Source organism: Pseudomonas sp. Ors-4-3C, from assembly GCF_055755035.1.
The window spans coordinates 235,687-291,947 of the sequence record NZ_CM146900.1 but is presented as its reverse complement, the minus strand read 5'-3'; the positions used below and the strand labels follow the sequence as shown (position 1 = coordinate 291,947).

Sequence of the window (56,261 nt, the reverse complement as noted above, 5' to 3'; positions counted from 1 at the left end):
CCTCGGTACATTCGCCGCTAATTGCAAATCGGTTGAACAGTACGCTGCCGGCCGGGTGATCATGACGGATCAGTTGACCGTAATGATTTTGCGCCAGATCGCCGCTGCCGGGATGACCGTAGGTCAATCGCTCGCCGCAACGCCGCGCCTCGCTTGCCCCTTGTTCGAATATCGCAACGGGTCGAAGCAAGGCATCGTACTCAATGTCGCGTCGCGTCTGACGGCTGTCCCAACTGAATACCGTTTGCGTGGCGAGCCCCTTCAACTCGATTTGCGTGCCGGTATCGACACTGTCCGAACGAATCACCGAGGCGCCCAAGGTAAACACTCGTGTCAGATTGGCCGGCGTCAGCGGGTCGCCGACCTGCGACAGCCAAAGCCGCGGATCCCACTGTTTAACCGCATGCCCCGCCGGGTCATGAAGGATGCGGTTGATCCGGGGGTCGACAGGGCCGTCCTCGATAGCCCGACAATAGTCGACCGTGCGAACCAACAAACCGCGCGGGTCGAACACAGACACCCTCGGCGTATTGATGTGCATGCTCATGAAAAGTCCCTCCCCGTGCGAGCGGCGTTGTTCGAACCTCCGGAATTTGAGCAGGCACAACGCATTTTCAACAACTGTCAGAAATTACAGTCCCGACCGATGGCGTCACGCTTTGCTCGGCGAATATCCATTCCCGCGCCCCTTCGGTAGGATGGTGCTCACGAGTTCAAGGAGCGTTCAAACATGTTCATCGGCGTTTTGCTGGTCATCACCTGGCTGATCCTGTTGTTGCGCTATCCGGCCAAGGCCGTGCCGGTGTCCGTCGCGGCTGCCGTTGGTCTGGGTTTGGTCGCGGTCTGGGTGGTGTGGCTGGACAACCGCGAACTCAAGCAACTGGCGCGTCTGGAGATGCGCATTGTCTATGCGCCTGAACAGTGCCCGGCGGATCGACCGCTGCAACTGAAAATGAAAAACGGCAACGACGTGCCGCTGACCGAACTGCGCTGGCGCATTGCAGCCTACGCGCCCGGTGACACGGTCAATCTGGCCGACAACCAATACACCGCCCCGCGCTATCGCGGTCCCGGCGAACTGCAGGCCGGCGGCGACTGGGAAGACTGCCTGCCGATGCCACCGCTGCGTCCCGGTTATCGCCCGCAAACCCTGGAGTTTCGCGCCGAGCGCTTGCAAGGCAGTTTCTCCGACTGATCCCCTCCCCCACTTTTTGCACAAGGAATGCGCCATGCCCGTTGCGTTGATTACCGGTTGCTCCAGCGGCATTGGCCGCGCCCTCGCCGACGCCTTCAAAGGCGCCGGTTACGAAGTCTGGGCCACTGCGCGCAAGAGTGACGACGTCGCGGCGCTGACCACCGCCGGGTTCACCGCGATCCCGCTGGACGTCAATGACAGCGTGGCGCTGGCACAACTCGCGGAACGTATCAACCAGCAACACGGTGGCCTCGACGTGCTGATCAACAACGCCGGTTATGGCGCCATGGGGCCGCTGCTCGATGGCGGCGTGCCGGCCATGCAGCGCCAGTTCGAGACCAACGTGTTCTCGATTGTCGGCGTCACTCGCGCACTGTTCCCGGTGCTGCGCCGGGCCAAGGGGCTGGTAGTGAACATCGGCAGTGTTTCGGGCGTTCTGGTCACGCCATTCGCCGGCGCCTACTGTGCGTCGAAAGCGGCGGTGCATGCGCTGAGCGATGCCTTGCGCATGGAACTGGCGCCGTTCGGCATTCGCGTGATGGAGGTCCAGCCGGGGGCGATTCAGTCGAGCTTCGCCAAGAATGCCGGGCACGAAGCCGAGCAGTTGATCAACGAGCAGTCGCCGTGGTTTCCGCTGCGCGAGGGGATTCGCGCGCGGGCCAAGGCCTCGCAGGACAAGCCGACCCCGGCTACCGAGTTTGCGGCTGAACTGCTCAAGGCTGTGCAGCGGGACACACCGCCACGCTTGATCCGCATTGGTAACGGCAGTCGGGCGTTGCCGTTGCTGGCGACGTTGTTGCCGAAGGGGTTGCTGGAGTCGACGTTGAAGAAGCGGTTCGGGTTGCGCGGGAAGCTTTGATACCGAGCTGGCGGGTGCTCGAACAAATTGACGCATATTTTTTTCGATACCGCACCTGTCAACATTGACAGTGTACAGCTCTCACCCAAAGTCACAGTATTCAGACCAGAAGGAGAATGGTTGTCCGAGCACAATGGCGTCGCTGATCGACCGTGGTCGCTAGAGATCGAGAACTCTTTCAATTGTTCAACGCCATTACAGGGTTGAATCCATGAACGTTTATCGATGGGTGACCTATGAACACTTCGCACAAACAAAAAACTCGGCGGCCCGGTGAAGCAGATCCGGATTTCGGAAAGCATGGCTCCGTATCAATGTACGAGCTCGACTTTCCCGAAAAACTTCAGGGAACACGTCTGATCCATGGACTGGCTCATTCAGATGGCAAAGTAATTATTGGTGCCGACCTTTATGACGCCAAAATCCAGCTTAACGTCTATGCCTTGATACGTTTGAACGACGATGGCCGCCTCGACAAAAAATTTGCCGAACTGGGTTTTCACGTTGGCAGTTTCCTCGATGGCCACTCTTGTGGCGCTGGAAAAGTGACCGTACTAGACGATGGGAAAATACTCTTACTGGGATGGACTCTCTCACCAGACAATGGCTGGGGGGAGTTGGTCGTTGCGCGTTTTCATGAAAATGGCGGTATCGATGAAAGCTTTGGCGAAAAGGGTCGTCGGATCATACCAAACGCTGAGAACAGCAAGTTCGTAGTTACATCGGAGAGCATTCAAGTCAACTCCCAAGGCACCTTGTTCATTACAGCGAACTACGCCAACCCGGATGCTTCGGATCATTACAGCGCAAGTATTTACAGCATCAAAGCCGATGGCTCATGGAACAACGAGTTCAATGGCACGGGTCACCTCAAGTTCACAGTCGATGCTGCGAGCCCGTTTACGGCGGTAAATAGCTGCCTGCTGCAAGGTGACAAACTGCTGATCGCCGGTAACGCGTTGTTGCAAGGGCTGGAAACTGCGTACGTCGCGCGGCTGAATCCGGACGGCAGCCCCGATCGCGGGTTCGGCGACATTCGAACCCCGGGCCTGTTTACCCTACGCGTCAATAATCTGAGCAACCGTTTCAACGACCTGAGTCAAGGACCTGATGGCAGCCTGGCCTGTTTCGGACAGAGTGGCGCCGATTGGGAAACATCGGCCGAGGGACTGTTAAGCATGTTGACGCCCAATGGCACACCGCATCGACTTTTCAATAACGGTGAGCCACTGCTCACACAACTCGATAGCTCGCCCACTGGCATTCGCTGGCGTTGTGGCTACACCCAAGAGGACGGCAAATTAGTAGCGTTGTCAGGTGATCAGAACCCGTACCTGGCCCGTCTCCTGCCTGATGGGAAACCGGATGAGGGCTTCGGAGAGTCTGGTTATGTAGAACTGAAAGATTCAGATGTGGATAAGAAACCTCTCTTCCAGTTAATCAAGGGCTCTGACAATCGCATCCTTCTGTCATTAAACTATGCGCATCTGGGTGGTTTTGGTCGTATCGATGCCTACTTAGGCTGATATTCGGCAGGCAGACAGCGCTATTCAACGCGCTGTCTGCACCAAAGCCCTTACCCCCAACCTTTCATGAAATCAATAAACGCCCGCACCTTCAGCGGCAAATGCCGGGTATCCGGATACAGCGCGTAAACACCCTGCTGAGCAAAACGGTAATCGGCCAGCAACCGTACCAGTCGCCCGGCTGCCAGATCCTCCTGAATCAGCCATTGCGGCAAAATCGCCACGCCTTGCCCGGTCAGCGCAAACGCCCTGAGCGTCGCCGAATTGTCGGCGACGATGGCGGTGGTACCCGGTTTTGGCTGGTAGAAATGCTCGGTCCCGGTCGGGTCGGTCACAGTCATCTCAGGGACTCGGCCGTGGCCCAGCGTCGGCATCGACTCCAGCGTCGCCAGTGTGGCAACCGGCGCGAAGCGCTCGACCAGCTGCGGCGCCGCCACCGCAAACACCTCGAACGTCGACAACTGCACCGCGCGCAGATTGGAGTCGTGCATGCGCCCCAGACGAATCGCCATGTCAAAGCGTTCAGAGATCAGATCGGCATGGGTCGAGGACGTCGACAGATGAATGTTCAGTTGCGGCTGTTGCTGACGGAACACCTCCAGCGCCGGCACCACTTGGGCCAGGGCGAATTCCACGGTGGTGGTGATGCGCAACGTGCCCTTGAGTTGCGAATGCTCGGAGCGCGCTTCCTCGATCGCCAGTCGCGCTTCGTCAAGGGTGCGCAGACAGCGTCGATAAAAACGCTCGCCGGCATCGGTCAGGGCCAGTTGCCGCGTGTTGCGCGTGAGCAAGGTAACGCCCAGTTCTTCTTCCAGACGCTTGAGATTGAAGCTCACCACCGCCCGGGTCTGGCCCAGAGTATCGGCGGCCGCGGTCAACGAGCCGGCCTCGACCACGGCTTTGAAAGTGTCAAAACGGTCCAGGCTGACCATGTCCCACGCACTCCTTGTTAAAAATATTTTGACAAACTAGCAGGCAAACCAGCGTTTTCCTAACGCCTGAAGCCCCCTAACCTGCACGTCTCATCACAGGGAAGCTGCCATGGCCTATCGCTCGAAAGTTGCGCTGGTGTATCTGTTCGGGTTTGCCCTCGACCTGCTGAACATGTTCGCCGCGAGCATCGCCTACCCGGACATCGCCCGGGAATTACAGGCATCCGTGACGCAACTGGCGTGGATCACCAACGCCTACATGCTCGGGCTGACACTGATCATTCCGCTGAGCGTGTGGCTGGCGGCGCGGCTGGGCGAGCGGCGGCTGATCCTTGGCTCGTTGCTGGTGTTCGGCATCGCCTCCGGTCTGGTGGCCCAGGCCGGGTCGATTGAAAGCCTGATCGGCTGGCGCCTGCTGCAAGGACTCGGTGGCGGCTTGCTGTTGCCAATCGGTCAGGCCTTGGCGTATCGGCAGTATCCAGCGACACAACGCGCACACCTCACCGGCGCGGTGCTGATGGTCGCGTTGCTGGTGCCGGCCCTGTCGCCGGCGGCGGGCGGCCTGATCGTCGAGGCGTTGTCATGGCGCTGGATTTTCTACCTGAACATGCCCATGGCGCTGCTGGCTTTCGGATTGGGTCTGCTCTGGTTGAAAGCGGATCAGGCCACCCTTGAACGCCCGACGCTGGATCTACTCGGTCTGCTGCTGGCCGTATCAGCCCTGAGTCTGTTGTTGATTGCCGTGAGCCTGGCGAGCGCCGCCGCTACCCGTCACCTCGCCGCCGGGGTTCTGCTGCTCGGCGTCCTGACCTTATGGCTGTACCTGCGTGATGGCTGGCACAAACCCGACGCGGTGCTCGACCTGCAACTGATCAACAGTCCGTCGCTGCGCCTGGCGATGCTGATCTACCTGTTCGTGCCCGGGGTGTTTACCGGTACCAACATGATTGCCGTGTTGTACCTGCACGAGCTCGGTTTCGGCGCGGCGCAAACCGGTGCGCTGATGCTGTCCTGGGCGGCCGCCTCGGGTGTGGCGATCATGCTCGGCAAACGCAGTTTCAACCGTATCGGCCCCAAGCCGTTGCTGATCGCCGGGATGCTTTTGCAGTGCCTGGGGATTGTCCTGCTGATGCGCATCGAACAACCCGCCGCCGCGCCGCTGATCATTGCCTATGCCTTGATGGGTCTGGGCGGCAGCCTGTGCAGCGTGACCGCGCAGAGCCTGGCGTTTGTCGGCATCGCGCCGGAAAAAATGGGCCACTCCAGTGCGCTGTGGAACATCAATCGCCAGCTCGGTTTCTGCCTCGGCGCGGCGCTGCTCAGTTCGTTGTTGGGCGCTTTGGGCGGCAACGGTTTCCGCTACTGCTTTCTCGCCGCCGCGCTGCTCACGCTGTTGCCGATGGTCGCGGTGCTGCGTTTCGATGCCTCCAAAGTGCTCGCCCTTTTGAGCTCACCTCCCCTTCAGGAAAAATCCACATGATTGACTACAACGAATATTTTGATGAAGTGATCCAGGCCCACCTGGTCATCGAACGCTGGTTTGCCGTGGAGCAGGATTCGGCGGAACTTGCGCGTTTGCTGAGCCGGTTCTCGGCGGATTTTTCCATGGTCACGCCGCTGGGCCGGGCGCTGGATGTCGAGGCCTTGCGCGCATTGTTTCAGTCGGCGGGCGGGAAGAAGCCCGGCTTCAGAATCGAGCTCAGTGAGCTGCGCGGGATTGCACTGCATGCGCATGGCGCGACGCTGACTTATCGCGAGCAGCAGAGCGATGCGAGCGGGTTGCGCACCGATCGCCGATCGACGGTGGTGTTTGAAAAGACCGAGGCCGGGCGGGTGCTGTGGCGGCATTTGCAGGAGACGTTTTGCCAAGGCTGATGCGATCCTTTTGTGGCGAGGGAGCTCGCTCCCGCTGGGCTGCGCAGCAGCCCCGATACCTGCCCCCAGCCCTGTCAGGCACACCGCGCAGTCAGCTTTTACGACTGCTGCGCAGCCGAGCGGGAGCAAGCTCCCTCGCCACAGGTTTACTCTCCTGTGTCCTGCTTCACCACCACCGTGCAGGTAATCCCCGCCGCCAACAACACACCCTCCGGCACTTCATCGATGTGAATGCGCACCGGCACCCGCTGCGCCAGTCGTACCCAGTTGAACGTCGGGTTCACGTCGGCGATCAGCTCGCGGCTTTCCGGGTTGTCGCGGTCGTAGATGCCGCGGGAAATACTCTCCACATGCCCCTTCAAGACTTCGCCGCTCATCAGTTGCATGTCGGCTTTGTCGCCTACGCGCACGTGCGGCAATTTGGTCTCTTCGAAGAAGCCGTAGACCCAGAAAGAGTTCATGTCGACCACGGCCATTTTCGCTTCGCCGATGCGCGCGTAGTCACCGCGATGCACGTTGAGGTTGGTCACGTAGCCGTCCACCGCCGCGCGCACTTCGGTGCGTTTCAGGTTGAGTTCGGCGGCTTCCAGTTGGGCTTGCGCGTGTTGATAGTCGGCCTGCGCGGCGTCGGCGATGTTGCTGGCGTCGTCGCGGTTTTCCTTGGAGATCACCAGATTGTCGAGGTCGGCGCGGCGGTGCGCGTTGACCTTGCGCATCTCCCACGTCGCCTTGCGCGAAGCCACCAGCGACTGCGCCTGCTTCACCGCGAGACGGTAATGCTCGGGGTCGATCTGCATCAGCAGGTCACCCTTCTTCACCAACTGGTTGTCGCGCACCGGTACGTCGACCACTTCCCCGGTGACGTCGGCGGCGACGTTGATGATGTCCGCCCGCACCCGGCCGTCACGGGTCCACGGGGTATTCATGTAGTGCTCCCACAGGGTCCGGCCGATCCACAGTGCCATGGCCAGCACCAGCAGGGTCGCGAGCAGGCTGAAAAACTTTTTCATCAGAACGTTCTCAACGGTAGACAGTCAGCGCCATGGCGCCGAACAGACAGGTAAACAGGCTCAGACGCAGCAGCGCCGGGTGCCAGAAAAAACGGTACAGGTCGAACCCCGAGAGGAACCGGTCCAGCGCCCAGGCCAGCGCCGCAGCGACAAAAAACATCAGGGTCATGGTCGGCATGTACACGCCGTGGAAGGCGATTTCACGAGGCATGGGCAAGTCCTTCGGGCTTGGCGACGGCATAGGCAGCGAGTGGTGATTGCGGGTCGAGCAACGAGGTGCGGATGAAGTGCAGATAGCTCTTCACCCGACGCAACGCGGACGTGTCGAAGTGCGGCGCGAACGGCTCGTCGGTCGCGGCGACCCGACTGATTGCGTGATCGACCGCCACCAGTGCGCGTTCCAGATTGCTCGGGTTCGGTTGTAGAAACAGTCGCACCAGCGCCCGACCCATCACGCGAATTGCCTGACGCCACGGCTGCGATTCGGCATAGGCCGGATGCACCGGGAGGATCGCCTGTTCCTTGCGCAACTCGATGATCGCGTGGCCGACTTCGAGCACCACGAACATCCAGCGCAGCAGGTTCTTCTGCACGGTCGGCTGCCCGGCAGCGAGACCATAAGCCTGATGCAGCAAATCGCGGGTACGACTCTCGAAACTCGACGCCAGGCCCTTGAGTTTGCCGCTGATCGCGTAGACAACCTGGCCGCGCAGATCCTGCTCCAGGCGCTTCCACAACCAGCGGCTGTTGGGCGGCAGAATGATTGCGCCGGCAGCGGCGCAGACCAGCATGCCCATGACCATGGCGATGTAGTCGTTGATGAAGGTGTAGGGGTTGTAAATGGTCAGGTTGTCCGGCACCGAACCGGTGCTGAAGAAGATCAACAAACCGAGACCGACACCTGCGTATTGCGGTCGCGAAGCGAGGAACGAGCCGAGCACGATCACTGGCGCGAGCATCACGCACAGCAGCGGAAAACCGTCGATCCACGGAAAGATGAAAAACATCTCGACGAAGCCGATCAGCGCCCCGAGAAACGTACCGCAGGCCATTTGAAAAGCCATGCGTTTCGGGTTCGGCGTGGCGGCGGACAGGCCCACGGTCGCGGCAGCAATCAGGGTCATGGTCGCACCGCTCGGCCACGCGGTGGCGACCCAATAGCTGCCCAGCACCATCAGGATGAACGAGGCGCGAATCCCCGAGGCCGCCGCGGCCCACCAGTTGGTTTGCGGGGTGAACGGCTCGTCCCAGCGCTCACGCTCGTGGCGGTGATCGGCCAGCGAGGCGTGGGTCTGTGTATAACTGTGCAAGTCATCGACGAAGCGATAGAGCAGTTCGTACGCGGTGTGAAAATCCAGTTGCTCGGCGTCGCTAGGATCAGTCTCCTGAAAGGTTGCACGCAGGCTGCGCACCCGCGCCGGCAGGCCATCCTTGTACGTCGCAAGTGCCGTCGCCAGGCGTGCGGCGTCCGGGCTGGTGAGGGCGCGGCCACTGAAGCCGTCGAGCACTTCGGCCAGATCCTGCAGGCCCGGCCTGATCGCCGCCACCACGTGTTCTTCGTCGTTCACGCGCAAGCGCTCGAGCAACTGATGCAGGGCGTTGAAGCGGGTGGTGATGCCCATGAACTCGCTGTTCAAACGACTGAGGCGACCGTTGCGCCGACGCATGTGCGGGTCTTCGAAAACGGTCACGCTGCGCAGCCCTTCGAGGCCCACGGCTTCGGCAATGAAACGCACATTGCTCGCTTCGAACGACTCGGCTTTGCTGCGCCCGCGCAGGCCATCGGTGACGAACAACGCGAACACGCCGAAGCGCTGATACAGGGCGTTGCGCATCGCCGCGCTGGCGGTTTGCGGCAGGATCGCGGCGCTGACTACCGTCGAGCAGAGAATCCCCAGCGAGATCTCCAGCACCCGCCAGACGGCGGCCATGAACGCACCGTCCGGATGCGCCAGCGCGGGCAATCCGACCATCGCCGCGGTGTAGCCGGCGAGGACAAAACCGTAGGCGCGAAAGTTACGGCAACGCGCCGCACCCGCCGAGCAGATGCCGACCCAGATCGCCAGCGAACCGAGGAACAGTTCGGTGTTCTGCGCGAACAGCGAGATCAGCGTAACCATCATCGCCGACCCGGCCAGGGTGCCGAGGAAACGATAGAAACTCTTGGCGAACACATGGCCGCTCTGCGGCTGCATGACGATGAACACGGTGATCATCGCCGTACGCGGCTGCGGCAACTCCAGGCGCATCGCCAGCCACAGTGTGAGGAACGCGGCGAGCAATACCTTGAAGATGTAGACCCAGGTCACGCCATCGCTGCGCGCCCAGTCAAACAAACCCCGACGCCATTCCAGGGAGTAGAGCCAGCGTAGAGGTGCGGGCAAGGGAGTCATTTGGTCTTGCTCAATGAATGAAGAAAAAGTCTGTGGATCACGCAATTCCTGTGGCGAGGGAGCTTGCTCCCGCTTGAGTGCGCAGCGCTCACAAGATCTTTGGGGCTGCTGCGCAGCCCAGCGGGAGCAAGCTCCCTCGCCACAGGTTTGCGCATGCCGTCGGGATTGTGTTCACCGCAGGAGGGCCGGGGTTTTCGGGGCTGCTGTTTGCTCGGCAGTGGGCACGTCATTGCCGGCCCCGAGGCCGCCACCCAACGCCGTCACCAACTCCGCATGCGCACTCAACCGCGCCGCCTGCACCTGCTGCTGCACTTGCTGTTGCTTGAACAGCAAGGTCTGCGCATTGAGCACGTTGAGGTAGTCGGTAAGGCCACGCTGATAAGCAATCATCGCGATGTCGTAAGTCTTCTGCGCAGTGGCCACCGACTCGGCGGCGAAGGCTTGCTGCTTGTCCATCGACTCGCGGCGGATCAACTGATCGGAGATGTTCTTCAGCGCATTAACCAGCGTCTGGTTGTAATGCGCCACGGCGATGTCATAACCGGCGGACGCTTCGCCCAACTCGCTGCGCAAACGCCCACCGTCGAAGATCGGCAGCGAGATCGCCGGGCCGACGTTGTAGTTGAGCTTCTTGCCAGTCAAAAACTCCAGCGCCCCGCCACCGGTCGCCATGTAGCCGAGGCTGCCGACCAGATCGACGTTGGGATAGAAACCGGCGTGCGCCACATCGATCCCGCGTGCCTGCGCCGCCACTTGCCAGCGACTGGCAACCACGTCCGGGCGCTGACCGAGCAACTCGGCGGGCAATGCCGACGGCAGTTTCAATGCTGCCCCCAGCGCCAGCGTCGGCCGCTGCAACTGCGCACCCGCGCCTGGGCCTTTGCCCGCCAGTGCGGCGATCTGGTTGCGGCTGAGGGCGATTGCTTCGTCCAGCGCATCGAGTTGCCGATGGGTTTCCGGCAGCGGCGTTTCGGCCTGACTGACTTCGAAGTGCGTGCCGATTCCGCCGTTCAGGCGCTTCTGCGCCAGATCGAGAATCTGCTGTTGCTGCTTCAGCGTCGCGGCGACGATGTCGCGCTGGGCGTAATGCAGCGACAGTTCGATGTAGGCGCGCACGAGGTTGTTCTGCAATTCCAACTGCGCCAGCCGCGCTTCGGCGGCGCTCATGTGCGCCAGATCCACCGCGCGTTCGCTGGCATTGCTTTCGCGGCCCCAGAGGTCGAGGGCATAGCTGAAACCGAGCGCGGCGTTGTTGTCCCAGGTGGTGGTATTGGACAGCTCGCCCGGGCCGTAGAACGGGTCAGTCGGCCAGTTGTGGCGTTTGAGTGTCGACTCGCCATTGATCTGCAACGACTCGGCCGCTTCGGCGACACCGGCCATGGCCTTGGCCTGCCGCACCCGAGCAGCGGCCATGGCCATGCTCGGACTGCCCTGCACGGCGAGGTCGATCCAGTGATTGAGTTGCGGGTCACCGTAGGCTTGCCACCATTGTGCGGTGGGCCAGTTGGCGTCTTTGGCGGCGTGGGCGATGGCGTCGTCAGTGGCCAGTGCGTCGGCTTCCAATGCCTTGCTATGCGGGGCAATTCCTTGCGTTGAGATGCAGCCGCTGAGACCCAGGGTAAAAGCCAGAACACTGAGCGGCAAAAGCGCTCTGTTGATGCGACGCGGCACAGCTGCGAATTCCTGAAAAAGGGGAAGAACCGAGGCCCTGTGGGAGCGGGCTTGCTCGCGAAAGCGCTCTGTCAGAAGACGCCGCGTTGAAGATGAAATCGCTTTCGCGAGCAAGCCCGCTCCCACAACGGCGCAATTCTAGGTGGGCACCTTGGTGGCGATAAGCTGGGATTCCTGTGAATCTTTGTTACCGTTAACGAGATAATCCCTTGGTCGGGGGTCTCAGCCCCTGAAACTTCGTGTCACAATTTGCCATCTCCCTTGAGAGCACCCCATGGACACATTGCAAAACATGCGCGCCTTCAGTTGTGTGGCCGAAGCCGGCAGCTTCACCGCCGCCGCCGTGCAACTCGACACCACCACGGCCAACGTCTCGCGCGCGGTCTCCAACCTGGAAGCCCACCTGCAAACCCGCCTGCTCAATCGCACGACCCGGCGCATCGCCCTGACCGAGGCCGGCAAGCGCTACCTGCTGCGCTGCGAGCAGATCCTGGCCTATGTCGAAGAAGCCGAAGCCGAGGCCAGCGAAGCCCACGCCCGCCCCGCCGGCCAGTTGAAAGTGCACACCATGACCGGCATCGGCCAGCACTTCGTGATCGACGCCATCGCCCGCTACCGCAAGACCCACCCCGACGTGACCTTCGACCTGACCATGGCCAACCGTGTGCCGGATCTGCTCGACGAAGGCTACGACGTGTCCATCGTGCTGGCCCGCGAACTTCCGGATTCGGGCTTCGTCTCGCAACGCCTGGGCATCACCTACAGCATCGTCTGCGCCTCCCCGGCCTACGTGAAAGCCAACGGCTGCGCGCAAAAACCCAGCGACCTGCTGAACCACGCCTGCCTGCGTCTGGTGAGCCCGGTGATCCCCCTGGAAAAATGGGCCTTCGACGGCCCCGAAGGCCAGGAAATGGTCACCATCAACAGCTCGCCATTCCTGGTGAACTCCGCCGACGCGATGAAAACCGCAATCATCAGCGGCATGGGCGTCGGCGTCCTGCCGGTCTACGCCGCCATCGAAGGCCTGCGCAACGGCACGCTGGTGCGCGTCATGCCCAACTACCGCTCGCAGGAACTCAACCTGTATGCGATCTACCCTTCGCGGCAATACCTGGATGCGAAGATCAAGACGTGGGTCGAGTATTTGCGCGGGTCGCTGCCGGAGATATTGGCGGCGCATCAGGCGGAACTGGCGGCTTATGAATTGAGTGGGAGCCTGGCGGGTGCTCGGGTGGCGACCTGAAATTGGCGCGAGTGCCTCTGTCCAGAACGGAACTTCCACGTCTATTGATCAACGTGGAAGTCCCTCTGGACAATGGCAGTCAGCAAAGCCTGTACTGGGTAAAAACAAATCTGTTACATCTTGACATGCTTAAGACCTGAGACTTTTTTGAATGAACCATTCGCATTCAACCGTGGTTCTGTTGGATTGTTTTGAACGTCCAGTTTAAATCCAAGCGCTAACGTACCTTTAACAAGGTCGAAATTCACATCTACAGTTCCACTGTTATAAACAGCCGGATACAGTCTAGATCTTATCCCCCCCCCTGGGAGCTTCTCGCTCAGTATGTAAATAATGCTCATCTCCGAACTCTCATCGTACGGATGCTCCCCATTACGGATATCAGCCTTAAACCGGCACTGCAGGGCCGCGGATCGCTCTCCAGGAAAATCCTGCCTTGCAATAACAACCACGACCTCATCATTCGTGATGAAGGTGTCAACCTTTCCATTGAATGGATAAAGATCATCAATGAGTACGTCTGCTGTACCTTTCACGGCCTTTTGTTTTTCTGAAAATAGAAAAAATTCATTTATCATAAAAAGTTCCTTTATCGATAACTGACCATCGCAAGATTACGAAACAGAAGACTGCCGTAATCAGTCCTCCTTTACACCTGTCAGAATTAACAGGTTTGTATATCTATTAGAAATAAACCGCGATATTGAAAAGTCTTATTGTTATAAGAACATCACTCAAGAACTCTGCGCCCGCATCTGGTGGAACTGGCGGCTTATGAATGAGTTGGAGTCTGGTTGGAGTGCGAGTCGCCAGCTGACCTCAGCGCCAGACGATACTGGCGATTCAGCAGATCATCATGCTGGCTGAACTGGCAGTGAGTCGGGTGCTGGAAAATGTGGAAATCACCCAATCTGCAGCACACAGCTGAGCCATAGTGGGAGCGGGCTTGCTCGCGAAAGCGTCAGCACATCCAACACTTGCGGCGACTGACACACCGCTTTCGCGAGCAAGCCCGCTCCCACCAGTTGGAATGGGTGTGGTCAGTTGGAGAGTGGTCAGCTGTCAGGCCGTCATCGCGAGCAGGCTCACTCCTACAGTTGGAATGGGTGTGGTCAGGTGGAGAGTGGTCGGCTGTCAGGCCGTCATCGCGAGCAGGCTCACTCCTACAGTTGGAATGGGTGTGGTCAGGTGGAGAGTGATCGGATGACAGGCCAGTTCCCACAGTTGGATTGGGTGTGGTCAGTTGGGGATTGGTCGGCTCGTAGGCCGCCATCGCTAGCAAGCCAGCTCCCACAGAAAAGCAAAGCAGTCCAGACAGACCGCATGCTTTTCACCACTCAACAGGATGAGCGCAAGCTCGGCTGCGGCTCTTGATCTTGCCGTGCCGGCCCCATCGGCAGGCTGAGTGGAGGGGTTTATCCGGGGGTGGGAGCGCAGCGACCGTTTGGCGAAGCCAAATGCATCGAGAGGAGGTGCAGCGAAGCAAACCGGAGGCGATGCCCCCGAATGAATCCCGCAACGAAGGAACCCGAGCCTAAGCGAGGGCCGAACGCCGGGGCCAAGCCTTTTGGTTACTTTGGGGCGTTTGCCAAAGTGACTCGCCGTAAGGGCGAAACCGCCAGCCGCAACCCCCAAAGCAACGGATAAACACCCAAAACCCCAAGAGCATGGTCGGCCCAAAGGCCGCCAAGACAACCCAAAACAGAAATGTTAGCGTGCTTGGCAATCAAGACAGCCGAGCCCAAGCCCGATGAAAAAAACAGTCCTGGCCTTCAGCCGCATCACCCCACCCATGATCGAACGGCTCCAGCAAGAGTTCGACGTCATCGTCCCCAACCCCAAGAACGGCGACATCAACGCCCAATTCAACGAAGCCCTCCCCCACGCCCACGGCCTGATCGGCGTCGGCCGCAAACTCGGGAAGGCCCAACTCGAAACTGCGACAAAACTGGAAGTGGTCTCAAGCGTGTCGGTCGGCTACGACAACTACGACCTCGCCTACTTCAATGAACGCGGAATCATGCTCACCAACACCCCGGACGTGCTCACCGAAAGCACCGCCGACCTCGCCTTCGCCCTGATCATGAGCAGCGCCCGCCGCGTCGCCGAACTCGACGCCTGGACCAAGGCCGGCCAGTGGCAGGCCAGTGTCGGCGCCCCACTGTTCGGTTGCGACGTGCACGGCAAGACCCTGGGCATCGTCGGCATGGGCAACATCGGCGCCGCCGTCGCCCGCCGCGGACGCCTGGGCTTCAACATGCCGATCCTCTACAGCGGCAACAGTCGCAAGACTGAGTTGGAACAGCAACTCGGCGCACAGTTTCGCAGCCTCGACCAACTGCTGGCCGAAGCCGACTTCGTCTGCCTGGTAGTACCGCTCAGCGACAAGACCCGCCACCTGATCAGCCACCGCGAACTGGCGCTGATGAAACCGGGTGCGATTCTGGTCAACATCTCCCGTGGCCCGGTGGTCGACGAGCCGGCATTGATCGAAGCCCTGCAAAACAACCGCATCCGCGGCGCCGGTCTGGACGTCTACGAGAAAGAACCGCTGGCCGAATCGCCGCTGTTTCAGCTGAAAAACGCAGTGACATTGCCGCACATCGGCTCCGCTACGAATGAAACCCGCGAAGCCATGGCCAATCGCGCAATGGCCAACTTGCGCAGCGCTTTGCTCGGCGAACGTCCACAGGATCTGGTGAACCCACAGGTCTGGCGCGGTTAAAAAACATCGGGCAAGTATCAAAAGATACTTGCCCGACAAGTTTCTCCCCGCACATGTTTTGAAATCCAACCCTGCACCGAAATAAAAACACCCGCTATAAACTCTCCTGACTTGTCGACTTCTCGATAAATATCATGGAGAACACTCACTTGAACACTCTGACCACGGATAAAATCATCCGCTTCAGCAAAGTCATACTGATGGGCTATATCAGTTTTTTTGGCTTGCTGGTGATGTACAGCAACTTCACTGACTATGCTTCAAACTATGAGTATGTCGGGCATGTTCTGAGCATGGACACTACCCAACACAACCTCAGCATCCGCTATCGCGCGATCACTTCCCCCATGCTTCACCACCGGATCTACTGGCTCATTATCACGCTGGAAGTGACCTACACCGCGTTTTGCCTGTTAGGCACTTATCATCTGTTGAAAAACATAAATGCTTCGAAAGAAAAATTTCACGAAGCAAAGCGGTTTTCAATCATCGGTTTATTGATCGCGCTGTTTATCTACTACTTGTGCCTGCAAGTAATCGGCGTTGAATGGTTTGACATGGATACTTCACAAACCTGGAACGCCAAGGACTGGGCCCGACACATTGTCGACGTCATATTTCCGCTGCTGATTTATATCGTCATAAGAGTCGAGCGCTGAAACAGCGCCCGACTCAATTCACCATCAGGCCAACTTTCCCTGAGCCGGCACCTGTATTGCACGAGGTCTGCGGAACACCAGAATGTTCCCGAGCATGACCAACACCAGTCCGACCAGCGCCGGCGCAGTCCATTGATACCCTTCGGCAAACGCCGAGACGTTCAACGCCACCACCGGGAACAGTACCGTGCAATAGGCTGCGCGCTCCGGGCCCATGCGCCCGACCAGCGTCAGGTAGGCGGTGAAGCCAATCACCGAACCCGGGATCACCAGATACAGTAACGCCCCGACGTAACGCGGCGACCAGTCCATGTCGAACGGAATCCCTTTGACCAGGCACCACACCGACAACATCGCCGCGCCGTAGGCCATGCCCCAGGCATTGGTGGTCAACGGTTTCAGACCGGCCTTCTGCTGCAGGCTCGAGAGCATGTTGCCCGCCGAAAAACACAGGGTGCCGCACAGCGCCAGACCAAGACCGAGCAACGTTTCAGGGCTGGCGTGATGGCCGGCCAGTTCCGGCCAGAACAGCATCCCCAGACCGAACAGGCCGAGCGCGCCGCCCATCAGCACGTTACGGGCGATGCGCTGACCGAAGAATACCCGTGCATTGAGTGCGTTCCACAAAGTGGCCGTGGAAAACACCACCGCGACCAGTCCGCTGGGAATCCACTGGCTGGCCGTCAGGAAGCACATGAAGTTGACGCAAAACAGGCACAAACCCTGCGCCACGCAAATCAGATGCCCGCGCCGATTCATCGGTTGCAGTCGCCGACTGAGCAGCAGCAATACGAACAGCACCAACGCAGCGAGGCCAAAGCGATAGACGATCGACACCGGAATCGCCACCACACCGAGTTGCCATTTCAGGGCAATCCAGGTGGTGCCCCAGATCAGCACGGTCAGCAGATACAGCGAAAGGTTCATGACGAGACTCCTGAGGACACGGGACACTCTGTGGCGAGCGAGCTTGCTCGCGCTGGGCTGCGAAGCGGCCCCGTTCATGAGTGCTGCGCACTCGGCGGGAGCAAGCTCCCTCGCCACAGGGTTGTGTTGAATGGAGATTTCAGGGTGCGGCAGCAAGGGTCGGGGCGCTTGCAGATTCTTGCGCTTTTGTCGCCCGACAGGCTGGCAGCGCGACGTCTACGGAGTAGGATGCAAGGCGTTGGAGAGAACCGAACATGGCCGCTATCGATACCCTGCAAGTCTTTCAAGCCCTCAACCGCTCGCCGAACGCGCGCCTTGTGCACAGCGCCGAGCTCGGTGACGGCTTGTCTGCGGCCCTGTGGACCAACCACCACGACGCCCAGGAATACGAAGCGCCGAGCCATCACACCCTGTCCTGCTACATCGCCGGCGGCACCGGCACTTTTCGTCGCGGGCAACCGGGGCACAAGGGTGGGCCGGACAAGCTGTGCATCCTGCCGGCGGATCACGAATCCGGCTGGGTGATCAACGGTGATATCCGCCTCGCTCACCTGTATTTCAGCGCCGAGCAATTTGCCCTCGGTTGCGTGACGCTGCTTGATCGCGAGCCGCGGGAGATGCAACTGCGCGAGCAGACCTTTCTGGAAGATCCGCAGCAGGCGCGACGTTTTCGCCAGTTACTGACGCTGAATTGGGAAGAGCCTGCCGAGCGCGTGCTGACCAGCAGCATTGCCCATGAATTGATCAGCCATACCTTGCTCAGCCAGGTCGGCGCCCGTCAGGGGTTGCGCCTCAAGGGTGGACTGGCGCCGCATCAGCGTCGGCAGTTGGTCGAGTTCATCGACAATCAGTTGGCCGAGCCGATCAGCCTCGGACAACTGGCCGGATTGTGTGCGCTGTCGGAATACCACTTTGCCAGAATGTTTCGCGTGAGCTTTGGCTTGCCGCCGCATCAATACGTGCTGGCGCGACGCTTGAGCCGGGCGCGGGAGTTGTTGCGCGGCACGGCGTTGCCGTTGGGGGAGATTGCGCTGGCGTGCGGGTTTGCCAGTGCCAGTCATTTCACCAACCGATTTCGGCAGGTATTGGGTGGGACGCCGGGGGAATATCGACAGGCGTTTTTGCGTTAGAGGCGGGATTTTTATTGCCTGTTCGGGCCTCTTCGCGAGCAAGCCCGCTCCCACAAGGTCTGCGGCCGTTCAAGACGTTTGTGTCTCAACCGAGAACCTGTGGGAGCGGGCTTGCTCGCGAAGAACGATGACGCGGTTGCGGATCAGAATTCCAACGTGCTCGACAACGAAATCTGCCGCGAATCGCCCATCGACACAAAGAACCGGCTCGCCGCCGAGGTGTAGTAGGTGCGGTCAAACAGGTTCTTCACGTTGAGCTGAAACTTGACCTTCTGTCCTTCAAGCTTGGTGTCATAAGTGGCGAATGCATCGGCCACGGTATAGCTCGGCAGGTCGAAATCATTCACCGCGTTGCCCGCGCGTTCGCCGACATACCGCGCCCCGGCGCCGACCCGCAGTTGATCGCCACCGATCACGCTGCCGAAGTCATACACCGCCGACAACGAGCCGCTGTTCTTCGCCACGTTTTGCAGACGATTGCCTTTGTAGTCCGGGTCTTCGGTGACCTCGGCATCGGTGTAGGCATAGGCGCCGATCACGCTCCAACGGTCGGTCAGCTGGCCGGTCAGGTCCAGTTCCAGACCACGGGAACGCACCTCGCCCGCCGCGCTGTAAATAGTGGTCGGGCCTTCAGAATTGGAGACCAGCACGTTGCGCTTCTTGATGTCGAACAGTGCGATATTGCCGGTGATGCGCCCCGGCATATCCAGACGCGCACCCAGCTCCCACGACTTGGCTTGTTCCGGCGCGATGCTGCCGTCGAGCACGGTGCTGCTGCCGCTGAGCGGGGCAATGGTCGAGTTGGGTTTGAACGATTCGGTGTAGCTGCCGTAGAACGACAACTCGTCGGTGTAGCGATACACCAGACCGGCGCGCGGTACGAATTTCTGCCCATTGCTGTCGGTGTTGGCCTTAAACGGCACGCCTTTGCCGGCGTACTGGTCGTATTCCTGGAAGCGCCCGCCGGCGACCAGAATCCACTGGTCATTGAGGTGGATCGAGTCCTGCAGGAACACCGAATCGCTGCGCAGCAGATCGGTCTGCGCACTGTCGGCCGGGCTGACGGTGGTGCCTTCGACTTCGCGACCGTAAACCGGGTTGACGTAGCTGAAGGTGCTCAGACTTTTCTGGCGGATCAGGTCGGCGCGGTAGATCTTGCGGTACTCATCGTCGACGCCGAACACCAGGTCATGTTGCATGCCCAGCACGTTGACCTTGCCTTCGAGGCTGGCGGTGGCGAAGCGGTCAGTGCTGATCGCGCCTTGCGTGCCGTCCATGCTGCGGGTCAGCGTGCCTTTTTTGGTGTCGATGGCGGTCACGCGCACCTGGCTGGCGTCGTAGGTTTCGCGGTTCCAGCTGTAGCCGAAGTGGGCTTTCCAGTCGTCGTTGAGTTCGTGGTCGGCCTCGAAGTGGTACAGGTCGGAACGACCTTCCATGTCGTTGAACGGCTCGTCCAGCCGCTCGTTGCGCGAGATGTCCAGCGGATGGTTGGTGCGCGGATCGATCAGCGTGCCACGGTCGAACGGCGTGAGAAACTCGCGGTGCTCGTAGGAGAACAGCAGCTTGGTACGCTCGCCATACCAGGCCAGCGATGGCGCGATCAGCGTCTCGCGGTGAGTGCCGAAATTGCGCCAGTAATCTTCGTCTTCGTGATCCAGCACCATGCGATACGCCAGGCCGGAATCGCCCAGCGCGCCGGTGCTGTCGAAGCTGCCGCCGCTGCCGTTCTTGCCGTCGCCGTAGGTCGAACCGCGCAGGGTCAGGGCGTTGTATTGGGTCAGTTCGGGTTTCTTGCTGACCAGGTTGACCACACCGCCCGGGTCCTGAATCCCGTACAGCAGTGAGGCCGGGCCCTTGAGCACTTCGACACGATCAACGGTCTCGTTCATCCCGCGACCCTGCACGATCGGCATGCCGTCGCGCATGATCGAGCCGTTGCGGTTGTCGCCAAAGCCGCGAATCATCACCGAATCCTGAGTGCTGCCCAAGGTATTGGCCTGGGTAATGCCGCTGATATTGGCCAGCGCATCGTCGAGATTGCGCGGGGTCTGATCGCGAATGACCTGAGCCGGGATCACGTTGACGGTCTGCGGGATTTCCTGCAGCGAAGCCGAGGAGCGCATCACCGAACTGGTTTGCGGCGGCTGGTAGCTCATCGAGTCGTCGCGCATCGAGGTGATGGTGGTGGCGCCGAGATTGAGGGCGCCCGCGGTGGGTTGCGGCTCAAGCGCGAAGGTGTGGCTGTCGGTGCGGCGGAAGGTCATGCCGGAGCCACTGAGCAAGCGTTGCAGCGCCTGTTCGGCACTCATCTGGCCGCTGACCGCCGGGGCGTTGAGGCCGTACGGCGCTTCATCGGTGTAGACCACGCTTTGCCCGGTGATACGGCTGAAGTCGCTCAGGGCCTGGGGCAGCGGTTTGGCGCTCAGGGAAAAACTGAACTGCTTTTGCGCCGGGCTGCTGACGGTTTCAGCGGCGAGCGCCACACTCATCGGCAGCAGCGCCAATGCGCAAAAACTCAATGCCGAAACACCCAACCACTGTTTGACCGAACCCGATTTTGCCCTGGACTTCATTGCTCAATGACCTGTGTAGAACCGCAACGGATGCGAATGACTCGCAGTTTCAGTCACTACACGGATGGGCCTGTGGTTTACCTCACCACAATTTTGAAAATATTTTTTGGTGCCTGAAAGAACGCTATCGCGAGCAGGCTCACTCCTACAGGGGGAACGCATTCCAAATGTAGGAGTGAGCCTGCTCGCGATGGCGCCGGCAGCCTCAGCGCAAAATAATCAGATGCCCCAACACCTGATGCTGCTCAAACCCAATCACCCCTTGCAGCGAACTCAACACAGCCTGCGGGTCCTTGCTCGGAAAACTGCCGCTGACCTTGCGCGCCGCCAGTTCATCGTTGAGTACAACGATCCGCCCCGGGTAATAGCGCCGCAAATCCTGCACCACATCGGCCAGTGACGCCTTGTAGTAATTCAGCCAGCCCTGACGCCAGGCCAGTTGCGCTTCGCTGTCCACCGCGTGCAGTTTTTCCGCAGTGCCCTGCCCGTAGGCCACTTGCTGGCCGGCCGTCAGAATCTGCTGCGGCGCGTCGCGATCCGCCGTCACGCCGACGCGCCCGGACAGCACCGTGACCTGTGCACCGCGAGATTGCAGACGCACTTCGAATTGCGTGCCGAGTACCCGCGCCTGGCCTTTTTCGGCCTCGACCACGAACGGCTCGCCGGTATGCGTGACACTGAAAAAACCGGCACCGCGACGCAGCTGCACATGCCGCTCACCCTGACTGAAATCCACGGCGATGGCGCTGTCGGCATCCAGTGTCACTTGTGACTGATCGGCCAGCGTCACGGTGCGGATCTCGCCCGGCGCCGAAACGTAATCGGCGCCCAGATCATCGACCCAGCGCTGCGGTTGCCAGCCCGTGCCGAGACTGATCATCAGCATCAGACACGCGGCCAGCGCCAGCGCGCCCGACCAGCGCACAAGCGCTGAACGACGCGGGCGATCCATCGCATTGAGGTACCCCTGCAACGCAAACGCATCTTCATCGGCCAGAGTGCGCGCCGGACTTTCGCTTAGCTCCCACAGCACTTGCGCCTGCGCGTAAGCCTCGGCGTGGGCCGGGTCGGCGCGCAGCCACTGGCTGAAGGTCAGTTGATCGCCGCTGCTCGGGCGGTCATGCAGAAGACTCAGCCAGGCGAGTGCGGCCTGTTCCTGAGCCGGCGTCGGGACGATGCGGTCGGTGTGATTCACGGTGCTTTCCCTGGCAGACGTGGCGCGGGTTCGCGCAGGCTGGCCTTGCAGGCCTCGAGGGCGCGCATCATATGTTTTTCCACGGCGCTTTGGGACAAGCCCATGGCCTTGGCGATGTCCGCGTACTTGCGACCGTGGATGCGATTGAGCAAAAAGATCTGCCGAGTGCGTTCGGGCAAAGCGCGCAACGCCGCTTCGACATGGCGCAGATCATTGCCTGCTTCGAGCGCAGCTTGCGGTTCGCTACCGTGGCTGTCCGGCGCGTCCGGTTGCCAACCCTCATTGACCCGCACCCGCGTACCTTCGCTGCGCAAATGATCGATGGCGATGTTGCCGGCGCAACGCAAAAGATAGGTACTGAGCTCTTCGACCTGCACCAGTGGCCGACGCCAGAAACGCAGGAACAGATCCTGCACCAGATCTGCCGCCGTGGCCCGGCAGCCGACGCGCCGGTTCACCAGCGCTTCCATCTGCGAGCGCTGCGACAGGAACACCTGGAGAAAATGCGCACGCGCGCCGTGTGGCTCGTCGTCGCGGGATTCCGGAGGATGACCGATCAGCATGTCAGCACTGCGCCCAGGCAGCGACCGGGCTTGCCAGCAGACTCAAAGCGGCCAGGACCAAGGCCAGTTTCGGCCGATACGGCATCAGCAGTACCAACGCCAGCGCACTGCACATCAGCACCGCGAACCAGTCGACCAGACCCAAGCCCCAACCGTTGGCAGCCACGGTGACCCAGAGTGACAGGCCCAGCATGAGCCAACCGAAGAGTTTCAGACCCTGACCACGCCGGGCTGAAGGTTTGCGCCCCAGCAGTTCGTCGTGATGCCGTGGCATCGACAGGCACAACGCGGTGAATCCGGCATAGCACAGCAGCAACGCCAACAGCATCAGTTCGTCCCCTGCTCGAGCGTGATTGGCCGAGCCCTTTCGCGGGGCGTTTTTTTCACTCGCACACTATGCCCGGCGCGCTGCATCTTCCAGGCGGCCCACGTCAGAAACAGACCGGCGCCGAGACAGGTCAGGTCGAAACCGGCCAGCGCCCAGTCACCTTGTGCCAGCGTGACGCCGAGGTGATGCGAAGTGGTCAACGCATTGAGCAACGGCACCGCGCCGAACAGCAGCGCTGCCAGTGCCAGTTGTTCGACCCAAGCCTTGCGCCCAGGCCTGAGCAGTGCGTGCATCACGCTCAAGCCCCAGGCGATGAAGAAGGCGTTCACCTCCCAATCGGCCCGCTCGCCGAGACTCGGCGGCAACAGACGATTGCTCCAGAAGAACACCGCCACCGCGTTGACCAATCCCGCCATGCTGGCAATGTTCAGCACTTCGACCAGCCGTAACTCGAACGGCATCACGCCACTTTTTGCGTGCTTGAGCTGACGCTTGCCGAGCCAGATCACCAGCCCAGTGCCGATCATCGCCGTACCGGCCAGGCCGCAGAGGAAGTACAGCCAGCGCAGTACCGGGCCGGCGAAACGGCCGATGTGCAAACCGTAAAAACTCCCGGCAATCGCCATTGGCAGCGGCTTGTCCGCTGTGGCGCCGAGCAATTGCCCGGTCACGCCATTGAAGGTCACATCGCTACCGTACTCGTAGGTGATCTTGTCGGAACTGGCACGGGAAAACTGCACAGAGGCACTGGCATCGCCGGGGTTAGTGACCGTCACCCGTGTCGCGTGGCCGCCGTCCCAGTGCTCACTGGCGCGCGTCATTAGCGCAGCCAGCGGCGGCAAAGTCGCTGGCTGGCCGGCGCGCTCCGGCAGCGGCGTTTCGGGAAATACTTCATCGTAGAACGCACCGAGGTTGTTGCCGTAAGTCGCCAGAATGCTCGCCGGCATAACCATCGCCATGAAAATCACCAGGCTGCTGTAGGTGATCATCAGGTGGAACGGCAAAACCAGCACACCCACGGCGTTGTGGCCGTCGAGCCAGGTGCGCTGGCCCTTGCGCGGGCGGAAGGTGAAGAAATCCTTGAAGATTTTCTTGTGGGTGATGATGCCGGTGATCAACGCGATGAACATCACCATCGCCGCGCTGGTCGCCAGCCAGCGGCCCCACGGATAGGGCATTTGCAGCTGGAAATGGAACCGGTAGAAGAATTCGCCACCCATGCTTTCGCGGGGTTCTACTTCGGCTCCGGTTTGCGCGTCGAGCGTCTTTTCAGTGAACTTGCCGCGCTTGCCAGGGCTGGCCGGAGTGTCTTGCCAACTGACGGAAAGGCCGGGCTCGCGGGCGCTGGGCAGGCCGATCCGCCAGCGTGAAGCATTCGGCGCCCGTTGTTGCAGATAGTTTTGCGCCAGCGTCAGGCTCGCTTCGGCATTGAGCGGGCGCAAAGGGATTTCCGGCTGCATCCAGTGCGTGGTTTCGTCCTTGAAATAGGCCAGTGTCCCGGTCAGGAAAATCGCGAACAGCAGCCAGCCGAACACCAGTCCGGCCCAGGTGTGCAGCCAGGCCATCGACTGGCGAAAGCCCTCTTTCATGCGTAGCCCAAACCACGTGCGGCCCCGGATACCGTCGCCAGAATCACGCTCGGCACCAGCAAACCGACCCACGCCGACCACGCCGTGCGGCAAGCGAAACACCACAGTACCGCGACCAGATAGACCAGAAAGGAAATGGTCATGCCCGTCACTACAGCTTCGGCGCGGCTCAACGGTAACCACATCGTCAGGGCCACGCTGGCCAGCGCCGCGACCAGATAGCCGCCGAACACCGCCGCCAGCACCCGCGAGGTGACGGCCAGACGATAGGACATGGGAAGTGAGGCGAGTTTGCCTTTCATGTTTCGACCCTGAAACGAAAAAACGTCCGACCGACGAGGCCGGACCAACAGGCGAGCAATATTAATGATAAATATTCTCATACGCAAAAGCATCTGATTGCCGGACACCCTCGCCCGCCCCTACAATGCGAACAGTTCTTGTTCTCTAACGCATCCATCATGCGCCCGGAGTAATACCGTTGCCGTCCGCCCATCCCGTCGAATCGCTCTACCACGACCACCACAGCTGGCTCACCGGCTGGTTGCGGCGCAGACTCGGCTGCCCGGACAGCGCGGCGGATCTGGCGCAAGACACGTTCATTCGCGTGCTCAGCGCCCGCGAACCCGCGGTGATCATCGAACCGCGCGCCTTTCTCACCACCCTCGCCAAACGCGTGCTGTTCAATCATTACCGTCGTCAGGATCTGGAACGCGCCTACCTCGACACCCTGGCGCAGATGCCGGAAATGCTCGCGCCATCGGAAGAAGACAAAGCGATCATCCTGCAAACCCTGATCGAACTGGACCAATTGCTCGATGGTTTGCCACGACCGGTCAAACGCGCGTTTTTGCTGGCGCAGGTCGATGGCCTGACCTATCCGCAGATCGCCGCCGAGCTGGGCATTTCGGTGGCCACCGTCAAACGTCACCTGCAAAAAGCCGCCCTGCGCTGCTACTTCGCCCTGTGAACCGCGTTCCGGATTTCTCTGCGCAAGTGGCCGAACAGGCCGTGCACTGGCTGATGGAAATGCAGCAAGGCACGCTCTCCCCGCGTCAGCAACAGGCCTGGCAACACTGGCTGGACGCCCACAGCGAACATCGTCGGGCGTGGGAGCACATGCAGCGGGTCAACCAGCGCTTGCGCGGTGTGGCTTCGCCATTGGCGCATGCCGCGTTGAACGGGCCGAAGTCTTCCAGTCGACGCCAGACCCTCAAGTTGCTGCTGCTTCTGGGTGCCGGTTCCGCCGTCACCTGGGGCATGCGCGAGCACAATCCGCTGCCGACGCTGCTCGCCGATTACCGCAGCCCGGTGGGCCAACGCCGCAAAATTGCGCTGGGCGCAGACAGCCAGTTGCAGCTCAACACAGCCAGTGCGGCGGACGTGGATGGCGCGCAACGACTGATCCGTTTGCTCGAAGGCGAGATCCTGCTCAGCACCGCGCAAGCGTTCGCAGTGCGCACGGCGCAAGGTGTGTTGAAAACCAGTGCTGCCCGTATCAACGTTCGACAATTTGCTGATCGCACACAGGTCGCGCTGTTCGAAGGCACGGTCGAACTGACCGCCAACGGACGCGCGCCGATGCAACTGCCGATCGCCCGACAACTGAGTTTCAGTGCCACCTCGATCAGCGAAGCCAAGCCACTGGACGCCAACAGCGGCGCCTGGGCCGACGGCATGCTGATCGCCGCGCACATGCGCCTGGGCGACTTCCTTGAAGAGCTCGGACGCTACCGTCGCGGGCAGTTGCATTGCGCTGCGAAAGTGGCCGACTTGCTGATATCGGGGACTTATCCACTGGACGACAGCGAACGGATTCTTGATCTGCTGCAAATCAGTCTGCCGGTGAAAGTGCGGCGCTTTACCCGCTATTGGGTGAGCGTCGAGGCGCGGGCTTAGAAGCAAAATCAAAAGATCGCAGCCTGCGGCAGCTCCTACAGGATGTACACCGAGTCAATGTAGGAGCTGCCGCAGGCTGCGATCTTTTGCTCTCGAAAAATAAATGAGCCGTTTTTCAGATCTGGCGTGACAGAGAAGGAAAGCCCCCTTGATTCAACCTTCTCAGGATCAACCTTCATGCACCCCACTCGTCTCACGCCGCTGGCCCGCAGTCTGCGCAACCTCGTACTGGGCGCCAGCCTGAGCTTCGGCGCCCTGCCGGCCATGGCCGCCGAAACCAAGGTTTACCACATCGCCCCGGCGTCGCTGGAAAACGCCCTCAACCAGTTTGGTCGTGAAGCCGGCGTGCTGATTTCCTTCGGCTCACAAATCACCAGCGGCGTGCAAAGCCGTGGCCTCGAAGGCAGCTACAGCGCCGAACAAGGTCTCGATGCGCTGCTCGAAGGCACCGGCCTGCAAGCCCGCGCCGAGGGCAACAATGCCTTCAGCCTGCAACCGGTCGGCGACACGGCGCTGGAGTTGGACACCTCGAAAGTCGTCGGTGACTGGCTCGGTGATGCCGCGCAGGTCAACGTGTTCGAACACCCGGGTGCCCGCGATGTGATCCGCCGCGAAGATTTTGAACGGCAGGGCGCGACTCAGGCGCGCGATGTGCTCAACCGCATCCCCGGGGTCAACGCTCCGGAAAACAACGGCACCGGCAGCCACGACATGGCGCTGAACTTCGGTATTCGCGGCCTAAATCCGCGCCTGGCCGCGCGCTCGACCGTACTGATGGACGGCATTCCCGTACCGTTCGCACCCTACGGCCAACCGCAGTTGTCGTTCGCGCCGATCAGCATGGGCAACATGGATGCCGTGGACGTGGTGCGTGGCGGCGGCGCCGTGCGTTACGGCCCGCAGAACGTCGGTGGCGTGGTCAACTTCGTGACCCGCGCCATTCCCGACGCGCCGACGGTCAAGGGTGGCTTCCAGACTGAGACCAGCCCGTCGTCGAGTCACGATGGCTTCAAGACCAGCGCCAACCTGCTGGCCGGCGGCACCAACGAAAATGGTCTGGGCGGCGCGCTGCTGTACTCCGGCACCCGCGGCGGCGACTGGCGTGAACACAGCGACAGCGAAATCGACGACCTGATCCTCAAGGGCAAATACCAGCTCGACGAGGCCAACAGCTTCAACGCCATGGCCCAGTATTACGAAGGCAAGGCCGATATGCCCGGCGGCCTCAGCGTTGCCGATTACGACGCCGATCCGTATCAGTCGACACGCCTGAAAGATCAGTTCTGGGGCCCTCGGACGATGTTCAACTTCGGCTATCGCTATCAGGAAGATCGCCGCGAATTCACCGCCAACACCTTCTTCACCAAAACCCTGCGCAGCGGCTATCTGGATCAGGGCACATTCCTCTCGCTGTCGCCGCGCGAGTATTGGGTGCGCGGTTTCGAAACCCGTTTCGCCCAAGGCTTCGACCTCGGCCCGACCAGCCACGAAGTCGGCGTCGGCTACCGCTACATCAACGAGGCCGGCCACGAATTGCGCTATCGCACGCCGATCAGCAGCAACCAATACCCGACCACCGACAGCCGCAACGACCGCGATACCCGCGGCGGCACCGAAGCCAATGCGTTCTTCGTCGACGATCGTATCGACATCGGCAAATGGACCATCACCCCGGGCGTGCGCTACGAGATGATCGAGTCGCAGCAGACCAACAACCTGACCGACGTCAAATACAAGGGCGACTACAACACCGCGCTGCCGGCACTGAACGTGCTGTATCACCTGAGCGACAGCTGGAATCTGTACGCCAACACCGAAGGTTCGTTCGGCAGCGTGCAGTACAGTCAGATGCCCAACCGCGTGAGCAGCGGCGAAGTGAAACCGGAGAAGGCGCGCACCTGGGAACTCGGCACCCGTTATGACAACGGCGCACTGCGCGCGGAGATCGGCGCGTTCCTGATCAACTTCGACAACCAGTACGAAAGCAACCAGACCAACGACTCGGTGATCGCCCGTGGCGAGACCCGTCATCAGGGCATCGAGACCAGCGTCAACTACGCGCTGGATGACTTGAGCCCGGCACTGGCCGGTTTCGATGTGTACGCCACTTATGCCTATGTCGACGCGACCATCCGCGAAGACGGACCGAACAAGGGCAATCGCGTGCCGTTTTCCTCGAAACACAAAGGCACGATTGGTGTCGGTTACACCGAAGGGCCGTGGAAGCTCAACGTCGACAGCAGCTTCCAGAGCGACCAGTTCGCCGACAACGCCAACACCTCGAAAGAAAGCGCCGACGGCAGCACCGGCAAGATCCCCGGCTACATGCTGTTCAGCAGCCGCGCCGGTTACGACTTCGGCCCGCAGTTGTCGGATCTGAACGTGGCGGTGGGGGTGAAGAACATCTTCAACACCCAGTACTTCACCCGTTCGTTCGATGACAACAACAAGGGCAAGTACGTGGGGGAACCGCGTACGGTGTATGTACAAACCTCTGTAGCTTTCTAAAAAAACTGTGGCGAGGGAGCTTGCTCCCGCTCGGCTGCGAAGCAGACGTAAATCCTGCTTATGCGGTCTGGCTGTTGAACGCCTTTGCAGGTTTTGGGGCCGCTTCGCAGCCCAGCGGGAGCAAGCTCCCTCGCCACACTGTTCAGCAACACAAACAAAAACGGGCCTGCTTGCGCAGGCCCGTTCTCATGGGGTGGCTTGAAAAATCAGCGCATCAACTGTTGATCGCTGCCTGTTCGTTCTCCAGAAACTCTTCTTCCAGCAGTGCGTCATTCGCCTTGCTGAATGGCACGATGGCGGCGCGGGGTTTGCCCCGCAGTTTGCCAAACAGGTGCTCCAGCGCGTGTTCCAGTTTTTCGGCTGCACCATCGATCGCCTGTTCCAGCGAATCGGCTTTATGGGTGACGGAAATCGGTTGATGGCCTTTTGGCCGCGCTTCCAGTTGGCAACGCATGTCATGAGGACCTGGTTTGTCGCCGTTCTCGTCGCTCAGGTGGACTTCGACACGGGTCAGGTCTTCTTCATAACGGTCGAGCGTGCTCTCAATAGTTGTACGTACCCACTCCTCCAGTCGTTTACTGCTTTGAATATGGTTATCGCTGTTGACTTGGATTTGCATAGTTCATCCCTTATTTCAGCTAGCTCGCGAGAGGCCTCGAATTGAATTTCCTGACCTCTTGGTTACAACAATCGGCCCGACCGGCGAACATTTCAACCCCTGAAAAAAGATAAATATTCATTCGCAAAAAAAGCCGGACAACCGGGCAAGTCACTGGTAAGGTCGGGAGTTGGGTTGCCTCGCTACCCCGCAAGATTTGGTCACAATTGCCCGTCATTCAACGGGTGCAAGCTGCGGAAAATCCCCGCCTCCTCCACCAGCCAGTCATGCACCGCGCGCACGCCCGGATGGCTCAACGCCCCCGGCGCATACAGCAACACGTAGCGTTTGTGGTTAGGCACCGACAGGCCGAACGGCACAATCAACGTCCCGCGCTCCAGCTCATCGTTGAGCAGCGTGCGCCGGGCAATTGCCACACCCATACCGGCGATCGCCGCTTCGATGGTCAAGTGATTGCGATTGAACGTGTGCCCACGCCGCACGTCGGCGCCCTCGAAGCCAATCGCATTCAGATAGAACTCCCATTCCGCATATTCATAACTGCCACGCCACGCGGTGATGTCGTGCAACAACGGAAAATGCACCAGATCCACCGGCCCATGCAGCGGCGGACGTCCACGCAACAGGCTCGGCGCGCACACCGGGAAAATCTGTTCGTCGAGCAAGGCTGTGGATAACAGCCCCGGATAGCTGCCGTCATTCAGGTCAATCGCCAGATCAAAATCGCCCTCATGCAACGGCACGCTGCTGTCCTCGGCCACCAGGCGCAACTGGATGTCCGGATAGCGCTGTTGCAGACGCGGCAAACGCGGGGTCAGCCATTTGCTGAGGAACGATGGAATCGAACGCACCCGCAGAATCCCGCTGATCATCCCGGCATCCAGACGACGCAATTCAGCATCGATGCTGCCATAGGCCTCGTTGACCGTGATGGCCAGTCGCTGGCCTTCCGCACTCAACTCGACACCCCGCGCTCGTCGATGGAACAGGCGAAAACCCAGACGCTCTTCCAATTGGCGAATCTGCTGACTGACCGCCCCCGGAGTGATGTGCAGCTCTTCCGCACAACGGGTGAACGACAGGTGCCGCGCGGCACAGGAAAACACCTGCAGCCAGACGTAGGTCTGGGCATGCAATTGACGACTCATCGTTTAGTCCTGCTAAAGGCTTTCTTAGGAAGTTTCGTTGGTCACGTAGGACCGAGGTAGGCAGTATCGCCGACATTGCGCTTGTCCTACAAAAAATGGCAGCGATTCCTACTCCATTGCTTGTAAGGGTTTAGCATGGCTATCAGTGTTTTCGATCTATTCAAAGTCGGCATCGGTCCGTCCAGCTCCCACACCGTCGGCCCGATGCGCGCCGCCGCAACCTTCGCCCAGGCGCTGATCGACCAACGGTTGCTCAACGATGTGCGTCGCGTGGAAATCCGCTTGTACGGTTCGCTGTCGGCCACCGGTGTCGGCCACGCCACCGACCGCGCCACGGTCATGGGCCTGATGGGCGAATGGCCGGACAGCATCGATCCGGCGACCATCGACCCACGCATCCAGCAACTGCGCGAAACTGGTCTGCTGTCTCTGGCCGGTCACAGAGAAATTTCCTTCAACTGGCAGCGCGATCTCCTGCTGCTGGGCGAAAGCCTGCCCTACCACCCCAACGCCATGTCGCTGACAGCCTTCGGCGAAAGCGCCGAGCTGTTCACGCAGACGTACTACTCGATTGGCGGCGGTTTCATCATCGAAGCCGCGGAAGCCGAGTCCGGTGTGGCACCGGCCGGCGACGTGGTGCTGCCGTACGATTTTTCCAGCGCTGCCGAACTGTTGAGCCTGTGCAAGCAGCGCAACTTGCGCGTGTCGGAACTGATGATGGCCAACGAACGGGCCTGGCGCAGCGACGCTGAAATCCGTAACGGCTTGCTGCACATCTGGTCGGTGATGCGCGAGTGTGTCGAGCAAGGCCTGCGTCACGAAGGCATTCTGCCCGGTGGGCTGAACGTGCCGCGCCGCGCCGCGAAATTGCACCGCAGCCTGCTGGAAATCGGCAAGCCGAATGTCATCAGTTCGACGCTGTCGGCGATGGAGTGGGTCAACCTGTTCGCCCTCGCCGTCAACGAAGAGAACGCTGCCGGCGGGCGCATGGTGACCGCGCCGACCAATGGCGCGGCCGGGATCATTCCGGCGGTGCTGCACTACTACATGAAATTCAATCCGGACGCGTCTGACGATGATGTCGTCGCGTTCTTCATGGGCGCCGCCGCCGTCGGCATTCTGTGTAAGAAAAATGCCTCGATCTCCGGCGCCGAAGTCGGCTGTCAGGGCGAAGTCGGTTCGGCCTGCGCCATGGCCGCGGCGGGCCTCGCTGAAGTGCTCGGCGCGACCCCGGAGCAACTGGAAAACGCCGCCGAAATCGGCCTGGAACACAACCTCGGCCTGACCTGCGACCCGGTCGGCGGCCTGGTGCAGGTGCCGTGCATCGAGCGCAACGCTATCGCCGCCGTGAAGGCGATCAACGCCACGCAAATGGCCCTGCGCGGCGACGGCAAACACTTCATTTCTCTCGACCGGGTGATCCGCACCATGCGTGATACCGGCGCCGACATGCACGACAAATACAAAGAGACTTCACGGGGCGGCCTGGCCGTGAGCTGGGTGGAATGCTGACGCGCATTCCCTGAGCGCCCCGGCAGGCCGACACCCGCGGCCTGCCAACCGTGAGCCCGAGCAAAAATAATAACGAGGCAAAAACGATGACCGATGTACGTACACCTGCTGCCGAAAATCCCGCTGTAGATCGCACACGCAACACCGAAATTGCCCACAAGGGCTGGAGCAAATCCGACACCACCTGGATGCTCGGTCTGTACGGCACTGCCATCGGTGCCGGCACCTTGTTCCTGCCGATCAATGCCGGTGTCGGCGGTTTCTGGCCGTTGCTGATTCTGGCGCTACTGGCGTTCCCGATGACTTTCTTCGCCCACCGCGGCCTGACCCGCTTCGTGCTGTCCGGGCGTTCGGGCGACATCACCGAAGTCGTCGAAGAACACTTCGGCATCGGTGCCGGCAAGCTGATCACCCTGCTGTACTTCTTCGCGATCTTCCCGATTCTGCTGGTGTACAGCGTGGCGCTGACCAACACCCTGAGCAGTTTTCTCGAACACCAATTGCACATCACCCCGCCACCCCGGGCGATCCTGTCGCTGGCGCTGATCCTCGGCCTGATGGCCATCGTGCGTTGCGGGCAGAACGTGATCGTCAAAGCCATGAGCGTGCTGGTCTATCCGTTCGTCGCCGCGCTGCTGTTGCTCGGCCTCAGCCTGATCCCGAACTGGAACGGTGCGTTCTTCGCCAGTGCCAAGGAGGCGATGCCGCTGTCTACGTTCCTCAAGACCATGTGGCTGGCGATCCCGGTGATGGTGTTCTCGTTCAACCACTCGCCAATCATCTCTGCGTTCGCGGTTGACCAGAAGCAACGCTACGGCGCCGAGGCCGAACGCAAAAGCAGCGGTATCCTCGCCATGGCCCACGGGATGATGGTGGTGACGGTGATGTTCTTCTGCTTCAGCTGCGTGCTGGCGCTGTCGCCGGCGGATCTGGCGGCCGCGAAGGCGCAGAACATTTCGATCCTGTCGTACCTGGCCAACCACTTCCAGACCCCGGTCATCGCTTACGCCGCGCCGCTGATCGCGCTGGTGGCGATCACCAAATCCTTCCTCGGCCACTACATCGGCGCCAGCGAAGGCTTTCAGGGCATGATCGTCAAGAGCCTGCGCGGTCGTGGCAAGGTGATGTCGGCGAGCTGGCTGAACCGTGCGACCGCGCTGTTCATGATCCTCAGTTGCTGGGCCGTTGCGACCTTCAACCCGAGCATTCTGGGCATGATCGAAACCCTCGGCGGACCGGTGATTGCCTGCCTGTTGTTCCTGATGCCGATGTACGCCATCCGCCGCGTGCCAGCCTTGCGCCAGTATTCGGGTCAGGCGTCCAACGTGTTCGTGGTGCTGATCGGCCTGATTGCACTGTCGGCGATCATCTATTCGGTTCTGCCCTGAAACGGGCCACAAATGACAAAGGCGAGCCGTGTGCTCGCCTTTTTTGTGCCGTATCCATTGTCCAACAATTTTCCCGGCACAGCCCTTGCTAAGCCCTATGTAGGAGCTGTCGAGTGCAACGAGGCTGCGATCTTTTGATCTTCATGACCGAAGTCAAAACAGCGCAGATCAAAAGATCGCAGCCTTTGGCAGCTCCTACAAAACGTAACACCACAGGCCACGGAATGGCCGATGGTCCGGTATGGCGAACCAACCCGATCACGGCCGGTCAACAACTGCACGTTCAATCAGGCGGTGACGCATCATGGACAACCCTTTTCAGATCATTACCGATGCCTTCGCGCCGGACTATCAGATCAACCTGAGCATTCAGGGACTGGACGGCAGCATCATGCTGACCCTGTCCAACAACGGCCGGATCGTCGCCAAACGGATGATCAGCGCCGAACAGCGCAACGATCCGGTAAGGCTCAAACGGCTGGTGCAAAGCATTCAGTTCGGCATCGCCATCGAACAGGGCCACAGCGCCATGGCGATCCTTGAAGCGATGACCAGCGGCGGCGGGCTGCCCCCGCCACCGCAGCAGAGCACCGGCCAGCCTCGGCCGTCGCTGGGACTTTAAAGCTCGCCCTTCTCGATCTCGGGGTGCTCACCGGAACCGGCGCCGAGCTTGCGTTGCGGTTTCTCGATCTTCACCGACGGAAATTGCGACGAAGCGTAACGCACCACCAGGATCGAGCACGCCAGCAGCAGAATGCCGCCGCACAGGTAGATGATGCCCATGTCCGGCGGGTTGTGGTGCGAGACGTTGGAGATCAGCAGGCGCGTCAACGCAGTGATCGCCACGTAGATCAGGAAGCGCACCGGCATGTGGTTGGTCTTGAAATAAATCCCGACCATCGCCCCCAGCTCCAGATAGATGAACAGCAACAGAATGTCATCGATCTTGATGTGACCTTCTTCGAGCATGCCGAGAAATTCCATCACCGCCGCCCACGCGGTCACCGCACCAATGGCAAACAGCGCCAGATAGTGGAAGGTCTCGACGAACAGGTTGCCCAGGGACTCGGCCAGTTGATGCACGTTTTGCCGCAGTTTCTCGGCCCAGTTTATTTTCACGATGATGTTCCTTAGCCCGACTCGGGCGGATGATGCGTGTTGGACGTGACGGTTTTCTGCACGTCTTGAGTTACATGCAGAAAAGAGGCCACGCCATCATGGCGAGCCAGCACCAAACCCGCGCCGTGGCGTTTGGTCGCAGACCCGAGCAATTGTCGCAGCGAGCCTGCTCGCGAATGGCCGCACTGCGATCCCACTGACAAATCCCGAATCCGGTCTACATTGAAAAGCCACTACCCAAAGCGCAGGGATTCGCTTATCCTTTCGCTGTATATAAATACAGTAGTCGCTAAGACAACTAAATGTGAAGGCATGTGAGGTGGTGAATGGCCGTCGAAGTGGTATACCGCAGCAGCCGAGATCTGGAGCGCTTGTTCATGGATAAAGCCGAAGCTGACCGTCATGACAAAATGCTCGAACTGGCCGAGATGCTGTCCGAAGTGTTGCAAAAAGCCGTTCCGTCGCTGAACGAGCAGCAGGTTGAAGAAGTCGGGATCTACATGGCGAAGAACCGCGATGTATTTGCCAAGGCCTTCAAGAGCCAGCCTGATGCGCTGTCGGAGCTGATCAATGCACCGGCAGAAGTCGTCGAAAAAGCCGAAGTGGCCGAGCCGGAAGAGGCTCCAGTGAAGCCGGTTAAAGCGGCGAAAGCTGCCAAGTAACAAAGTTTGAATCGAAAAGATCGCAGCCTGCGCCAGCTCCTGCATTGGAATACGTTTCCTGTAGGGGCTGGCGCAGGCTGCGATCTTTTGCTTTTCAGCGATACAAGACTTTCTCTGCCAACTCATCCGCTACCCGCGCCGGCGAACGCTTCTCGGCCTGCGCATGGGCGAATACTTCGGTCAGCCGCGAACTGATCTTCGACAGGTGCGCAGTAATCGTCCCCAACTCTTCGCCGCGATGCTTGAGCGAGACATAAATCAACCCGCCCGCGTTGATCACGTAATCCGGTGCATAGAGAATCCCGCGCCGCTCCAGTTGATCGGCCACGTCCAGATGCGTCAGTTGATTGTTGGCCGAGCCAGCCACCGCCGAGCAGCGAAGTTGCGTCACCGTATGGCTGTTGAGCACGCCACCGAGCCCGCACGGCGCAAGGATGTCGCAGGGTGTGCTGAGCAACGCGTCGTTGGCGATCGGATGCGCGTTGAGTTGCTCCATCGCCAGTTGCACCTTGCCGTGATCAATGTCGCTGACCAGCAATTCGGCCCCTGCCGCATGCAGCTGCTCGGCCAGTGCATAACCGACGTTGCCCAGACCTTGAATCGCCACGCGCAAACCTTCGAGGTTGTCGCTGCCCAGCCGCGCCATGGCGGTAGCGCGAATCCCGGTGAACACGCCCATCGCCGCATGCGGTGCCGGGTCGCCGGCCGAGGTGGTGCTGGTGACATGCTGCGTCTGTTGGGCGATGCAATCCATGTCCGCCACTGAGGTACCGCTGTCGATGGCGGTGATGTAGCGACCGTCGAGCTGATCGATGCAACGGCCAAACGCTTCGAACAGCGCGGCGCGATTTTCCACATGCGCCGGGCGCACGATCACCGCCACTCCGCCGCCCTGATCGAGCCCGGCCAGTGCCGCCTTGTAGCTCATGCCCTGCGCCAGGCGAATGGCGTCCTCGACCGCGGATTCGTCGTTGGGATAGGCAAGATAACGGCATCCGCCCAGGGCAGGGCCGAGGCGACTGTTATGAATGGCAATGACCGCCTTCAACCCGGTGACCGGGTCAACGCTGAGGTGCAGCGATTCCAGGCGAGTGCTTTGCATGAGAGCGAACATCGGCAGGCTCCCGAATCACTTCTGGTAGACGCCAGTATAGGCTTGCGCCCAAAAATTGCTGAAGCGCACCGGAATAAGCGCCAGCGGCAACGGTGACTTTGCGGCATAACCTGACCGGTACTGGACGAATGGCGCGGACGGGGCTAAAACGAGGCATTCCCCGGAGATTGCAATGAGCCCGCGCCAACGTTTTTTCGAGTGTCTGCACCGTTCACCGCCCGCGTTGTTCGACGCGGCGCTGTGGATGGCTGCCGAGCACGAAAAAGGCCTCGATGTCGAAGCGCTGCAGCAAGACTTCAAGGAGCTGCAGCAGCGCGTCAGCTACGGCTTGCCGATGCTGCCGGTCAGCGAACTGGCGCAGCCATTGCTGCGGCGGATGAATGACCTGGGGTTCGCCCAGGACGATTTTCTGCCGCTACGCCCGCAGGTCGCGTTGTTGCACAAAGTGTTGCAGACCCGTCGCGGCCAGCCACTGACCCTGTCCTTGATTGCCTTGGAACTGGCACGCCGTCTGGAAATCCCGCTGGTCGGGGTGAACTTCCCCGGGCATTTCCTGCTGCGGGTGCCCGGTGCCGATCACCTGCTCGACCCGTGTGGTGGCCGGCGTCTGTATCCCAACGATTGTCGCGAGTTGTTGCAGCGTCAGTACGGCGCGCATCTCAAACTCAAAGCCGATCATCTCGCCACCGCCACCCCGCAGCAGATGCTCCAGCGCCTGTCACGCAATCTGCGTCAGTTGCATCTGGCTCATGAGGATTACATCGCCGCATTGATCGACGCTGAACGCGTACTGGAACTGGGCACCGCCAGCGCTGCCGATTATCTGGCCCGCGCCAGCCTGTACCAACGCCTCGACTGCCCGAACGCCGAGCGCTTCGATCTGGAGCATGCGCTGCTGCTCAGTGACGATCCGGTCCAGCGCCTGCGCCTGACTGAACGGCTTGGGCACCTGCCCCCAAACTCCGTCGTGCACTAAACGCTTTTTGTAGGAGTGAGCCTGCTCGCGATGCAAGCGCCGCCGTTTTTTCTGTCAGGCCGCGTTATCGTTCTTCGCGAGCAAGCCCGCTCCCACAGGGGGTTGTGTGGCGTCCGAGGGTGAGCGCACCTGGATGATCAGCAGTGCCGCGATGACCGCCGGAATCGCGCAGAAGAAGAAAATCTGCGCCACCGGGATGTGCATCGCCAGCAGCATGCTGCCGAACAGCGGCCCGAGGATCGAACCGAACCGCCCTACCCCCAACGCCCAGCCAGTGCCTGTGGCCCGCACATGGGCCGGGTAGAAGTTACTGGCGAAGGCGTTCAGCGTCAGTTGACCGCCGATGATGCAGAACCCGGCGGCAAACACGCAGGCCACCAGATAGCGTGGATTGTCGTGGTTCAAACCCAACAGAATCGTGCACAGCGCCGCCCCGGCCAACACCGCGCAGAGCAAGCGCACCTTGCGTTGCAAACGGTCGGCAAACCAGGCCATGCACACCGCGCCCAAGGTACCGGCGAACAGGAACATCGAGGTCACCAGGTTGGCTTCATTGAGTTTCAGGCCGCTTTCCAGCAACAGCGTCGGCAGCCAGCTGATCATGAAATACAGCAGAATCAGGCTGACAAAAAACGTCGCCCAGATCAGCAGGGTCGGTCGCGCATAACCGTTACGGAACAGCTCGACCACCGTCAGTTTGCTGCCCTGCTCGCGCTCGTTCTGTTCGACCGAAGCGTCCGGCGGTTGCCAGTCCGGCAGCATCCGCGCGGTGACTTTGCGCAGCCGCGCATAGGGCGCAGGGTCGCGCAGCAGACGCGGCAGCGATTCGGGCAGCATCCACCACAGGAACGGGAACAGCAGCAGCGGCGTGACGCCACCGGCGAGGAACACCGCTTGCCAGCCAAAGCGGTCGATGAAGCCTGCGGCGACAAAACCACCCGCCGCACCGCCGAACGAAAACCCACAAGCGGCCAGCGTCACCATCAATGTGCGCAGACGCGGCGGCGAATATTCCGACATCAAGGCCATGGCACTGGGCATCGCCCCGCCCATGCCGATGCCGCAGATGAAGCGCGCGATCATCAGGGTATTCAGCGAATCGGCGAAGACCATCAGCACCGTGAGGCTGGCGTAGATCAACACGCAGGCGAGCAGGATTCGCCGCACGCCGAAGCGATCGGCCAGCGGCGTCACCGCAAGAGAACCAAGGGTCAGGCCCAACAGGTTGGCACTGAAAACAGGCCCGAACGCGGCTTTTTCCAGGCCCCAGTCCTGGGCCAGGGCCGGCACCACGTAACCGAGCACCTGGGCGTCGTAACCGTCGGTGACCAGCAGCAAGGCGAGCAGGATCAAGAGCAACCACTGATATCGGGACACAGGACGGGCGTCGAGTGCCGCGCGGAAGCTGGCAATCTGGTTGTGCATCGCAAGGTACCTGTTTTGTTTTTATGATTTTTTAGGTGCAACACGGACCACAGGTGGGAGCGAGCTTGCTCGCGAAAGCGGTGTGTCAGTCAACATTCCCGTAGCTGACACTCCGCTTTCGCGAGCAAGCCCGCTCCCACAGGGTCTTACGGTGTATCTGGCTGGTTGGCCGGATGCGCCTTGATGAACGCCGGATGTTCAGCCGCCAACGCCGCCACCCGCCGAATCCGTGGATAAGCCTCGAGCGAAACACCGAACCGCTCCGCCGCATACAACTGCGGGATCAGATAAACGTCAGCCACACACGGCCACTCGCCGAAACAGAAACCGCTGTCACCGATCAATTGCTCGACGGTCGCCAGCCCCTGACTGATCCAGTGCGCGATCCATTCCACCACCTGCGGCTCTTCGTGGCCCAACTGGCGCAGGCGATTGAGCACGCTGACGTTATGCAGCGGATGCACATCGCAGCCGATCACCGCCGCCACGCCGCGCACATGGGCACGCGCAGCAAGGTCTTCGGGCAGCAGTGGCAACTGTGGATAACGTTCTTCCAGGTACTCGATGATCGCCGGCGACTGAATCAGCAACTCGCCTTCATCGGTGCGCAAGGCCGGCACCCGGCCCTGCGGATTGATCGCCAGATACGCCGCCTGCCGATGCTCGCCCCCGGACGGCGCGATCAGGTTGACCGGCAGCGCGGTGTAGTCGAGCCCTTTCAGCGCCAGAGCGATGCGCACCCGGTATGACGAGGTCGAGCGGTAATAGGTGTAGAGATCCATGATCCGCTCCTGTCAGCGCGCCGCCAGCACTTTACCGCGGCATTCGCCGAAGCCGATCGAGGCGAAACCGTCACGGGCGCAGCGCGCACGCAGAATGATTTCGTCGCCGTCCTCAAGGAATTTGCGCACTTCGCCGGAGGCCAGTTCGATCGGCTTTTTACCGCCCTCGGTGATTTCCAGCAGGCTGCCGAACTGACCGCTTTGCGGGCCGGACAAAGTCCCCGAACCGAACAGGTCACCGGCCTGCAACTGGCAGCCGTTGACGCTGTGGTGCGCGACCATTTGCGCGACGGTCCAGTACATGTAGCGGGTGTTGCTCAGAGTCAGGCGATGGGCCGGCAGATTCTGTTCGCGCATGGCTTCGGTGAGCAGCAGCACTTCCAGTTCAATGTCGAAAGCGCCGCCATCCTGATCGCGTTTGTCGAACAGGTATGGCAGCGGCTGTGGATCACCTTCCGGGCGCGCAGGTTGTGGGGTGCGGAATGGCTCAAGCGCTTCGGCCGTCACCACCCACGGAGACACACTGGTGATGAAGCTCTTGGAGAGGAACGGGCCGAGCGGTTGGTATTCCCAGGCCTGGATATCGCGGGCCGACCAGTCGTTGAGCAGGCAGAAACCGGCGATGTGTTCGGCGGCATCACCGATGGCAATCGGCTCGCCCATTTCGTTGCCCTGGCCGATCCAGATGCCCAGCTCCAGTTCGTAGTCCAGACGTGCGCAAGGGCCGAAGGTCGGCTCGCTCGCACCGGCCGGCAGGGTCTGGCCTTTCGGACGACGCACGTCGGTGCCGGAGGCGCGCACCGTGGAGGCGCGACCGTGGTAGCCGATCGGCACGTGCTTGTAGTTCGGCAGCAGTGGATTGTCCGGACGGAACAGTTTGCCGACGTTCTGCGCGTGCTCGATGCCCACGTAGAAGTCGGTGTAATCGCTGATGCGCGCCGGCAGGTGCAACTGGCAATCAGCAGCCAGTGGCAGCAGTTTCGCGCCTTGGGCTTCGATGGCGCCGCGATGGCTGCTGCCCTCGCTGAACAATTCCAGCAAACGGCTGCGCAAGGCTACGCGGGCTTCGCGACCGAGGTCGAAGAAGGCGTTCAGCAGACCGCCGTGCATGGCTTCGACCGCGCTGCGTGCCGCGCCGTCGAACAGCCCGGCTTCGAGCGCCACTTGCAGATCGAAAATGTGCTCGCCGATCGCCACGCCTGCGCGCGGCGCCGCGCCATTGAGACTGAACACGCCCAGCGGCAGGTTCTGCAACGGGAAATCCGCGTGGCCGTTGGCCGAAGCAACCCAGCTGCGGGTGATGGAAGTCTGAGTCATGGGTTATCTCCGGGTCGGGTCGAACGTGGCGGGCAGCGTGGCCCAGCAGGCGTCGTAATTGGATTGCAGTTGCGGGCAGTCGAGGGCGAAGCGGCTTGGGCGCAGCACCTGACTGGTCTCGAACATGAAGGCCATGGTGTTGTCGATCTTCGCTGGTTTGAGTTCGGCGTTGATCGCTTTGGTGCAGGTTTCGCCATCCGGGCCATGGGCGCTCATGCAACTGTGCAGGGACGCACCGCCGGGCACGAAACCTTCAGCTTTGGCGTCGTACTCGCCCTGGATCAGGCCCATGAATTCGTTCATCAGATTGCGGTGGAACCACGGTGGACGGAAGGTGTTCTCGGCGACCATCCAGCGTGGCGGGAAGATCACGAAGTCGAGGTTGGCCAGCCCGTGCACGCTGGTCGGCGAAGTCAGCACGGTGAAGATCGACGGATCCGGGTGATCGAAGCTCACGGTGCCGATGGTATTGAAACGGCGCAGGTCGTATTTGTACGGCACGTTGTTGCCGTGCCAGGCCACCACGTTCAACGGCGAATGATCGAGCTCGGTGCCCCACAACTGACCGAGGAATTTCTGCACCAGCGTGCTCGGCTGCTGCAGGTTTTCGTAGGCGGCGACCGGGGCGAGGAAGTCCCGCGGATTGGCCAGACCGTTGCTGCCGATCGGCCCCAGATCCGGCAGGCGCAGCGGCGCGCCGTGGTTCTCGGCGACGTACCCGCGCGCTTGCGGATCAAGCAGCTCGATGCGGAATTTCAGGCCACGCGGCAGCACGGCGATTTCCAGCGGCGCGACTTCAAGCACACCGAGTTCGGTGGCAATCCGCAGCCGCCCGAGTTGCGGCACCAGCAGCAGCTCGCCGTCGGCGTTGTAGAACACCCGCTCCATCGAACGGTTGGCGCAATAGTTGTAGATGCTGATGCCGGCCGGTTTTTCCGCCGCCGAATTGGCGACCATGCCGACCAGACCGTCGATGAAATCGGTCGGCTCAGCGGGGATCTGCAGCGGATTCCAGCGCAGGCGATTGGGCGTCACTTCACCCAGCGGGCCGCCGGCCAGTTGCCGCTCCAGTTTGACGAACGCCGGGTGATTGGCCGACGGCTGAATGCGATACATCCAGGTGCGCCGGGCTTCACTGCGGGTCATGGTGAATGCAGTGCCGGAGAGCAATTCGGTGTAGAGGCCGTAGGGGGCTTTTTGCGGGGAGTTCTGGCCGATGGGCAAGGCGCCGGGCAACGCTTCACTGCTGAATTCGTTGCCGAAACCGGACTGATACGCCAGCTCCGACGCGTTTGAATCGAGGTTCATGGAGCCTCCTGAACAGGGAGTCGGCAGTGGCCCATCGCTCTGGCTCAGAGGTTTGCGCACGCCGGGGTTGTTATTATCGTAATTCGATTACGCATAACGTAATTTGCTCGCTATCCAGCGTCAAGCTATAAAGACGCCCATTCGTTTTGGAACCCGGCCGCACCATGGAAAAAACCAGCGACAGTAACGGCAAACAGAAAGTCCGCTCCGCCGAGGTCGGCACCGACATCCTCAAGGCTTTGGCCGAGTTGTCGCCGTCCACCTCGCTGTCGCGTCTGGCCGAACATGTGCAGATGCCGGCCAGCAAGGTGCACCGCTATCTCCAGGCCCTGATCGCCAGCGGCTTCGCCGAGCAGAACGCCGCCACCAACCATTACGGCCTCGGCCGTGAAGCGTTGCGCGTGGGCCTTGCAGCCCTGAACAGTATGGACGTACTCAAAGTCGCCGCCCTGCCCCTGTCCGAGTTGCGCGACGAACTGAATGAAACCTGTTTTCTCGCGGTGTGGGGCAATCAGGGCGCGACCGTGGTGCACATCGAACCGGCGGTGCGCGCGGTGACGGTGGTGACGCAATTGGGTTCGGTATTACCGCTGCTCAGTTCGTCCACCGGGCTGGTGTTCAGCGCCTACCTGCCACATCGCGAAACCGATGAATTGCGCGAGCAGGAAACCGCCGTCGCCAATCATCCGCTGGCCGATGAAAAAACCTATTCGGACCTGTGCGAACAGATCCGCGCGCGCAGCCTGCATCATGTGCATGGCTTGCTGATGCCCGGTGTGGACGCGCTGTCGGCGCCAGTGTTCAACGCGGTCGGGCAGATCACCGCCGTGCTCACCATCGTCGGCCCGACCTCGCTGTTCCACGCCGATGAAAACGGCCCGGCTGCCCAGCGTTTGCTGGCGGCAGCGCGAGCCGTCAGTTGGCGAATGGGCTATCAGGCCGACGACCTCCATCCCTGAAGCGCCGCCGGCCATGTCTCGCAATCAGGCGAGGGTGGTTTTGCTGGCGGTGCTCTGCGGGTCATCAAGGATCTCTTGAATCACCTCCAGCAAGCGTTTGGGCAATCGAGTCTGACCGGACGCTTCGGCCACCAGCTTCTCGATCACGTAAGCATCGCCTATCAGCCCGATGACGTTCTTCTGAACTTGGGTCACCGACGCCTTGGTGAACCCGGCCTTGCCCAGGGATGCCAACTCGATCAGCGCGTCCTTGAAATGCCCGATGGCGCGCGCCCGGTCGCCCAACCCATAAGCCTCGAACCCTTGCACCATCGCTTTGGTGAACAGCACGGCCGTGAGGGCGATGCCGACGGGCGCGAACACAATACTGATGGCTCCCGCCGCCGCGACCACCGCGTCGAACAGCAGACCGCCGATGATTTCCTTGAGGCTTCGGGTCTTCTCATCCACATCGGCAATCACCTTGTGCAGAACGCTTTCGTAACACTCGTTGAAATCGGTGATGTGAATCCTGCCATTGAGCGTTGGGGCCTGCGTGGCTCTGGACGATTCTTCAAGCTCACGCAGATAGCTCCCCACCTGCAGCTGATGCTTCACGTAGAGCCGCTGATGCAGGTAGTCGCCCAGGCCTAGTGTCTTGACCGCACTGACAAACTCGTTGAACGGTCGCAACTCGCGGCCATCCGGAGCGTCGGGGGTAAACAGGTATTCGATGACCTGCCCCTGCAGACGCAGCCTGAACACATAGACCCCCACTACCGGCCGCAACAACAGATGCAACTGATGCAGAACACTGTGCCCGACGTTGCCGAAGGCGTCGGCCTGCCGGGTGATCTGTCGCGGATCATTTTCGACGTACAGGTTGACTACCCCGAGCAAGGCCTCAACGTGCGCCTGCGGCAGTTGCCCATTGAACTGTCCCTGCATGATCGCCACCCGCATCCGCCGCTGCAGGATGGCCAGTGCAATGCCTCGCTTGAGCAGCCCCTCGGAATTGGCTGGATTGAGGTCAACGGCGCGTAGCTGACCGATGTATTGCTCCCCCGGACGCAAGGTTCTCGACCAACTGGCGATGTCACGGATATCCAGCCCAGTGAACGGCGGATGCCCGTCCAGCAGCACGAAACGCGGGTATAGCGGCTGCCCCGTTTGATCGGCATAAAACGCGACCTCACCCACGATCAACTCATGCAAGGTCATCCTCTGTCGCTCGTCGATCTGCACCTCGATCAGGTCCGGGTCGATGACAACCTGCTGGCCCCGTTGCAACAAGACTTCTTCTACCCGCGCCTTGATCAGATCACGGCAAAACTTTTCATAGGATGCAAAACCGCACTGGCGTATCTGGATGGTCTGCAGCGCCTTGAGTTCGCAGTTGATCCGGGTGAAGCCCTGACGCAACGTTTCATCCGCCGTGCGGTAGCCGTATGGCGTCTGACTTTCTTCCTGCGACACCCGCCAGGCGCGCTCGTTGAAAACCAGAGGATCGAGCACTTCGGCACCGCCAGAGTGCGCGGGCGCGAGCGTCAGGCCGATCCAGGCATCGCCGCGCTGAGAAGCCTGTTTGAGGTAACCAGTGATTTGCTGGCGATCCAGGGCATGGGACTGCCAGGTCAGATAGTCACGTCCACGCTCGGTGGCCGCCCAGGCCGCTACTTCAAGATTGAGGATTCGGAAGGTGTGTTTCTCATACCAGTCCCGACCGTCGGGCGACCCCGGGGCATACAGCAGCCAGCTATCCTCGCCCGGGCCGCGACTGCCGATGGCCACCAGATCCTTGAGCGCGCGGACGTCCGCACGCATCTGCAAAGGGGCAATCGTCAGCGCCGCGTCCCCGGCGACGGCTCTTTGAATCCGCTGCAAGTTGGCGTCACTCAAATGTCCCTGACACTTCGCGGCAAAAGCACTCAGCAGCAATTGATCACGGATGAGGCTGTTCAAGGCTGCCAGCACGCCCTGGCGTTCGTACGCCTTGCGCAAGCGGACACCGTATTCGGCGCGAACACTGCTGGTGACGATTTTTTCCAGCCATGGCTGGTTCAGACCCGCGGGCAGTCCGTCCCCGGAAAAGCTGATTCGCCCGCGCATGCCCGGCTCATGCAGGCCTTGTAGCAACAGATCCGTCAACGAGCGCCTGTCCTCCTGAATCACCGTGCGCCCCGCCGCCTGGAATACATAACGGCTGTGAGTGACGATCAAATCAGGATCCAGTGGGTTGCCGAAGTCCTGCTCCAACTCCCGACTCATCAGTGAACGGGCGAAAGCGCGCAAACTTGCGGCGTCCTCCAGTTGCCGATCCAGCTCGACCTGGCTATCGACCCACTGCTGTTCCAGCTCGCAGTACTTAAGTTTCTCTTCCGCCCCTACACGGCTCAGCCATGTCGGCGCAGTGCTGTCTTGAGTGAGAATATGTGTGTTCATGACGTTCATTGAATTGCCCTTATGAGAAGTCGATCAGCCAATTCCAAAAATTGGCAACCCAATCTAAATAAGGACAAACCAACTCCCAACCTCACAACCAATACCAAAATCCAGAGAACATGACCGCATATGACACAGCGTCAATGTCGAAACATAAATGTGACTTGACCCCACAGCGCACTCGACTGACGTCTAGTGCCTCTGCCCTGTATTCGTTATTCAGCCATCCCATTGAATAGATGCGCCAGGATCGATAACTTCACATCGTGCAAAAGAAACAACATTGCTGCGGCAATATATTGATCAAAATAAGCGTCGGCCCCTCAGTGGTGCCACGACATGGACTGCACGCGGATGCCCTCTGGCGAAGGGGCAATGCCCTCATTGAGCCCTTGGACTGTTGCATGCCCCGTAACAGTGCATGTCTGGAATCGCTATTTTTCCTTCGGGTCGAACCCCTTATTCTGAGCGGGCTTTCACGGCAGGCGCCGTGAAGCAGGAAGCCTTGGCTGCTGAGCCCCTCGCGCCATCGCTGACCGTTTTCAGATCAATCGAATCGTCGGATTGATCGCCCCGGTGTTCACTGACGTTGATTTGTAGCTCCTTGATCCAACGTCTTACCTTGGCCGCTGCGTTTGCAGCGGCCTTTTTTATGCCTGACAAAAAGCAAGCGTACCCTCCTGAAAGAAAACTCCGAAAAACCCATCGAACACTTCTTATTGCGTAGAAGTACGCAACCCTGCGATTAAAGAAAATTCGAAAGCGCATTCAATCAAACAAGCTTTAATTCATGGAGTGTTCAGACTTTGAATTCAGGCCTTGTCGTAACTTGAACGACTCAAGCATCGCCTCTCGACAAGGATCGTATTGCCGACCGTCAAGGCACGGCGTGCTGCCAATGGAAAGCCCGGATTCAAACCTGAAAAATAAAAAAACGAGCAAACACTTTGTGCCTGCTCGTTATTTTTCCTGTTAGAGCGAATACTTCTGCAAATTTCCCATCATCTCCTTCAACGCTTCAATATTGTCCTTCGGATGCGCCGCGCCCTCGAAATCGCAGATCTGTTGCCAGTGCGCCGCGACATCTTCCGGGGAGAAGCCGCTGCGGGGATCGAACCCGGCGCCGAGGCTGCGTTCCCAGCGCACCTTGCCCATCCAGCCGCCACCGACTTCAAACAGGCCGGAGGTCTCCTGGCACTGCTCGCTGGCCAGGTACACCACCAGCGGGCTGACCAGTTCCGGTTTGAGCTGTTCGAACACTTGCGGCGGGATCAGGCCTTCGGTCATGCGCGTGCCACCGGTGGGGGCGATGGCGTTGACCAGGATGTTGTTCTTGCGTCCTTCGATGGCCAAGGTACGGGTCAGCCCGTAGAGGCCAAGTTTGGCCATGCCATAGTTGGACTGGCCGAAGTTGCCATAGATGCCCGAAGTCGAAGCCGTGAAGATCACCCGACCGTAGTTTTGCTCGCGCAGGTGCGGCCAGGCGGCGCGGGTGACTTTGTAGGCGCCTTCGACGTGGACGCGATAGACCAGATCCCAGTCGGCGTCCTCCATCTTGTGAAAGGTCTTGTCGCGCAGGATCCCGGCGTTGTTCACCACCACGTCGACACGGCCAAAGACATCGAGGGCGTTTTGCACCAGTTTGTCGCCGTCAGTGACCGAGTCGTGGTTAGCCTCGGCGATGCCGCCGGCTTCGCGAATTTCCGCCACCACACGGTCGGCGGCGGAAGCGTTGGCACCTTCACCCTGGGTCGAGCCGCCGAGGTCGTTGACCAGCACTCTGGCGCCGTGCCGGGCGAACAGCAAAGCGTGCGCACGACCGAGGCCACCACCGGCCCCAGTGACGATCACGACTTTATCTTCGAAACGTACGGACTCATTCATCGCGGGAACTCCAGCTGGCCTGAGGGACAATAATCCCGAGTGTCAGGCACGGGGCGTTCGGTCACAACGAACACGGCTGGGGCTGAATGGTGGGCGATAAGGCTGGGGGATGATGAACAGCAAAATCAAAAGATCGCAGCCTGCGGCAGCTCCTACATTAATTTGTGTAGGAGCTGGCGCAGGCTGCGATCTTTTGATCTTTCAGGAGCACGCGACCTTGCGCGGCGGCAACTCCAGGCGCTCACGAAACGCCAGATAATGCTTGAGCACCTGTACCGGCGCTTCGATCTGCGGATAGTGGCCGATGCCCGGCAACAGTACGGTGTCGGCATCGGTAATCAGCTTGCGGTAACGCTCGACCATGTGCGCACCGGAGATCGGATCGACTTCGCCATCGATCACTCGCAACGGCACCTCACCACGTTGCATCGCCGACACCCAGCGGTCACGTTGCACCCGACGCTCCGGGATATAGCCGATCAACTTGTGCAGGATGCGCGGGCCGCGATGGGTCTCGATCAGACTCCAGAAATCATCCAGTTCGCTTTCGCTGGGCCGGGTCTGCGGGCCGAAAATCTGCCGAAAACTTTTCACCAATGCATCACGGGTAAACGCACGCCCGATCATCCAGCCCAGCGGACTGAGCAGCAGCTTTTGCATCAACACCGGTCTATGGGTTTCCGGGAACAGGCCGCCATTGAGAAAGACACAACTGGCGACCTCGATACGATTTTCGTAATGCCGGGCGAGCAGTTCCTGGGCAACGCTGTCGCCGTAATCGTGGGCCAGCACATGCACCGCTTGCTCGACCTGAAGATGCGCCAACAGCGCCTGTTGCAGATCGGCCTGTTCCAGCAGGCTGTAGCTGTGATTCAGCGGTTTGGCCGAATCACCGAAACCGAGCATGTCGCAGGCGATCACTCGGTAACGCTGGGCCAGCGGCTGCCACAGGTAGTGCCAGTCCCAACTGGCCGTCGGGAAACCGTGGATCAGCAGCAGCGGCTCACCCTGCCCCGCCGTCCAGTAACGGATCGACTGGCCGCGAAAGACAAACGTCCGGCTGCGTTTGCGCCAGACACACAGAGGAATCTCGGCAAGAGGCATTAGAGTTTATACCCGGGGTCTTGTTTATCGAGTTTGCGCAGCAGTGCCGGCCAAGCCAGCGCGCCGCCCATGCCTTGAGCACTTTTGGTCACGCCGGCGATCATCGCCTTGGCGCCCGCGAGGATTTGCGGTTCGATGGCGATCAGTTCAGCACCGCCGGTTTGCGCCATGACCTGAATGTCACAGGCGCGCTGGAAGGTGAACATCATCAGAAAGGTGTCGGCGATGGTGCCGCCACAGGTCAACAGACCGTGGTTGTGCAGCATCAGGAAATTGTTATCGCCCAGGTCGGCCTGCAAGCGCGCCTTCTCTTCGTGATTCAGCGCCACGCCTTCGTAGGCGTGATAGGCCAGGCTCGACAGCACGAACAGCGACTGCTGGCTGATCGGCAACACACCCTGTCTTTGCGCGGAAACGGCTACACCGGACGCGGTGTGGGTATGCAGCACACAAACCACATCGTGCCGTACCTCGTGCACGGCGCTGTGGATGGTGTAACCGGCGGGATTGATTTCGTAGGGACTGTCCATGAGCTTGTTGCCGGCCTGATCGACTTTGACCAGGCTCGAGGCGGTGATCTCATGGAACATCAACCCGAACGGGTTGATCAAGAAGTCTTCGGTGCCCGGAACCTTGGCGGAAATGTGGGTGAAGATCAGGTCATCCCAGCCATGCAGCGCCACCAGTCGATAGCAGGCGGCCAGATCGACCCGGGTCTGCCATTCCGCGGCACTGACCTGGTCTTTGACATCAAGGGGCGATTGGACGGGGGCTACGCTCACTGTATGCACCTCTGCGTTCTTATTGTTTTGCACGTGTCAGCAGTCTAGTCAGCTCCCACAATTCACGTAGTTGCATTGCCAGCCAGCTTGATGACTGAGCGGGTCAGCAATGCAAACAGCTTGGATCCATGTCAAAGCAACGACGCCAACAAAGGCGCGGCGAACAGATTGAGCAGCCCGGTCAGCACCATCACCAGCCCCGCCACCGAGCCTTCCTCACCGCCCACTTCATGCGCCCGACTGACCCCGGCGCCATGCGCGCCAACCCCAAACAACGCACCACGCGCCAGCGCACTGCGCAGCGGCAACCACTTGAGCAACACGCCGCCGAGCATCGCGCCGAACACGCCAGTGAACATCACGAACACCGCGGTGAGCTCGGGCACACCGCCCAGATCCTGCGCCAGCGGCATGGCGAATGGCGTGGTGATCGAGCGTGGCACCAGCGACATCGTGACTGAGGTGTCCAGCGCCAGCGCCCTGGCCAGTCCGAACGAGGTGGCGATCGACGCCGCGCTGCCGGCGAGCATACCCAGCAACAGCGCTGACCAGTGCCGTACCAACAAGCGCCGCTGTTGCCAGATCGGCACGGCGAAGGCGACCGTCACCGGCCCGAGCACCAGCATCAACCAATGGGTGTTGCTCGAATATTCGGCATACGCGGTGTGCAGCGGCACGGCGAGCGCCAGCAGCAGTGCCGGCACCAGAATCAGTGGCGACAGCAGATAGCGCCCGGTGCGCCGATAAATCCAGCGACTGAACAGGTACGCCAGCAGAGTGAAGGCGAGCCAGAACATCGGCATCCATTCAAGCTTCATGGGACCGCCTCAGACGCACGGCCAGCTCTACGGTGAACGCAGTCACCAGCATCACCATCAGGGTACTGGCGCCGATCACCAGCAGAATTCGCCAGCCGTCATTGCGTAACAGCGCGCCGTAGTCGAGCAGGCTCATCAGCGCTGGAATAAAGAACAGCAGCATCTCGGCCATCAGCAATCCGGCCCCCAGTTGCAGCGCCGCCGGTTTGACCCAGCCGAACGCGAACGCCAGCAGCAACAAGGCCATGCCGATGACGCCGCCGGGAATCGGCCAGGCCAGCCACGCGGCGATCTGGCAGCCGAGCAGGTAGAGACCGAGCAACACGGCCAGCTCGGCGAATAGACGGGAAAGATACTTGAGGGATGCGGCGTTCATGATGGGCTCCTGACAGGGGCTCATTTTACGAAGCGGCCTGTCATCCCAGAAGCGAATTGTTAGACTCAGCACTATTCCAAAACGGAATCGGATGATGGAATTCAAACAGCTGCGCAGTTTTGTCGAAGTCATGCATCAGGGCGGCTTCACCCAAGCGGCGAAAACCCTGCACATCAGCCAGTCGGCGGTGAGCAAGCAAGTCGCGCAACTGGAGCAGAGCCTCGGCACGCCGTTGCTCGAACGGCTCGGCTCGCAACTGCGCCTGACCGCCGCGGGCAGCGTGGTGCTGCAGCGGGCCGAAGGCATGTTGCGTTTGCGCAATGAGTTGCTGAGTGAGCTGGATGATCTGAGCCAACTGGCGCGCGGCGAATTGCGCCTCGGTCTGCCGCTGCTGGGCAGTGATGCGTTATTCGCCGGACTGTTCGCCGAGTATCGGCGGCGCTATCCGAACATCAGCATTCAATTGCTTGAAGGCGGCAGTCGCAACGTCGAGCACGCGGTACTCAGCGGCGAACTGGAGTTGGGCGGCAGCCTGTTGCCGAAAGATCCGCAGTTCGACTTTCAGCCGTTCTGCGACGAGAAACTCGATGCGTTGCTGCCGGTGGATCATCCGTTGGCGGCACGCGGCGAGATAGCTCTTGAGGAGTTGGCCGACACGCCGTTCCTGCTGTACCAGCGCAGTTTCGTGCTCAATGACCGGTTATTGCAGGCCTGCCAGCAGATGGGTTTCACCCCTAAAGAGGGTGGGCGCAGCGGCCAGGCGGACTTTCTCGTGGCACTGGTCGCCGCCGGGCAAGGCGTGGTGCTGCTGCCCAGCGTGGTCGCCCGGGCACTGGAGCGTCCGGGCGTGGTGCGCCTGACGTTGCGAGCGCCGGATTATCTGCGCTGGGACATCGCGTTCATCTGGCGTCAGGGCGCCTATCTGTCGAAAGCCGCCCAGGCCTGGCTGGCCTTGCTGCGCGAACGCGCGATCAGCCCTTGAGCGTGGCAATCAGTTGCGCCAGCCATGGCTCGGCATCGGCTTCCGGGGTCACGCTTTCGCTGGCGTCCAGACGCAGCATGTCCTGCACTTCGCGCACGCCCAGCTCGGCGAACAACTCGCGCATCAGTTCGCCGCCGCCGCAGAACGTATCGCCGTAACTGGCATCGCCCAAACCGATCACCGCGCCGGGCAAACCTCGCCAGGCCATCGGCAACTGATCGCGAATGCTCGAATACAACGGCTGAAGGTTATCCGGCAACTCGCCCATGCCGGTAGTCGAGGTCACGGCAAGCAGCGCTTCAGGGCCGAAAGACAGCAGATCCGCCAGGCTGGCACGTGGGTTATAGAAGGTTTCAAAACCGGCGGCTTTCAACAGGTTCTGGGCATGGCGAGCGACTTCTTCGGCAGTGCCGTAGACCGAACCGGAGAGAATGGCGACTTTCATCAAACGGATCCTGAAACGAAAAAAAAGAGCCGCGATAGTACCAGCCCGAAGGATGAAGTTGCGATTGGCTCTCAACGGATACTGATGGCCTATAGACAGCGCCGGTTGATCTTCTAGAATGCGAGCCATCGACAATGCTGAAAGGATTCACAGATGATCAATGCCAGTCTGCTGCAAATGGTGATCAACGCGTCGAACGATGGAATTGTGGTGGCAGAGAAAGAAGGCGAGCAGGACAACATCCTGATCTATGTAAACCCGGCCTTCGAACGCCTGAGCGGCTACACCAGCGAAGAAATCCTCTATCAGGACTGCCGTTTTCTGCAGGCCGGAGACCGCGATCAGGCGAGCCTGGCGCGGATTCGCGAGGTGCTGCGCAACGGTGGATCGTGTCGGGAAACACTGCGCAACTACCGCAAGGACGGCACGCCGTTCTGGAATGAACTGTCACTGTCGACGGTGAAAAACGCGGATGACGGGATGACTTACTTCGTCGGCGTACAGAAGGATGTGACCGTTCAGGTCAAGGCCCAGCAACGTGTGACACAGCTGGAAGCCGAGGTCGCCGCACTGCAGGCGGAGCTGGCAGCTTTGAAAGCGACGAACGGCGCAAACAAAACTGCGAACTAAGTGTCATTAACTACAATCACCAATGACTTTGTAACTATTTCTTTCGAGCCAGGCCATGCAACGCGACGCACTCCTGACCCAGGATGAGCTGGATTTCATCCAGACCATGCAGCATAACCCGCAGCTTAATGTGCGGGATGCGACGTCGAGCCTGTTGGTCAACGGTGGTTCGCAAATCCGCGATCTGCTCACGCGCCTCGCTGCTCACGAACAAGTGACCATTCAGGCCAACTTCGAAAACCAGCAGATGACTTTCCCGCTGCATCTGGTGGAGGACGAATTCCACGCGCTGCATCTGCGTCTCGGTGTACCCAGCATTTACGAAGACGGCCCGATGATCCGGCCATGGCGTCTGACGCTCGAAGAACCGGTGGCACTGGAAAACGCCAAGGGCCAGCCGGGGGCGATGTGGGTTCACGAGGTATCGCACAAAGGCCTGCTGCTGGAGATGCGCAACAAAACCAAACCGCCGAGGCATTTCGCCCTGTGGTTCAGCCCGTCAGGTTATGAGCGGATCTCCCTGCGTGGCAACTTCGAGCGAGAGACCGAACAGGGTTTCTTTGCCTATGAACTCAGCCAGACCGATGCCGACGAAACCGAACGCCTGCGCCAGTTCATCCTGCAGCAACATCGCCTGACCCACCCTGCCCTGCACACCTGAAATTCACGTATCCAGTTTGCCCGCGAGAAACTGCGTCATGCGCTGACGCATTGTCGCCCCTTCGTTGCCCAGACAACCAATCGAAGAACCCGCCAGGCTGTCCTGCGCCAGATCCGCGGTATCACCGGCCAGCATCACCTGACAATCGAGGCTCAAGGCCAGACGGTTCAACCGTCGCGGCAAATCGGCTGTCGGAGCGTGATTGGAAAACAGCACCAGCGCCTGCGGCTTGATCCGCTCGCACACCAGCGCCAACTCATCGAATGGCTGACCGGTGGTCAGCACCCGCACCCCGGCGTCATTGCCACTGAGAAACAACGCGGCGACCAGCAACTCGAGCTCCCGGCACTGACCGGCCAGTGCGCTGACGACCACCTTGCGCGGCTGCGTGCCGCGCAGCACGACGATGCGCTGCAAGACCCGCGCCCGCAGAAACCCATCGAAAAACAGCCACTCGCTGGTCTGGCCGAAGGCGTCCTGGCGCTGCAGCATCTGCAGCCACAAAGGCATGAGGATGTCGTGAAACACCACCGGCAACGCGTAGGACGAGAAGATCTGGTTGTAGACCTGATCCAGCGCCCGGTCGTCAAATGAACTGACGGCGAGTTGCACCTGCTGCTGCCACTGCGCGTAATCAGCCTGTACCAGATCATCGGAAATGATATGGGCCAAGGCTTTCAACGGCTCGGTCCTGGCGAGGATCTTGCCGACCTTGCTCACGGCCACGCCGCGATCAATCCAGTCGACAATGCTGCGCACACGCTCGATTTCGGTCATCGAATACAGACGATGCCCGCTTTCGGTGCGCGTTGGTTGAATCAACCCATAGCGACGCTCCCATGCACGTAGCGTGACTGGGTTCACGCCCGTCAGCCGCGAAACCTCACGAATGGGAAACAGCTCTTCACGCTCGAGCGTGACAGAGGCCTGCGAGGCAGGGTGAATGTCCGTTTTGACAGGCATTGTCCGATCAATGTCCTTGATGGTTCTTGGATCCCATTCTATATCCGATGCCCCATCAGCGTTCAAGCAATGATCTGCGACGAACGTCTCTGGTTTAATCACGAAAATCAGGAATAATCCTTGCTTGTTGAAAAGCGCAGGCTCCTACCCCCGCCTGCGTATTGCGAAGTTCCTACCCGGAGCGACGCACTCGGAATACGGAGATACATAATGTCTACTTCCCCCGTCACGCTGATGGTTGCGCGTCGCGTCGCCGACGGCCGCTATCAGGACCTGATGGCCTGGCTGCGCGAAGGCGAACAACTGGCCACAGACTTTCCCGGTTACCTGGGTTCCGGCGTGCTCGCTCCGCCACCCGGTGACAACGAATTCCAGATCATTTTCCGCTTCGTCGACGAGCAGACCCTGCACGCCTGGGAGCACTCGGCCTCGCGTACCGCGTGGCTGGCCCGTGGCAGCGATCTGTTTGCACACCCCAAAGAGCACCGCGTCAGCGGCATCGAAGGCTGGTTCGGTGCGGCCGGTCAACGGCCACCGCGCTGGAAACAGGCCGTGGCGATCTGGCTGGCGTTCTTCCCGGTGTCACTGCTGTTCAACTTTGTCCTCGGGCCGCTGCTGGGCGAGATGAGCCTGCTGCCGCGGGTGTTGATCAGCACGGCGTGCCTGACGCCGTTGATGGTGTATTTCTTTATTCCGTTGTCGACGCGGTTGCTGGCGAACTGGCTGAACAGTGTTCCAGCACCTCGACTGCCTGTTGAACCAGTGTCTCAAAACCGCTGAGAGCCCATGTGGGAGCGGGCTTGCTCGCGAAAGCGTCGTGTCAGTTGATGTATCCGTGCCTGGCACACCGCCTTCGCGAGCAAGCCCGGCTCCCACAAAAGCACAGCACCCGTCTTGCGATAGGTGGGGACCCCGCGTCACTGTTATAGTTTTTACTCCCACCGCGACGCGAGCCGTTCATGTCCATATCCTCCGCCCCGATCCTCATTACCGGTGCCGGCCAGCGTGTCGGTCTGCACTGCGCGCAGCGTTTGCTTGAGGACGGCCATCGGGTCATCTTTACCTACCGCAGCGAACGTCCCGGCGTGCAAACCTTGCAGCATCTGGGCGCTATCGGCGTGTTCGCGGACTTTTCCAGCGAAGCTGCCATCCTTGCCTTCATCGATGAACTGAAGACCCGCACCGATAGCCTGCGCGCCATCGTGCACAACGCCTCCGAATGGCTGGCGGAAACCCCGGGCAGTGAAGCTGAAGCCTTCTCGCGCATGTTCAACTTGCACATGCTCGCGCCATACCTGATCAATCTGCACTGCGCCGACCTGCTCAAGCGCTCTACCCCGGCCGACATCATCCACATCAGCGACGATGTCACGCGCAAGGGCAGCAGCAAACACATCGGTTATTGCGCCAGCAAGGCCGGGCTCGACAGCCTGACCCTGTCCTTCGCCGCGCGCTATGCGCCGACGATCAAGGTCAACGGCATCGCGCCGGCCCTGCTATTGTTCAATCCCGACGACGACGCGGCGTACCGCGCCAAGGCGCTGGCAAAATCCGCGCTGGGCATCGAGCCCGGCAGCGAAGTGATCTACCAGAGCCTGCGCTATCTGCTCGACAACCCCTATGTCACCGGCACGACCCTGACCGTCAACGGCGGACGTCACGTCAAATAAGTTGCTGCGCGAGGATCTGCCATGACCCGTTCCCTGCCCGAGAATTACCGCGAGATCCTCATCGGCCTCGGCGAAGACCCTGACCGCGAAGGCTTGCTCGACACGCCGCTGCGCGCGGCGAAAGCCATGCAGTATCTGTGTCACGGCTACGAACAGAGTGTGGATGAGATCGTCAATGGCGCGCTGTTCGCTTCTGACAGCGACGAGATGATCATCGTCGCCGACATCGAGCTCTACTCGTTGTGCGAACATCACCTGCTGCCCTTCATCGGCAAAGCCCATGTGGCTTATATTCCGACAGGCAAGGTGCTGGGGCTGTCGAAGATCGCGCGGCTGGTGGACATGTTCGCCCGGCGCCTGCAGATTCAGGAAAACCTCACCCGGCAGATTGCCGAT

The 56,261-nt window shown here is 60.5% G+C and carries 53 protein-coding genes and 2 pseudogenes (2 of these 55 only partly in view); 25 read left to right on the top strand and 30 right to left on the bottom strand.

Going from position 1 to position 56,261, the window contains the following annotated elements:
* Nucleotides 1-547 carry the beginning of an RHS repeat domain-containing protein gene (locus tag ACVHNU_RS01310; RefSeq protein ID WP_473018849.1) on the bottom strand. The gene continues 2,177 nt to the left of window position 1, outside the view, so 547 of the gene's 2,724 nt are visible here — the first part of the coding sequence; its start codon is at nt 545-547; its stop codon lies off the left edge, out of view.
* A 183-nt stretch (nt 548-730) separates the two neighbouring features.
* Between ACVHNU_RS01310 and ACVHNU_RS01305 the strand changes: the two genes are divergently transcribed.
* The 3 genes from ACVHNU_RS01305 to ACVHNU_RS01295 all read left to right on the top strand — a co-directional run bounded on the left by ACVHNU_RS01305 (nt 731) and on the right by ACVHNU_RS01295 (nt 3,580).
* Entirely contained in the window at nt 731-1,195 is a 465-nt protein-coding gene (locus tag ACVHNU_RS01305; RefSeq protein ID WP_003221822.1) for a hypothetical protein, read from the top strand.
* Nucleotides 1,196-1,229: 34 nt separating this feature from the next.
* Nucleotides 1,230-2,054: an SDR family oxidoreductase gene (locus tag ACVHNU_RS01300; protein WP_473018848.1), complete on the top strand. Its 825-nt coding sequence runs from the start codon at nt 1,230-1,232 to the stop codon at nt 2,052-2,054.
* 236 nt (nt 2,055-2,290) lie between these two features.
* Complete coding sequence (locus ACVHNU_RS01295) at nt 2,291-3,580, top strand: NHL repeat-containing protein (RefSeq protein ID WP_473018847.1); 1,290 nt, start codon at nt 2,291-2,293, stop codon at nt 3,578-3,580.
* A gap of 50 nt (nt 3,581-3,630) precedes the next feature.
* Here the strand turns inward: ACVHNU_RS01295 and ACVHNU_RS01290 are convergent, their stop codons facing one another.
* The gene (locus ACVHNU_RS01290; RefSeq protein WP_473018846.1) at nt 3,631-4,512 is read right to left on the bottom strand and encodes a LysR family transcriptional regulator; all 882 of its coding nucleotides are present in this window, start codon (nt 4,510-4,512) and stop codon (nt 3,631-3,633) included.
* Nucleotides 4,513-4,621: 109 nt separating this feature from the next.
* Here ACVHNU_RS01290 and ACVHNU_RS01285 point away from each other — a divergent pair, with 109 nt between their 5' ends.
* Entirely contained in the window at nt 4,622-5,992 is a 1,371-nt protein-coding gene (locus ACVHNU_RS01285) for an MFS transporter (protein WP_473018845.1), read from the top strand.
* Nucleotides 5,989-6,387: a DUF4440 domain-containing protein gene (locus ACVHNU_RS01280; protein ID WP_473018844.1), complete on the top strand. Its 399-nt coding sequence runs from the start codon at nt 5,989-5,991 to the stop codon at nt 6,385-6,387. The genes ACVHNU_RS01285 and ACVHNU_RS01280 overlap by 4 nt, the downstream gene beginning before the upstream one ends.
* Before the next feature lie 146 nt (nt 6,388-6,533).
* On the opposite strand, the gene ACVHNU_RS01275 is transcribed toward ACVHNU_RS01280, so the two are convergent.
* The 4 genes from ACVHNU_RS01275 to ACVHNU_RS01260 all read right to left on the bottom strand — a co-directional run bounded on the left by ACVHNU_RS01275 (nt 6,534) and on the right by ACVHNU_RS01260 (nt 11,461).
* Nucleotides 6,534-7,397 (bottom strand): efflux RND transporter periplasmic adaptor subunit, encoded by an 864-nt coding sequence (locus ACVHNU_RS01275; RefSeq protein WP_473018843.1) that lies wholly within the window; start codon nt 7,395-7,397, stop codon nt 6,534-6,536.
* 10 nt (nt 7,398-7,407) lie between these two features.
* Nucleotides 7,408-7,608: a DUF1656 domain-containing protein gene (locus ACVHNU_RS01270; protein ID WP_003221811.1), complete on the bottom strand. Its 201-nt coding sequence runs from the start codon at nt 7,606-7,608 to the stop codon at nt 7,408-7,410.
* The gene (locus ACVHNU_RS01265) at nt 7,598-9,790 is read right to left on the bottom strand and encodes an FUSC family protein (RefSeq protein WP_473018842.1); all 2,193 of its coding nucleotides are present in this window, start codon (nt 9,788-9,790) and stop codon (nt 7,598-7,600) included. Before ACVHNU_RS01265 ends, ACVHNU_RS01270 begins: the two co-directional genes overlap by 11 nt.
* Nucleotides 9,791-9,961: 171 nt before the next feature.
* Entirely contained in the window at nt 9,962-11,461 is a 1,500-nt protein-coding gene (locus ACVHNU_RS01260) for an efflux transporter outer membrane subunit (protein ID WP_473018841.1), read from the bottom strand.
* A 274-nt stretch (nt 11,462-11,735) separates the two neighbouring features.
* Between ACVHNU_RS01260 and ACVHNU_RS01255 the strand changes: the two genes are divergently transcribed.
* A complete protein-coding gene (locus ACVHNU_RS01255; RefSeq protein ID WP_045122300.1) occupies nt 11,736-12,704 on the top strand; it encodes a LysR family transcriptional regulator in 969 nt (322 codons plus the stop codon).
* A 113-nt stretch (nt 12,705-12,817) separates the two neighbouring features.
* On the opposite strand, the gene ACVHNU_RS01250 is transcribed toward ACVHNU_RS01255, so the two are convergent.
* A complete protein-coding gene (locus ACVHNU_RS01250; RefSeq protein ID WP_473018840.1) occupies nt 12,818-13,282 on the bottom strand; it encodes a hypothetical protein in 465 nt (154 codons plus the stop codon).
* Between the two features lie 239 nt (nt 13,283-13,521).
* Here ACVHNU_RS01250 and ACVHNU_RS01245 point away from each other — a divergent pair.
* From ACVHNU_RS01245 to ACVHNU_RS01235, 3 genes and pseudogenes are all read left to right on the top strand, one after another.
* Nucleotides 13,522-13,632: pseudogene (locus ACVHNU_RS01245) on the top strand (DUF6124 family protein); the annotation flags it as partial.
* An 822-nt stretch (nt 13,633-14,454) separates the two neighbouring features.
* Nucleotides 14,455-15,429, top strand: coding sequence for a 2-hydroxyacid dehydrogenase (locus tag ACVHNU_RS01240; protein WP_103522369.1), 975 nt, complete (start codon nt 14,455-14,457; stop codon nt 15,427-15,429).
* 149 nt (nt 15,430-15,578) lie between these two features.
* Nucleotides 15,579-16,088 carry a DUF2165 family protein gene (locus ACVHNU_RS01235; protein WP_003221807.1) on the top strand — a complete coding sequence of 170 codons (510 nt, stop codon included), beginning with the start codon at nt 15,579-15,581 and terminating at the stop codon, nt 16,086-16,088.
* A 24-nt stretch (nt 16,089-16,112) separates the two neighbouring features.
* Here the strand turns inward: ACVHNU_RS01235 and ACVHNU_RS01230 are convergent, their stop codons facing one another.
* The gene (locus ACVHNU_RS01230; RefSeq protein WP_103485833.1) at nt 16,113-17,015 is read right to left on the bottom strand and encodes a DMT family transporter; all 903 of its coding nucleotides are present in this window, start codon (nt 17,013-17,015) and stop codon (nt 16,113-16,115) included.
* A gap of 254 nt (nt 17,016-17,269) precedes the next feature.
* Here ACVHNU_RS01230 and ACVHNU_RS01225 point away from each other — a divergent pair, with 254 nt between their 5' ends.
* Complete coding sequence (locus tag ACVHNU_RS01225) at nt 17,270-18,145, top strand: helix-turn-helix domain-containing protein (protein ID WP_003221805.1); 876 nt, start codon at nt 17,270-17,272, stop codon at nt 18,143-18,145.
* Between the two features lie 143 nt (nt 18,146-18,288).
* On the opposite strand, the gene ACVHNU_RS01220 is transcribed toward ACVHNU_RS01225, so the two are convergent.
* From ACVHNU_RS01220 to ACVHNU_RS01195, 6 genes are all read right to left on the bottom strand, one after another.
* Complete coding sequence (locus tag ACVHNU_RS01220; RefSeq protein ID WP_473018839.1) at nt 18,289-20,718, bottom strand: TonB-dependent siderophore receptor; 2,430 nt, start codon at nt 20,716-20,718, stop codon at nt 18,289-18,291.
* Nucleotides 20,719-20,923: 205 nt separating this feature from the next.
* Nucleotides 20,924-21,913 carry a FecR family protein gene (locus ACVHNU_RS01215; protein ID WP_473018838.1) on the bottom strand — a complete coding sequence of 330 codons (990 nt, stop codon included), beginning with the start codon at nt 21,911-21,913 and terminating at the stop codon, nt 20,924-20,926.
* Nucleotides 21,910-22,476: an RNA polymerase sigma factor gene (locus tag ACVHNU_RS01210; protein ID WP_003221797.1), complete on the bottom strand. Its 567-nt coding sequence runs from the start codon at nt 22,474-22,476 to the stop codon at nt 21,910-21,912. The genes ACVHNU_RS01215 and ACVHNU_RS01210 overlap by 4 nt, the downstream gene beginning before the upstream one ends.
* 1 nt (nt 22,477) lies before the next feature.
* Nucleotides 22,478-22,804: a DUF3325 domain-containing protein gene (locus tag ACVHNU_RS01205; protein WP_473018837.1), complete on the bottom strand. Its 327-nt coding sequence runs from the start codon at nt 22,802-22,804 to the stop codon at nt 22,478-22,480.
* Complete coding sequence (locus ACVHNU_RS01200; RefSeq protein WP_473018836.1) at nt 22,804-24,393, bottom strand: PepSY-associated TM helix domain-containing protein; 1,590 nt, start codon at nt 24,391-24,393, stop codon at nt 22,804-22,806. Before ACVHNU_RS01200 ends, ACVHNU_RS01205 begins: the two co-directional genes overlap by 1 nt.
* Entirely contained in the window at nt 24,390-24,695 is a 306-nt protein-coding gene (locus ACVHNU_RS01195; protein ID WP_007967542.1) for a DUF3649 domain-containing protein, read from the bottom strand. The genes ACVHNU_RS01200 and ACVHNU_RS01195 overlap by 4 nt, the downstream gene beginning before the upstream one ends.
* 179 nt (nt 24,696-24,874) lie before the next feature.
* Here ACVHNU_RS01195 and ACVHNU_RS01190 point away from each other — a divergent pair, with 179 nt between their 5' ends.
* From ACVHNU_RS01190 to fecA, 3 genes are all read left to right on the top strand, one after another.
* On the top strand, nt 24,875-25,363 hold the full coding sequence (locus ACVHNU_RS01190; protein WP_473018835.1) for a sigma-70 family RNA polymerase sigma factor: 489 nt from the start codon (nt 24,875-24,877) through the stop codon (nt 25,361-25,363).
* Entirely contained in the window at nt 25,360-26,292 is a 933-nt protein-coding gene (locus ACVHNU_RS01185) for a DUF4880 domain-containing protein (protein WP_473018834.1), read from the top strand. The genes ACVHNU_RS01190 and ACVHNU_RS01185 overlap by 4 nt, the downstream gene beginning before the upstream one ends.
* A 177-nt stretch (nt 26,293-26,469) precedes the next feature.
* On the top strand, nt 26,470-28,800 hold the full coding sequence (fecA, locus tag ACVHNU_RS01180) for a TonB-dependent Fe(3+) dicitrate receptor FecA (RefSeq protein ID WP_473018833.1): 2,331 nt from the start codon (nt 26,470-26,472) through the stop codon (nt 28,798-28,800).
* 214 nt (nt 28,801-29,014) lie between these two features.
* Here the strand turns inward: fecA and ACVHNU_RS01175 are convergent, their stop codons facing one another.
* On the bottom strand, nt 29,015-29,419 hold the full coding sequence (locus ACVHNU_RS01175; protein WP_003221782.1) for an HPF/RaiA family ribosome-associated protein: 405 nt from the start codon (nt 29,417-29,419) through the stop codon (nt 29,015-29,017).
* Between the two features lie 200 nt (nt 29,420-29,619).
* Nucleotides 29,620-30,567: a LysR substrate-binding domain-containing protein gene (locus ACVHNU_RS01170; RefSeq protein ID WP_103369604.1), complete on the bottom strand. Its 948-nt coding sequence runs from the start codon at nt 30,565-30,567 to the stop codon at nt 29,620-29,622.
* 135 nt (nt 30,568-30,702) lie between these two features.
* Between ACVHNU_RS01170 and ACVHNU_RS01165 the strand changes: the two genes are divergently transcribed.
* From ACVHNU_RS01165 to ACVHNU_RS01155, 3 genes are all read left to right on the top strand, one after another.
* A complete protein-coding gene (locus tag ACVHNU_RS01165) occupies nt 30,703-32,079 on the top strand; it encodes an L-serine ammonia-lyase (protein ID WP_473018832.1) in 1,377 nt (458 codons plus the stop codon).
* Nucleotides 32,080-32,165: 86 nt separating this feature from the next.
* Nucleotides 32,166-33,467 carry an HAAAP family serine/threonine permease gene (locus ACVHNU_RS01160; RefSeq protein ID WP_473018831.1) on the top strand — a complete coding sequence of 434 codons (1,302 nt, stop codon included), beginning with the start codon at nt 32,166-32,168 and terminating at the stop codon, nt 33,465-33,467.
* A 304-nt stretch (nt 33,468-33,771) separates the two neighbouring features.
* On the top strand, nt 33,772-34,089 hold the full coding sequence (locus ACVHNU_RS01155; RefSeq protein WP_262142054.1) for a DUF3509 domain-containing protein: 318 nt from the start codon (nt 33,772-33,774) through the stop codon (nt 34,087-34,089).
* Here the strand turns inward: ACVHNU_RS01155 and ACVHNU_RS01150 are convergent.
* Nucleotides 34,086-34,586 (bottom strand): phosphate-starvation-inducible protein PsiE, encoded by a 501-nt coding sequence (locus tag ACVHNU_RS01150; RefSeq protein WP_473018830.1) that lies wholly within the window; start codon nt 34,584-34,586, stop codon nt 34,086-34,088. The genes ACVHNU_RS01155 and ACVHNU_RS01150 overlap by 4 nt on opposite strands.
* Nucleotides 34,587-34,912: 326 nt before the next feature.
* On the opposite strand from ACVHNU_RS01150, the pseudogene ACVHNU_RS01145 reads away from it, so the two are divergent.
* Nucleotides 34,913-35,167: pseudogene (locus ACVHNU_RS01145) on the top strand (YebG family protein); the annotation flags it as partial.
* A gap of 175 nt (nt 35,168-35,342) precedes the next feature.
* Here ACVHNU_RS01145 and ACVHNU_RS01140 read toward each other — a convergent pair.
* Complete coding sequence (locus tag ACVHNU_RS01140; protein WP_103485823.1) at nt 35,343-36,362, bottom strand: Glu/Leu/Phe/Val dehydrogenase family protein; 1,020 nt, start codon at nt 36,360-36,362, stop codon at nt 35,343-35,345.
* Between the two features lie 172 nt (nt 36,363-36,534).
* Between ACVHNU_RS01140 and ACVHNU_RS01135 the strand changes: the two genes are divergently transcribed.
* Nucleotides 36,535-37,338, top strand: a complete 804-nt coding sequence (locus tag ACVHNU_RS01135) for a SirB1 family protein (protein WP_338800843.1) — start codon at nt 36,535-36,537, stop codon at nt 37,336-37,338.
* A 54-nt stretch (nt 37,339-37,392) separates the two neighbouring features.
* Here ACVHNU_RS01135 and ACVHNU_RS01130 read toward each other — a convergent pair whose 3' ends face one another.
* From ACVHNU_RS01130 to hmgA, 4 genes are all read right to left on the bottom strand, one after another.
* Nucleotides 37,393-38,763, bottom strand: a complete 1,371-nt coding sequence (locus tag ACVHNU_RS01130; RefSeq protein WP_473018829.1) for an MFS transporter — start codon at nt 38,761-38,763, stop codon at nt 37,393-37,395.
* 146 nt (nt 38,764-38,909) lie between these two features.
* On the bottom strand, nt 38,910-39,545 hold the full coding sequence (gene maiA, locus ACVHNU_RS01125) for a maleylacetoacetate isomerase (protein WP_103521449.1): 636 nt from the start codon (nt 39,543-39,545) through the stop codon (nt 38,910-38,912).
* A gap of 12 nt (nt 39,546-39,557) precedes the next feature.
* Nucleotides 39,558-40,862 (bottom strand): fumarylacetoacetase, encoded by a 1,305-nt coding sequence (gene fahA, locus ACVHNU_RS01120; protein ID WP_103521450.1) that lies wholly within the window; start codon nt 40,860-40,862, stop codon nt 39,558-39,560.
* Nucleotides 40,863-40,865: 3 nt separating this feature from the next.
* Nucleotides 40,866-42,170 carry a homogentisate 1,2-dioxygenase gene (hmgA, locus tag ACVHNU_RS01115; RefSeq protein ID WP_473018828.1) on the bottom strand — a complete coding sequence of 435 codons (1,305 nt, stop codon included), beginning with the start codon at nt 42,168-42,170 and terminating at the stop codon, nt 40,866-40,868.
* Between the two features lie 164 nt (nt 42,171-42,334).
* Here hmgA and ACVHNU_RS01110 point away from each other — a divergent pair, with 164 nt between their 5' ends.
* A complete protein-coding gene (locus ACVHNU_RS01110) occupies nt 42,335-43,129 on the top strand; it encodes an IclR family transcriptional regulator (protein ID WP_473018827.1) in 795 nt (264 codons plus the stop codon).
* A 24-nt stretch (nt 43,130-43,153) separates the two neighbouring features.
* Here ACVHNU_RS01110 and ACVHNU_RS01105 read toward each other — a convergent pair whose 3' ends face one another.
* The 6 genes from ACVHNU_RS01105 to ACVHNU_RS01080 form a co-directional block, all read right to left on the bottom strand.
* Nucleotides 43,154-45,550: a dermonecrotic toxin domain-containing protein gene (locus ACVHNU_RS01105; RefSeq protein WP_473018826.1), complete on the bottom strand. Its 2,397-nt coding sequence runs from the start codon at nt 45,548-45,550 to the stop codon at nt 43,154-43,156.
* A 972-nt stretch (nt 45,551-46,522) separates the two neighbouring features.
* Nucleotides 46,523-47,434 (bottom strand): SDR family oxidoreductase, encoded by a 912-nt coding sequence (locus tag ACVHNU_RS01100; protein ID WP_226500622.1) that lies wholly within the window; start codon nt 47,432-47,434, stop codon nt 46,523-46,525.
* Between the two features lie 201 nt (nt 47,435-47,635).
* Nucleotides 47,636-48,538 carry an alpha/beta fold hydrolase gene (locus ACVHNU_RS01095; protein WP_473018825.1) on the bottom strand — a complete coding sequence of 301 codons (903 nt, stop codon included), beginning with the start codon at nt 48,536-48,538 and terminating at the stop codon, nt 47,636-47,638.
* Nucleotides 48,538-49,320: a class II aldolase/adducin family protein gene (locus ACVHNU_RS01090; RefSeq protein ID WP_338800837.1), complete on the bottom strand. Its 783-nt coding sequence runs from the start codon at nt 49,318-49,320 to the stop codon at nt 48,538-48,540. The genes ACVHNU_RS01095 and ACVHNU_RS01090 overlap by 1 nt, the downstream gene beginning before the upstream one ends.
* Before the next feature lie 131 nt (nt 49,321-49,451).
* Nucleotides 49,452-50,138: an LrgB family protein gene (locus ACVHNU_RS01085; RefSeq protein ID WP_103485812.1), complete on the bottom strand. Its 687-nt coding sequence runs from the start codon at nt 50,136-50,138 to the stop codon at nt 49,452-49,454.
* Entirely contained in the window at nt 50,128-50,514 is a 387-nt protein-coding gene (locus tag ACVHNU_RS01080; RefSeq protein WP_007968058.1) for a CidA/LrgA family protein, read from the bottom strand. Before ACVHNU_RS01080 ends, ACVHNU_RS01085 begins: the two co-directional genes overlap by 11 nt.
* Nucleotides 50,515-50,608: 94 nt before the next feature.
* On the opposite strand from ACVHNU_RS01080, the gene ACVHNU_RS01075 reads away from it, so the two are divergent.
* A complete protein-coding gene (locus ACVHNU_RS01075; protein ID WP_473018824.1) occupies nt 50,609-51,496 on the top strand; it encodes a LysR family transcriptional regulator in 888 nt (295 codons plus the stop codon).
* On the opposite strand, the gene ACVHNU_RS01070 is transcribed toward ACVHNU_RS01075, so the two are convergent.
* Nucleotides 51,486-51,941 (bottom strand): flavodoxin, encoded by a 456-nt coding sequence (locus tag ACVHNU_RS01070; RefSeq protein ID WP_103521859.1) that lies wholly within the window; start codon nt 51,939-51,941, stop codon nt 51,486-51,488. The genes ACVHNU_RS01075 and ACVHNU_RS01070 overlap by 11 nt on opposite strands.
* Before the next feature lie 153 nt (nt 51,942-52,094).
* Here ACVHNU_RS01070 and ACVHNU_RS01065 point away from each other — a divergent pair, with 153 nt between their 5' ends.
* Together ACVHNU_RS01065 and ACVHNU_RS01060 are read left to right on the top strand one after the other, a co-directional pair.
* Nucleotides 52,095-52,571 (top strand): PAS domain-containing protein, encoded by a 477-nt coding sequence (locus tag ACVHNU_RS01065; protein WP_201135781.1) that lies wholly within the window; start codon nt 52,095-52,097, stop codon nt 52,569-52,571.
* 55 nt (nt 52,572-52,626) lie between these two features.
* Nucleotides 52,627-53,232, top strand: a complete 606-nt coding sequence (locus ACVHNU_RS01060) for a hypothetical protein (protein ID WP_003221742.1) — start codon at nt 52,627-52,629, stop codon at nt 53,230-53,232.
* A 3-nt stretch (nt 53,233-53,235) separates the two neighbouring features.
* Here ACVHNU_RS01060 and ACVHNU_RS01055 read toward each other — a convergent pair whose 3' ends face one another.
* Nucleotides 53,236-54,195: a MerR family transcriptional regulator gene (locus tag ACVHNU_RS01055; RefSeq protein ID WP_338800834.1), complete on the bottom strand. Its 960-nt coding sequence runs from the start codon at nt 54,193-54,195 to the stop codon at nt 53,236-53,238.
* 210 nt (nt 54,196-54,405) lie between these two features.
* Here ACVHNU_RS01055 and ACVHNU_RS01050 point away from each other — a divergent pair, with 210 nt between their 5' ends.
* From ACVHNU_RS01050 to folE, 3 genes are all read left to right on the top strand, one after another.
* On the top strand, nt 54,406-54,975 hold the full coding sequence (locus ACVHNU_RS01050) for an antibiotic biosynthesis monooxygenase (RefSeq protein ID WP_003221739.1): 570 nt from the start codon (nt 54,406-54,408) through the stop codon (nt 54,973-54,975).
* Between the two features lie 179 nt (nt 54,976-55,154).
* Nucleotides 55,155-55,865, top strand: coding sequence for a dihydromonapterin reductase (gene folM / locus ACVHNU_RS01045; RefSeq protein ID WP_473018823.1), 711 nt, complete (start codon nt 55,155-55,157; stop codon nt 55,863-55,865).
* 21 nt (nt 55,866-55,886) lie between these two features.
* A protein-coding gene (folE, locus tag ACVHNU_RS01040) for a GTP cyclohydrolase I FolE (protein ID WP_003221735.1) crosses the window boundary here: on the top strand, nt 55,887-56,261 show its 5' portion. The gene runs 186 nt beyond the window's last position; only the first 375 of its 561 coding nucleotides appear in the window; the start codon lies at nt 55,887-55,889; its stop codon lies beyond the right edge, outside the window.

Bases quoted from the DNA above. Each gene is read 5' to 3' on its own strand.
- ACVHNU_RS01305 (WP_003221822.1), top strand. From the start codon at position 731: ATGTTCATCGGCGTTTTGCTGGTCATCACCTGGCTGATCCTGTTGTTG.
- ACVHNU_RS01300 (WP_473018848.1), top strand. From the start codon at position 1,230: ATGCCCGTTGCGTTGATTACCGGTTGCTCCAGCGGCATTGGCCGCGCC.
- ACVHNU_RS01295 (WP_473018847.1), top strand. From the start codon at position 2,291: ATGAACACTTCGCACAAACAAAAAACTCGGCGGCCCGGTGAAGCAGAT.
- ACVHNU_RS01290 (WP_473018846.1), bottom strand. From the start codon at position 4,512: ATGGTCAGCCTGGACCGTTTTGACACTTTCAAAGCCGTGGTCGAGGCC.
- ACVHNU_RS01285 (WP_473018845.1), top strand. From the start codon at position 4,622: ATGGCCTATCGCTCGAAAGTTGCGCTGGTGTATCTGTTCGGGTTTGCC.
- ACVHNU_RS01280 (WP_473018844.1), top strand. From the start codon at position 5,989: ATGATTGACTACAACGAATATTTTGATGAAGTGATCCAGGCCCACCTG.
- ACVHNU_RS01275 (WP_473018843.1), bottom strand. From the start codon at position 7,397: ATGAAAAAGTTTTTCAGCCTGCTCGCGACCCTGCTGGTGCTGGCCATG.
- ACVHNU_RS01270 (WP_003221811.1), bottom strand. From the start codon at position 7,608: ATGCCTCGTGAAATCGCCTTCCACGGCGTGTACATGCCGACCATGACC.
- ACVHNU_RS01265 (WP_473018842.1), bottom strand. From the start codon at position 9,790: ATGACTCCCTTGCCCGCACCTCTACGCTGGCTCTACTCCCTGGAATGG.
- ACVHNU_RS01255 (WP_045122300.1), top strand. From the start codon at position 11,736: ATGGACACATTGCAAAACATGCGCGCCTTCAGTTGTGTGGCCGAAGCC.
- ACVHNU_RS01250 (WP_473018840.1), bottom strand. From the start codon at position 13,282: ATGATAAATGAATTTTTTCTATTTTCAGAAAAACAAAAGGCCGTGAAA.
- ACVHNU_RS01240 (WP_103522369.1), top strand. From the start codon at position 14,455: ATGAAAAAAACAGTCCTGGCCTTCAGCCGCATCACCCCACCCATGATC.
- ACVHNU_RS01230 (WP_103485833.1), bottom strand. From the start codon at position 17,015: ATGAACCTTTCGCTGTATCTGCTGACCGTGCTGATCTGGGGCACCACC.
- ACVHNU_RS01225 (WP_003221805.1), top strand. From the start codon at position 17,270: ATGGCCGCTATCGATACCCTGCAAGTCTTTCAAGCCCTCAACCGCTCG.
- ACVHNU_RS01220 (WP_473018839.1), bottom strand. From the start codon at position 20,718: ATGAAGTCCAGGGCAAAATCGGGTTCGGTCAAACAGTGGTTGGGTGTT.
- ACVHNU_RS01210 (WP_003221797.1), bottom strand. From the start codon at position 22,476: ATGCTGATCGGTCATCCTCCGGAATCCCGCGACGACGAGCCACACGGC.
- ACVHNU_RS01205 (WP_473018837.1), bottom strand. From the start codon at position 22,804: ATGCTGTTGGCGTTGCTGCTGTGCTATGCCGGATTCACCGCGTTGTGC.
- ACVHNU_RS01200 (WP_473018836.1), bottom strand. From the start codon at position 24,393: ATGAAAGAGGGCTTTCGCCAGTCGATGGCCTGGCTGCACACCTGGGCC.
- ACVHNU_RS01195 (WP_007967542.1), bottom strand. From the start codon at position 24,695: ATGAAAGGCAAACTCGCCTCACTTCCCATGTCCTATCGTCTGGCCGTC.
- fecA (WP_473018833.1), top strand. From the start codon at position 26,470: ATGCACCCCACTCGTCTCACGCCGCTGGCCCGCAGTCTGCGCAACCTC.
- ACVHNU_RS01175 (WP_003221782.1), bottom strand. From the start codon at position 29,419: ATGCAAATCCAAGTCAACAGCGATAACCATATTCAAAGCAGTAAACGA.
- ACVHNU_RS01170 (WP_103369604.1), bottom strand. From the start codon at position 30,567: ATGAGTCGTCAATTGCATGCCCAGACCTACGTCTGGCTGCAGGTGTTT.
- ACVHNU_RS01165 (WP_473018832.1), top strand. From the start codon at position 30,703: ATGGCTATCAGTGTTTTCGATCTATTCAAAGTCGGCATCGGTCCGTCC.
- ACVHNU_RS01160 (WP_473018831.1), top strand. From the start codon at position 32,166: ATGACCGATGTACGTACACCTGCTGCCGAAAATCCCGCTGTAGATCGC.
- ACVHNU_RS01155 (WP_262142054.1), top strand. From the start codon at position 33,772: ATGGACAACCCTTTTCAGATCATTACCGATGCCTTCGCGCCGGACTAT.
- ACVHNU_RS01140 (WP_103485823.1), bottom strand. From the start codon at position 36,362: ATGTTCGCTCTCATGCAAAGCACTCGCCTGGAATCGCTGCACCTCAGC.
- ACVHNU_RS01135 (WP_338800843.1), top strand. From the start codon at position 36,535: ATGAGCCCGCGCCAACGTTTTTTCGAGTGTCTGCACCGTTCACCGCCC.
- ACVHNU_RS01130 (WP_473018829.1), bottom strand. From the start codon at position 38,763: ATGCACAACCAGATTGCCAGCTTCCGCGCGGCACTCGACGCCCGTCCT.
- maiA (WP_103521449.1), bottom strand. From the start codon at position 39,545: ATGGATCTCTACACCTATTACCGCTCGACCTCGTCATACCGGGTGCGC.
- fahA (WP_103521450.1), bottom strand. From the start codon at position 40,862: ATGACTCAGACTTCCATCACCCGCAGCTGGGTTGCTTCGGCCAACGGC.
- hmgA (WP_473018828.1), bottom strand. From the start codon at position 42,170: ATGAACCTCGATTCAAACGCGTCGGAGCTGGCGTATCAGTCCGGTTTC.
- ACVHNU_RS01110 (WP_473018827.1), top strand. From the start codon at position 42,335: ATGGAAAAAACCAGCGACAGTAACGGCAAACAGAAAGTCCGCTCCGCC.
- ACVHNU_RS01105 (WP_473018826.1), bottom strand. From the start codon at position 45,550: ATGAACACACATATTCTCACTCAAGACAGCACTGCGCCGACATGGCTG.
- ACVHNU_RS01100 (WP_226500622.1), bottom strand. From the start codon at position 47,434: ATGAATGAGTCCGTACGTTTCGAAGATAAAGTCGTGATCGTCACTGGG.
- ACVHNU_RS01095 (WP_473018825.1), bottom strand. From the start codon at position 48,538: ATGCCTCTTGCCGAGATTCCTCTGTGTGTCTGGCGCAAACGCAGCCGG.
- ACVHNU_RS01085 (WP_103485812.1), bottom strand. From the start codon at position 50,138: ATGAAGCTTGAATGGATGCCGATGTTCTGGCTCGCCTTCACTCTGCTG.
- ACVHNU_RS01080 (WP_007968058.1), bottom strand. From the start codon at position 50,514: ATGAACGCCGCATCCCTCAAGTATCTTTCCCGTCTATTCGCCGAGCTG.
- ACVHNU_RS01075 (WP_473018824.1), top strand. From the start codon at position 50,609: ATGGAATTCAAACAGCTGCGCAGTTTTGTCGAAGTCATGCATCAGGGC.
- ACVHNU_RS01070 (WP_103521859.1), bottom strand. From the start codon at position 51,941: ATGAAAGTCGCCATTCTCTCCGGTTCGGTCTACGGCACTGCCGAAGAA.
- ACVHNU_RS01065 (WP_201135781.1), top strand. From the start codon at position 52,095: ATGATCAATGCCAGTCTGCTGCAAATGGTGATCAACGCGTCGAACGAT.
- ACVHNU_RS01060 (WP_003221742.1), top strand. From the start codon at position 52,627: ATGCAACGCGACGCACTCCTGACCCAGGATGAGCTGGATTTCATCCAG.
- ACVHNU_RS01055 (WP_338800834.1), bottom strand. From the start codon at position 54,195: ATGCCTGTCAAAACGGACATTCACCCTGCCTCGCAGGCCTCTGTCACG.
- ACVHNU_RS01050 (WP_003221739.1), top strand. From the start codon at position 54,406: ATGTCTACTTCCCCCGTCACGCTGATGGTTGCGCGTCGCGTCGCCGAC.
- folM (WP_473018823.1), top strand. From the start codon at position 55,155: ATGTCCATATCCTCCGCCCCGATCCTCATTACCGGTGCCGGCCAGCGT.